The 55,561-nt window shown below is 58.5% G+C and carries 55 protein-coding genes and 1 pseudogene (1 of these 56 cut by a window edge); 36 read left to right on the top strand and 20 right to left on the bottom strand.

What is annotated here, in order from left to right; genetic code table 11:
• Positions 1-180 carry the final stretch of a 5-formyltetrahydrofolate cyclo-ligase gene (locus B9P63_RS14780; protein WP_085310178.1) on the top strand. The gene continues 381 nt to the left of window position 1, outside the view, so the window shows 180 of its 561 coding nt (coding positions 382-561); the start codon falls outside the window, past its left edge; its stop codon occupies positions 178-180.
• A gap of 43 nt (positions 181-223) precedes the next feature.
• Here the strand turns inward: B9P63_RS14780 and B9P63_RS14775 are convergent, their stop codons facing one another.
• Genes B9P63_RS14775 through B9P63_RS14765 form a run of 3 tightly spaced genes read right to left on the bottom strand, consistent with a single transcriptional unit; the run spans position 224 to position 3,713 of the window.
• A complete protein-coding gene (locus tag B9P63_RS14775; RefSeq protein WP_085310176.1) occupies positions 224-2,002 on the bottom strand; it encodes an SLC13 family permease in 1,779 nt (592 codons plus the stop codon).
• Positions 1,999-2,904, bottom strand: a complete 906-nt coding sequence (locus B9P63_RS14770; RefSeq protein ID WP_085310174.1) for a DMT family transporter — start codon at positions 2,902-2,904, stop codon at positions 1,999-2,001. Before B9P63_RS14770 ends, B9P63_RS14775 begins: the two co-directional genes overlap by 4 nt.
• Positions 2,901-3,713, bottom strand: coding sequence for a TIGR00282 family metallophosphoesterase (locus tag B9P63_RS14765; protein WP_085310172.1), 813 nt, complete (start codon positions 3,711-3,713; stop codon positions 2,901-2,903). The genes B9P63_RS14770 and B9P63_RS14765 overlap by 4 nt, the downstream gene beginning before the upstream one ends.
• A gap of 205 nt (positions 3,714-3,918) precedes the next feature.
• On the opposite strand from B9P63_RS14765, the gene B9P63_RS14760 reads away from it, so the two are divergent.
• A complete protein-coding gene (locus B9P63_RS14760) occupies positions 3,919-5,577 on the top strand; it encodes a Hint domain-containing protein (protein WP_085310170.1) in 1,659 nt (552 codons plus the stop codon).
• Between the two features lie 5 nt (positions 5,578-5,582).
• Here the strand turns inward: B9P63_RS14760 and B9P63_RS14755 are convergent, their stop codons facing one another.
• Positions 5,583-7,355, bottom strand: coding sequence for an SLC13 family permease (locus B9P63_RS14755; protein WP_085310168.1), 1,773 nt, complete (start codon positions 7,353-7,355; stop codon positions 5,583-5,585).
• A 54-nt stretch (positions 7,356-7,409) separates the two neighbouring features.
• Between B9P63_RS14755 and B9P63_RS14750 the strand changes: the two genes are divergently transcribed.
• The 4 genes from B9P63_RS14750 to B9P63_RS14735 all read left to right on the top strand — a co-directional run bounded on the left by B9P63_RS14750 (position 7,410) and on the right by B9P63_RS14735 (position 9,648).
• Complete coding sequence (locus B9P63_RS14750; protein ID WP_085310166.1) at positions 7,410-7,904, top strand: hypothetical protein; 495 nt, start codon at positions 7,410-7,412, stop codon at positions 7,902-7,904.
• A gap of 94 nt (positions 7,905-7,998) precedes the next feature.
• Positions 7,999-8,454: a helix-turn-helix domain-containing protein gene (locus B9P63_RS14745; RefSeq protein WP_139816270.1), complete on the top strand. Its 456-nt coding sequence runs from the start codon at positions 7,999-8,001 to the stop codon at positions 8,452-8,454.
• A gap of 39 nt (positions 8,455-8,493) precedes the next feature.
• Entirely contained in the window at positions 8,494-8,823 is a 330-nt protein-coding gene (locus B9P63_RS14740; RefSeq protein ID WP_085310162.1) for a hypothetical protein, read from the top strand.
• Between the two features lie 84 nt (positions 8,824-8,907).
• Entirely contained in the window at positions 8,908-9,648 is a 741-nt protein-coding gene (locus tag B9P63_RS14735; RefSeq protein ID WP_085310160.1) for a YebC/PmpR family DNA-binding transcriptional regulator, read from the top strand.
• A gap of 63 nt (positions 9,649-9,711) precedes the next feature.
• Here B9P63_RS14735 and B9P63_RS14730 read toward each other — a convergent pair whose 3' ends face one another.
• Both B9P63_RS14730 and B9P63_RS14725 read right to left on the bottom strand, forming a co-directional pair.
• Positions 9,712-10,788 (bottom strand): hypothetical protein, encoded by a 1,077-nt coding sequence (locus tag B9P63_RS14730; RefSeq protein WP_139816269.1) that lies wholly within the window; start codon positions 10,786-10,788, stop codon positions 9,712-9,714.
• A gap of 21 nt (positions 10,789-10,809) precedes the next feature.
• Positions 10,810-11,694 (bottom strand): LysR family transcriptional regulator ArgP, encoded by an 885-nt coding sequence (locus tag B9P63_RS14725; protein ID WP_085310157.1) that lies wholly within the window; start codon positions 11,692-11,694, stop codon positions 10,810-10,812.
• Positions 11,695-11,786: 92 nt separating this feature from the next.
• On the opposite strand from B9P63_RS14725, the gene B9P63_RS14720 reads away from it, so the two are divergent.
• Positions 11,787-12,392 (top strand): LysE/ArgO family amino acid transporter, encoded by a 606-nt coding sequence (locus B9P63_RS14720; RefSeq protein WP_085310155.1) that lies wholly within the window; start codon positions 11,787-11,789, stop codon positions 12,390-12,392.
• A gap of 38 nt (positions 12,393-12,430) precedes the next feature.
• Positions 12,431-13,333, top strand: a complete 903-nt coding sequence (locus B9P63_RS14715) for a DMT family transporter (protein WP_085310153.1) — start codon at positions 12,431-12,433, stop codon at positions 13,331-13,333.
• Positions 13,334-13,382: 49 nt separating this feature from the next.
• On the opposite strand, the gene choV is transcribed toward B9P63_RS14715, so the two are convergent.
• The 3 genes from choV to choX are packed head-to-tail and all read right to left on the bottom strand — an operon-like array spanning position 13,383 to position 16,231.
• On the bottom strand, positions 13,383-14,411 hold the full coding sequence (gene choV / locus B9P63_RS14710; RefSeq protein WP_085310151.1) for a choline ABC transporter ATP-binding protein: 1,029 nt from the start codon (positions 14,409-14,411) through the stop codon (positions 13,383-13,385).
• On the bottom strand, positions 14,411-15,247 hold the full coding sequence (gene choW, locus B9P63_RS14705) for a choline ABC transporter permease subunit (protein ID WP_085310149.1): 837 nt from the start codon (positions 15,245-15,247) through the stop codon (positions 14,411-14,413). Before choW ends, choV begins: the two co-directional genes overlap by 1 nt.
• Positions 15,248-15,307: 60 nt before the next feature.
• Positions 15,308-16,231, bottom strand: a complete 924-nt coding sequence (choX, locus tag B9P63_RS14700) for a choline ABC transporter substrate-binding protein (protein ID WP_085310146.1) — start codon at positions 16,229-16,231, stop codon at positions 15,308-15,310.
• Between the two features lie 94 nt (positions 16,232-16,325).
• Here choX and betI point away from each other — a divergent pair, with 94 nt between their 5' ends.
• The 6 genes from betI (at position 16,326) to B9P63_RS14670 (ending at position 22,750) form a co-directional block, all read left to right on the top strand.
• Positions 16,326-16,913, top strand: a complete 588-nt coding sequence (gene betI, locus B9P63_RS14695) for a choline-binding transcriptional repressor BetI (protein WP_095533053.1) — start codon at positions 16,326-16,328, stop codon at positions 16,911-16,913.
• Positions 16,906-18,414 carry a choline-sulfatase gene (gene betC / locus B9P63_RS14690; protein WP_085310144.1) on the top strand — a complete coding sequence of 503 codons (1,509 nt, stop codon included), beginning with the start codon at positions 16,906-16,908 and terminating at the stop codon, positions 18,412-18,414. Before betI ends, betC begins: the two co-directional genes overlap by 8 nt.
• Positions 18,415-18,456: 42 nt before the next feature.
• Positions 18,457-19,914: a betaine-aldehyde dehydrogenase gene (gene betB / locus B9P63_RS14685; protein ID WP_085310142.1), complete on the top strand. Its 1,458-nt coding sequence runs from the start codon at positions 18,457-18,459 to the stop codon at positions 19,912-19,914.
• A 63-nt stretch (positions 19,915-19,977) separates the two neighbouring features.
• Positions 19,978-21,627 carry a choline dehydrogenase gene (betA, locus tag B9P63_RS14680; protein WP_085310140.1) on the top strand — a complete coding sequence of 550 codons (1,650 nt, stop codon included), beginning with the start codon at positions 19,978-19,980 and terminating at the stop codon, positions 21,625-21,627.
• 179 nt (positions 21,628-21,806) lie between these two features.
• Entirely contained in the window at positions 21,807-22,430 is a 624-nt protein-coding gene (locus B9P63_RS14675; RefSeq protein WP_245830705.1) for a thermonuclease family protein, read from the top strand.
• An 83-nt stretch (positions 22,431-22,513) separates the two neighbouring features.
• Positions 22,514-22,750 (top strand): HP1242/YdcH family protein, encoded by a 237-nt coding sequence (locus B9P63_RS14670; protein ID WP_085310136.1) that lies wholly within the window; start codon positions 22,514-22,516, stop codon positions 22,748-22,750.
• Between the two features lie 89 nt (positions 22,751-22,839).
• Here B9P63_RS14670 and B9P63_RS14665 read toward each other — a convergent pair whose 3' ends face one another.
• Positions 22,840-24,240, bottom strand: a complete 1,401-nt coding sequence (locus B9P63_RS14665) for a helix-turn-helix domain-containing protein (RefSeq protein WP_085310134.1) — start codon at positions 24,238-24,240, stop codon at positions 22,840-22,842.
• Between the two features lie 73 nt (positions 24,241-24,313).
• Positions 24,314-25,528, bottom strand: a complete 1,215-nt coding sequence (locus B9P63_RS14660) for a multidrug effflux MFS transporter (RefSeq protein ID WP_085310132.1) — start codon at positions 25,526-25,528, stop codon at positions 24,314-24,316.
• Between the two features lie 241 nt (positions 25,529-25,769).
• Here B9P63_RS14660 and B9P63_RS14655 point away from each other — a divergent pair, with 241 nt between their 5' ends.
• From B9P63_RS14655 to B9P63_RS14630, 7 genes are all read left to right on the top strand, one after another.
• Positions 25,770-27,302: an acyl-CoA carboxylase subunit beta gene (locus tag B9P63_RS14655; protein ID WP_085310313.1), complete on the top strand. Its 1,533-nt coding sequence runs from the start codon at positions 25,770-25,772 to the stop codon at positions 27,300-27,302.
• Positions 27,303-27,320: 18 nt separating this feature from the next.
• Positions 27,321-27,665, top strand: a complete 345-nt coding sequence (locus tag B9P63_RS14650) for a hypothetical protein (RefSeq protein WP_085310130.1) — start codon at positions 27,321-27,323, stop codon at positions 27,663-27,665.
• Positions 27,662-28,057: a DUF6497 family protein gene (locus B9P63_RS14645; protein ID WP_085310128.1), complete on the top strand. Its 396-nt coding sequence runs from the start codon at positions 27,662-27,664 to the stop codon at positions 28,055-28,057. The genes B9P63_RS14650 and B9P63_RS14645 overlap by 4 nt, the downstream gene beginning before the upstream one ends.
• 214 nt (positions 28,058-28,271) lie before the next feature.
• Positions 28,272-28,418, top strand: a complete 147-nt coding sequence (locus tag B9P63_RS19270) for a hypothetical protein (RefSeq protein ID WP_176219175.1) — start codon at positions 28,272-28,274, stop codon at positions 28,416-28,418.
• Positions 28,419-28,499: 81 nt separating this feature from the next.
• Positions 28,500-28,859, top strand: a complete 360-nt coding sequence (locus tag B9P63_RS14640; protein WP_176219177.1) for a hypothetical protein — start codon at positions 28,500-28,502, stop codon at positions 28,857-28,859.
• Positions 28,860-29,106: 247 nt separating this feature from the next.
• A complete protein-coding gene (locus B9P63_RS19265) occupies positions 29,107-29,316 on the top strand; it encodes a YMGG-like glycine zipper-containing protein (protein ID WP_085310124.1) in 210 nt (69 codons plus the stop codon).
• 114 nt (positions 29,317-29,430) lie between these two features.
• A complete protein-coding gene (locus B9P63_RS14630; RefSeq protein WP_085310122.1) occupies positions 29,431-31,476 on the top strand; it encodes an acetyl-CoA carboxylase biotin carboxylase subunit in 2,046 nt (681 codons plus the stop codon).
• 93 nt (positions 31,477-31,569) lie between these two features.
• Here the strand turns inward: B9P63_RS14630 and B9P63_RS14625 are convergent, their stop codons facing one another.
• Complete coding sequence (locus B9P63_RS14625; protein ID WP_085310120.1) at positions 31,570-32,043, bottom strand: DUF4174 domain-containing protein; 474 nt, start codon at positions 32,041-32,043, stop codon at positions 31,570-31,572.
• Between the two features lie 176 nt (positions 32,044-32,219).
• On the opposite strand from B9P63_RS14625, the gene B9P63_RS14620 reads away from it, so the two are divergent.
• The 7 genes from B9P63_RS14620 to B9P63_RS14590 all read left to right on the top strand — a co-directional run bounded on the left by B9P63_RS14620 (position 32,220) and on the right by B9P63_RS14590 (position 38,673).
• On the top strand, positions 32,220-33,161 hold the full coding sequence (locus B9P63_RS14620; protein ID WP_085310118.1) for a hypothetical protein: 942 nt from the start codon (positions 32,220-32,222) through the stop codon (positions 33,159-33,161).
• Positions 33,127-35,253, top strand: a complete 2,127-nt coding sequence (scpA, locus tag B9P63_RS14615) for a methylmalonyl-CoA mutase (protein WP_085310115.1) — start codon at positions 33,127-33,129, stop codon at positions 35,251-35,253. Before B9P63_RS14620 ends, scpA begins: the two co-directional genes overlap by 35 nt.
• A 179-nt stretch (positions 35,254-35,432) precedes the next feature.
• Positions 35,433-36,050, top strand: a complete 618-nt coding sequence (locus tag B9P63_RS14610) for a VOC family protein (RefSeq protein WP_085310114.1) — start codon at positions 35,433-35,435, stop codon at positions 36,048-36,050.
• Complete coding sequence (locus B9P63_RS14605; RefSeq protein ID WP_085310112.1) at positions 36,047-36,529, top strand: GNAT family N-acetyltransferase; 483 nt, start codon at positions 36,047-36,049, stop codon at positions 36,527-36,529. The genes B9P63_RS14610 and B9P63_RS14605 overlap by 4 nt, the downstream gene beginning before the upstream one ends.
• 50 nt (positions 36,530-36,579) lie before the next feature.
• Positions 36,580-37,263, top strand: coding sequence for a molecular chaperone DjiA (locus B9P63_RS14600; RefSeq protein WP_085310110.1), 684 nt, complete (start codon positions 36,580-36,582; stop codon positions 37,261-37,263).
• Positions 37,263-38,276 (top strand): endonuclease/exonuclease/phosphatase family protein, encoded by a 1,014-nt coding sequence (locus B9P63_RS14595; RefSeq protein ID WP_085310108.1) that lies wholly within the window; start codon positions 37,263-37,265, stop codon positions 38,274-38,276. Before B9P63_RS14600 ends, B9P63_RS14595 begins: the two co-directional genes overlap by 1 nt.
• Before the next feature lie 16 nt (positions 38,277-38,292).
• Positions 38,293-38,673, top strand: a complete 381-nt coding sequence (locus B9P63_RS14590; protein ID WP_245830703.1) for a hypothetical protein — start codon at positions 38,293-38,295, stop codon at positions 38,671-38,673.
• Positions 38,674-38,715: 42 nt separating this feature from the next.
• Here the strand turns inward: B9P63_RS14590 and B9P63_RS14585 are convergent, their stop codons facing one another.
• The 4 genes from B9P63_RS14585 to B9P63_RS14570 all read right to left on the bottom strand — a co-directional run bounded on the left by B9P63_RS14585 (position 38,716) and on the right by B9P63_RS14570 (position 44,344).
• Positions 38,716-40,290, bottom strand: coding sequence for a Ppx/GppA family phosphatase (locus B9P63_RS14585; RefSeq protein ID WP_085310106.1), 1,575 nt, complete (start codon positions 40,288-40,290; stop codon positions 38,716-38,718).
• A 75-nt stretch (positions 40,291-40,365) separates the two neighbouring features.
• The gene (locus B9P63_RS14580) at positions 40,366-42,549 is read right to left on the bottom strand and encodes an RNA degradosome polyphosphate kinase (protein WP_085310309.1); all 2,184 of its coding nucleotides are present in this window, start codon (positions 42,547-42,549) and stop codon (positions 40,366-40,368) included.
• Positions 42,536-43,264, bottom strand: coding sequence for an HdaA/DnaA family protein (locus B9P63_RS14575; protein ID WP_085310308.1), 729 nt, complete (start codon positions 43,262-43,264; stop codon positions 42,536-42,538). The genes B9P63_RS14580 and B9P63_RS14575 overlap by 14 nt, the downstream gene beginning before the upstream one ends.
• A gap of 3 nt (positions 43,265-43,267) precedes the next feature.
• Positions 43,268-44,344, bottom strand: a complete 1,077-nt coding sequence (locus tag B9P63_RS14570) for an AI-2E family transporter (protein ID WP_085310104.1) — start codon at positions 44,342-44,344, stop codon at positions 43,268-43,270.
• Positions 44,345-44,554: 210 nt separating this feature from the next.
• Between B9P63_RS14570 and proS the strand changes: the two genes are divergently transcribed.
• From proS to B9P63_RS14540, 6 genes are all read left to right on the top strand, one after another.
• Entirely contained in the window at positions 44,555-45,892 is a 1,338-nt protein-coding gene (gene proS, locus B9P63_RS14565) for a proline--tRNA ligase (protein ID WP_085310102.1), read from the top strand.
• 3 nt (positions 45,893-45,895) lie between these two features.
• Positions 45,896-46,426, top strand: coding sequence for a DUF2937 family protein (locus B9P63_RS14560; RefSeq protein ID WP_085310100.1), 531 nt, complete (start codon positions 45,896-45,898; stop codon positions 46,424-46,426).
• Positions 46,427-46,429: 3 nt separating this feature from the next.
• On the top strand, positions 46,430-47,716 hold the full coding sequence (locus tag B9P63_RS14555; RefSeq protein ID WP_085310098.1) for a lipoprotein-releasing ABC transporter permease subunit: 1,287 nt from the start codon (positions 46,430-46,432) through the stop codon (positions 47,714-47,716).
• The gene (locus B9P63_RS14550; RefSeq protein WP_085310096.1) at positions 47,709-48,392 is read left to right on the top strand and encodes an ABC transporter ATP-binding protein; all 684 of its coding nucleotides are present in this window, start codon (positions 47,709-47,711) and stop codon (positions 48,390-48,392) included. Before B9P63_RS14555 ends, B9P63_RS14550 begins: the two co-directional genes overlap by 8 nt.
• A gap of 450 nt (positions 48,393-48,842) precedes the next feature.
• A complete protein-coding gene (locus tag B9P63_RS14545; RefSeq protein ID WP_085310094.1) occupies positions 48,843-49,853 on the top strand; it encodes an Ldh family oxidoreductase in 1,011 nt (336 codons plus the stop codon).
• A gap of 34 nt (positions 49,854-49,887) precedes the next feature.
• Positions 49,888-50,535 (top strand): DUF3047 domain-containing protein, encoded by a 648-nt coding sequence (locus tag B9P63_RS14540; protein WP_085310092.1) that lies wholly within the window; start codon positions 49,888-49,890, stop codon positions 50,533-50,535.
• Here the strand turns inward: B9P63_RS14540 and B9P63_RS14535 are convergent.
• On the bottom strand, positions 50,532-50,972 hold the full coding sequence (locus tag B9P63_RS14535) for a DMT family transporter (RefSeq protein WP_085310090.1): 441 nt from the start codon (positions 50,970-50,972) through the stop codon (positions 50,532-50,534). The two genes, B9P63_RS14540 and B9P63_RS14535, sit on opposite strands and share 4 nt — an antisense overlap.
• A 92-nt stretch (positions 50,973-51,064) precedes the next feature.
• Between B9P63_RS14535 and B9P63_RS14530 the strand changes: the two genes are divergently transcribed.
• The gene (locus B9P63_RS14530) at positions 51,065-51,484 is read left to right on the top strand and encodes a c-type cytochrome (protein WP_085310088.1); all 420 of its coding nucleotides are present in this window, start codon (positions 51,065-51,067) and stop codon (positions 51,482-51,484) included.
• Between the two features lies 1 nt (position 51,485).
• Here the strand turns inward: B9P63_RS14530 and B9P63_RS14525 are convergent, their stop codons facing one another.
• The 3 genes from B9P63_RS14525 to parE all read right to left on the bottom strand — a co-directional run bounded on the left by B9P63_RS14525 (position 51,486) and on the right by parE (position 54,807).
• Complete coding sequence (locus B9P63_RS14525; RefSeq protein ID WP_085310086.1) at positions 51,486-51,890, bottom strand: PaaI family thioesterase; 405 nt, start codon at positions 51,888-51,890, stop codon at positions 51,486-51,488.
• A 254-nt stretch (positions 51,891-52,144) separates the two neighbouring features.
• The gene (locus tag B9P63_RS14520) at positions 52,145-52,855 is read right to left on the bottom strand and encodes a hypothetical protein (protein WP_139816268.1); all 711 of its coding nucleotides are present in this window, start codon (positions 52,853-52,855) and stop codon (positions 52,145-52,147) included.
• The gene (parE, locus tag B9P63_RS14515; RefSeq protein WP_085310082.1) at positions 52,852-54,807 is read right to left on the bottom strand and encodes a DNA topoisomerase IV subunit B; all 1,956 of its coding nucleotides are present in this window, start codon (positions 54,805-54,807) and stop codon (positions 52,852-52,854) included. Before parE ends, B9P63_RS14520 begins: the two co-directional genes overlap by 4 nt.
• Before the next feature lie 612 nt (positions 54,808-55,419).
• Here parE and B9P63_RS19460 point away from each other — a divergent pair.
• Positions 55,420-55,561: pseudogene (locus B9P63_RS19460) on the top strand (IS256 family transposase); the annotation flags it as partial.

Raw genomic sequence — 55,561 nt, 5'->3', positions numbered from 1 at the left:
CGGCTTGGCTATGGTGGCGGCTTTTACGACCGCACGCTAGAGCGTCTGCGCGCGCGCCGCGCCACGCTCGCCATCGGCTTCGCATTCGCCGCGCAAGAGGCGCAGGGCCTACCGCTGGAACCTACAGATCAACCCCTCGATCTCATCATAACCGAAGCAGGCATCATAACGCCGCCCTAAGCGTCTTCATCTTGCCAATAAACTCATCCGCACTCTCGTGCCTCTAAAGCGGCCAAAGCAGTGGAATGAGCGCGGAAGCGAGAATGCCGATAGTTAGATTAAGCGGTATCCCCACCTTCAGGAAATCAGTGAATTTATAACCGCCGGGGCCATAGACCAGCATGTTGGTCTGATAGCCGATGGGCGTGGCAAAACTGGCCGAGGCGGCGACCATCACTGCGACCACCAAGGGGCGGGCGTCGATGCCCATGGCGTCTGCAAGACCGATGGCGATCGGGGTGACGACCACTGCGACCGCGTTGTTGGAAACCAGCTCTGTCAGAACCGAGGTCAGCAGATAAATCGCCCAGATGATCAGGAAAGGCGGCAGCGCGCTTATGTAGGGCGCGAGCGCGGTGACGATCAACGTGACCGCGCCGGAGCTTTCCAGTGCCGCGCCAATGGCGAGCATCGCGAAGATGAGGGTAAGCAAGCGCCCGTCCACAAAGGAAAACGCTTCGTCCGCGTCAATGCAGCGCGCGATCAGCACAATGGCGACAGCGATGATCGAGAGATAGAAAATCGGCGCCAGTCCAAAGCCCGCAAGCGCCACGATCCCGAAGAGCGCGATCAAGGCGATGGGCGCATGGCCGCGCCGATACGCGCGGTCCGAGGGCTGCGAGACGTCAACGAGGTCCATTTCGCTGGCAAGGCGTTGGATGTCCTCGGGCGAGCCTTCGAGCAAAAGCGTATCACCTATGCGCACGTTCACCGCGTCAAGCTGACCGCTGATATTCTGGTTTCTGCGATGCACCGCAAGCGGATAGACCCCGAAACGGCGGCGCAGACGCAGCGCGCCAAGGGTGCGCCCGACCATCTTGCAGCCCGGCGTGATAAGCACTTCGACTGTGTGGGTTTCAACCGCAGAAACCTGATCGATGCGTTTGAGTTCCTTGTTGCTTTGCAGGCTGAGCAGCTCGGAAATCCGGCTGCGCAGCACCACGCGGTCGCCCACTTGCAACGTCACCTCCTTAAGGTTGCGGCGCAGCGAAGTGTCACCGCGCACCACGTCGATCAATCGCACGCCCTCGCGTTTGAACAGTTGTACGCCCATCACGTCGCGCCCGATCATATTGCTCTCGGGCGGGATCACGGCTTCGGTGAAGAATTTCATCTGGCTCTTGTCGCTCAAAAGACTAGCCATGCTGTCACGCTCTGGCAGCAAATAAGGTCCGACAAAGCGCAGATAGAGCATGCCCCAGATCACCAGAACGATGCCTAGTGGCGTGACCTCGAAAATGGTGAACGGCTCCATCCCCTTGGAGCGCGCGACGCCATCGACAAGCAGGTTTGTTGAGGTGCCGATCAAGGTAAGCGTGCCGCCGAGAATGGCGGCGTAGCTTAGGGGAATGAGCAGCTTGGAGGCCTTGGTGCCAAGGGTGCGGCTAAGCTGAACGAAAACGGGGATCATCACAACGACCACAGGCGTGTTGGACACCACGGCGGAAGCGACGATCACGAAGGCCAGCAGCATGGCGATCGCCACTGCGGGGCGCGTCTTTGCCTGTTTGTCAGCCAGTTTGGTAAAGGCCTCCAGCGCGCCTGTGCGCACCAAAGCACCCATCACGATGAACATGGCCGCGATGGTCCAGGGGGCAGGGTTGGACAGCACGGTCAGCGCGTTTTCATAGGGTAGCACGCCAAGGATCAGCAAAAACGCGACGCCGGCGATTGCGACCACTTCGGTGGGATAGCTTTCGCGTACGAACAGTACGAACATGCCAAGGACAGTGAGCATCGCCGCCACTGCGCTTTGGGTTTGTGTTAATTCAAACAACATCATGGCATCACCTCGACAGAGGGCTGCTTGCCCCTTGGTTGCACCAGAAACATTCCGCACAGCATCAATCCGAGTGCGGCCCAAATGCCGCTGGCATATAGCTCGCCCAGCAGCATCACGGCCCAGAATACGCCAAAAATCGTCACCAGATAGCTGACCTGCGCCGTGAACACTGCGCCCGCGCGCCCCACCAGCCAGACATAGCCCGCATAAACCAGCGCATGTGCGATCGAAGCCAGCAAGAACGCATATTCCGGTGTGCCCCAAACGCGCGGCACTGCGATGAACTGGCCCGAACCCAGTGCGAGGAGGAGGGCTGGCAAAAGCCCAATAACGCTTGCCCAGAACAAGGTTTGCATCGCATCAAACCCATAGGTGCCCCATTTGGCAACCACATTGCCCTCCAGCGCGTAAAAGCTGGGCGCAATCAAGGCCACGGCAACCCACCAAAGCGATACAGTCCCGCCGAAACTGCCGCTGTTGAGTGCGATCAACACGACAGCGGCAAAACCAAGGGTTAACCCAATCAGCTTACGGTTGGAAAAGCGGTCATTGCCAAGCGCAAGGGCGATGGGAAAGGCGATCATCGGAATGAGTGACAAGAGGATCGAGATCACGCCGCTCGGTAAATAGACAGCGGCCTGATAGCTGGCCGAATTGGGTAAAAGCGTGCCGATTAGCGCGATCATCGCGGCAAAGCGCCATTGCGACAGTGTCGGCAGGCTAAGCTTGCGCCGCGCGAGCAGCGCGCTTCCCATCAAGGCGGCCCCGATCGCGAATTGCCAGAAGATTAAACCGAAGTGCTGATATCCCGCCCCGACCGTGACCTTGGTGAGAGGCATGGTGATGCCCCAGCCCGCGCCCAGCAATAAAAGGACACCGAAAAGGGGCAGGGTCTCTTTCATGGCCCGCTTTGCTCGAGCCGCCCGCCGCGGCGGATCATTTGCACCGACGTCGCTTTGCCCGTGCGATCATCCGTGACCACGAACAGCCCCGAAAGCGTCGCCTCGCCCGCCGCAGGGGTAAAACGCGCCTTGCTCATGCCGGTGACGAAGCGGCGCATGGGTTCTTCTTTTTCCATGCCGATGACCGAATTGTAATCGCCGCACATGCCCGCATCGCTTTGAAACGCAGTGCCGCCCGGCAGGATTTGCGCATCGGCGGTGGGGACATGGGTATGCGTGCCCACGACGATCGAGGCGCGCCCGTCGCAATAATGCCCCATGCCCATTTTCTCGGACGTTGCTTCGCAGTGCACATCCACCAAAATCATCTGCGCAAGGCCCCCGAGGGGATGCGCACGCAGCACTGCGTCCACGGCGGAAAACGGATCATCAAAAGCGCGCTTCATGAACACTTGCCCGAGCACTTGCAGCACCAGCACCTTTTGTCCGCCCGCCGCTTTGAATAGCTTGTGGCCACGCCCCGGCGCGGTCTTGGCAAAATTCAAAGGACGCAGGATGCGGTTGTCCTTTTCGATATGTTGCAGCATGTCACGCTGATCAAAGGCGTGATCGCCAAGGGTGACGCAGTCCGCGCCCGCTGCGAAAATCGCGCTTGCGTGCTCTGCATTGAGCCCCATGCCGTTAGAGGCGTTTTCGCCGTTCACCACCACGAAATCCGCGCGCAATTCTTCGCGCAGTTTGGGAAGCTGTGTGGTAATGGCACTGCGCCCCGCGCGGCCCATCACATCGCCTAGAAAAAGTGTTCTCATATCTCCCGATTAGCATGCGTAGCGGGCGGCGCAAGCGCGGCATTTCGAAACGCGCGAGGAAAGCGCGCTTTGGCCTGCGCGGAATGCAATTGGGCAAAACCCGTAAAATCCAACGCAATTCCAATTATTGTCGCCGTTTGCGCGACAAATTTTAATCACATTTAAAGGGTAGGAGAGGCGCAGGTTTTAAAAGGTTTGCTTTGGTATGGCGACGAACACAAACACGAATCCCGGCACTGAGGGGGATCAAACGATTTCCGGCACGAGCTCGCAGGATACCCTGACGGGCGCGTTCGGCGATGATACGATCACCGGCGGTGGCAGCGCGGACGTTCTGGCAGGCGATGGCCCCGTTGACGGCGCGTGGCATTTCGAGACCTTTGATTACAATTTCTCCAGCGCCGCAGGACAAGCCTTCGATATCGAGAACGGCACGCGCACAGGCTCGGGCTATGTCACCGATTTCAACGAGGGCGGGCTGACCAACACGGTGCGCGGCAACGCCGCAAGCGCCAACCCCGAAGATTTCGGCGTCATCTATACCAGCACGATCAACGTGGTCGCGGGTGGCTCTTACCGATTTACCACGGCGTCCGACGATGGCTCGACGCTGCAATTGTTCGACAGCTCTGGCAATCCTGTCTCGTTCAGCAACCAGACAGGTGGCACGCTTGACTATCTGAACAACGATTTCCATCAAAGTACCACGTCGCGCTTTGGTGATGCGATCCTCGATCCGGGTGAAACCTACACGATCCAGATCCGTTATTGGGAAAATCGCGGAGGCGACACTCTGTCGGCCATGGTGCGCGGCCCTGACACGGGGGGCGCGACGCAAAACCTGCTGACATCGCCGATGATCGGCATGCCGCCCGGACCGGAGTATTCGGTCACGGGCGTGCCTGCGGGCATTGAGGGCGACGACAGCATTGATGGTGGCGGCGGCAACGACACCATCGAAGGCAATGGCGGTAACGACACGCTTATCGGCGGCACTGGCGCGGACAGCCTCACGGGCGGCGCGGGGAACGATACCTATGTGTTCAACGCAGGCGACGGCAATGACACGATCACCGACTTCAACGCAGGTAACTCCGGCTCGGTCACGGATGGCGATCAAAGCAACAATGATTTCGTCGATCTGAGCGCGTTCTATTCGGGTCTCACCGAACTGCGGACGGATTTTCTTGACGACGGTGTGCTGAATCAATCGGTTGGTGATTTTTCCGACAACACCGCTATTGGCGGCGGTATCGAGATGACGGGCATCGCCGCCGCGGATCTCACGTTCGACAATACCAATGTGGTATGTTTCGCGGCGCAGACACGGATTTCCACCACCAAGGGCGAGATCGCGATTGGCCAGATCGAAGTCGGCGACGCGGTCATGACGCGCGACAACGGCTCTCAGATCGTGCGCTGGGTCGGCGCGCGCACAGTTGCGGGGCAAGGGCATCTCGCGCCGATTTTGATTCGTAAGGGCACGCTCGGCAATACTGCCGATCTCAGGGTGTCACCGCAGCACCGCATGTTGTTGCAAGGCTGGCAGGCGGAATTGATGTTCGGCGAACCTGAAGTGCTGGCTGCGGCAAAAATGCTGATCAACGATCACAGCATCCGCGCCGCGCCCTGCGAAGAGGTGAGCTATGTGCATATTCTGTTCGATAACCACGAAATCGTCCGCTCCGAAGGGTGCTGGTCCGAAAGCTATCACCCTACGGCGAAAAATGTCGCCGGACTTGAAGGCGGGGCGCGTAGCGAGTTGCTCGAATTGTTCCCCGAACTGGCCATGTCCGCCCCCTACGGTAGCGCGCGCCTAAGCCTGAAGGCCCATGAGGCCGCGGTGCTTGCCCGGCTTTATTGATCGGCTCAAAGCGGCCAGAACACCAGAATGGCAGGGATCGATACAGCCACGATGATGATTTCCAGTGGCAGGCCGATTTTCCAGTAGTCACCGAATTGATAGCCGCCGGGTCCTAGGATCAGGGTGTTGTTTTTATGGCCAATCGGCGTGAGGAAAGCGGAAGAGGCCGCAATCGCCACCGCCATCAGAAACGGGTCGGGCGAGACGTTGAGCGAATGCGCCATCTGGATGCCCACGGGCGCGGCTACGATCGTCGTCGCGGTGTTGTTCAAAACATCCGAAAGCGTCATGGTCACGACCATCAAAACCGTCAGGATCGCCCAAGCCGGCATGCCCTCGGTCGCGCCGACAAGTGCGCCTGCAATCAATTCCGTGCCGCCCGCCTTTTCCAGCGCTGCGCCCAGCGGGATCATCGAGCCGAGCAGCACCACTACTGGCCATTCGATATGGGTGTAGAGTTCGCTCAGGGGCACGATCTTGGCCAGCACATAGGCCACGACAACAAGGCCAAGTGCGACAGGCAGGTAGACCAGACCAAGGCTCGCGGCGGCAACAGCTGCGCCAAAGAGGCCAATCGCAAGCCAGACCTTGTTGTCTTGCGTAACGGCCAATCCACGCCCGGCTAGGGGCAGGCAGCCGAGCCACTCGGTCACATCCGGGCCGCGATCCTTGGGGACCAGCAGTAGCAAAATGTCGCCCGCGCGTACTTCGGTGCGGCGCACGTGATCGCGGATCGCTTTGCCTTGGCGTGAAATGCCCATCAAGACGGTGCGCTGGCGCCATGACAGGCCAAGCGCCTGCGCGGTCTTGCCCGCGATGCGCGCATTTTCCGACACGACCACTTCGATCACGTCAAGCCCGTCGCCTGCGGCTTTCAGATGTTCCTCGCGTTTGGCATCCGCAAAGGCCAGCGAGAGCGCCGCGCGGAATTCATCCAGCGCATCGGGGGAGGCCTCGAGCACCAGCGTATCGCCACCTTTGAGTTCGGAGTTGTTCGCGCGCCCGTAGCGGCGTTTGCCATCGCGGATCAGACCAAGGATGGCCACATCCGCCTTTTCCGCGTCCTCTTCGATTTCCGACAGGCGCTTGCCGATCAGCTTGCTGCCTTCGGGCACGGTCAATTCGGCCACATAATCCGACATATCGCCGCCTGCACCCGTGCTATCGCCGCGCGAGGGGATGAAGCGCCAGCCGACCAGCGCCACGAACGTCAGGCCCGCAATCGCCGCGATGCCGCCCACAGGGGCAAAGTCGAACATCTTGAACGGCTCGCCAAGGCTTTCCTCGCGGATGGCCGCGATGATGATATTCGGGGGTGTGCCGATCAGTGTGACCATGCCGCCAAGGATGGTCGCAAAGCTGAGTGGCATCAGTGATAGCCTCGGTGCGCGCCCCGCTTTGCGCGCGGTCTGTATATCGACCGGCATCAACAGTGCCAGCGCCGCGACGTTGTTCATGAATGCCGACAGGACCCCGCCGATCCCGCCCATGAGTGCGATATGCCCGCCAAGCGAGCGCGAGCTATCCACCAAAGTGCGCGTGATCAGGAACACCGCGCCCGAGCGCACGAGACCTGCCGAGACGACCAGCACTAAAGCGACAATCAGGGTCGCGGGATGGCCAAAGCCGGAAAACGTGTCCTTGGTGTCCACCACGCCCAGTAAGACCCCCGCCATAAGCGCGGAAAAGGCAACGATATCATAGCGAAACCGCCCCCAGAGCAAGAGAGCGAAGACCGCTCCGAAGAGCGCGAAGATAATGATTTGTTCTTGTGTCATGGGCGATGTCTTTTATGGTTGGGGTGTAATGTTTGGTGTGTTTAGAGGGTGACAATGGACCAGATCGAAATTGTCTGCACTCAGGAATTTGATGACGGTCCTAAAAGTCTTGCGCTTCAGGCGGGATATAGCCGCGAGGTAGCCTTGCGTGATGCAATTTCATTTCGCAGTTATATCCATGGCATGCGCACGCAGGTGTTGCCCGCAGCCAATTTTTACGCAGACTTTCTCTACGAGAAGGTCTTTGTTGACGCGTATTATCCACCGCCAGTAGGGGCAGGTTTTTTGTCGAAGCTGAGCGATCTACACATGATCAAGGATTTGCCTCATGCGGCTTTTGGCGATGATGAGGCCTATTTTGCGATTTTCGCACGCGAAAAGCCCGATACTGCAGCCTGCGTGTTCTTTTCCGCTACGCCGAGCTGCAAGTTGACGTTCTGGGACATCGGCTCTTTCAGTGAGATGCAGGAAAAACTGGATCGGGTTTGCGCGGCCTCCAATATCAAGCAATTTGTCGCGACTTTACATGCGATGCAGCGCAGAGGCTAAGCGGTGAAAACTTGACAAGCGTAAAGTTTTGACCTAAATGTTGCTCTGTGAGGCAACAAAGAATCCATGATTTTGCCCCTTCAAGGAGGATAATATGTCTGATGCAGGTGTTTTCCCTAGTAACGGAACGCCCACTCAATTTCATGTGGCTGGAGCAGATGCGCAAACGGCGCGGCCTATGCTGGGCGATATCGCGCCCCGCTCTGGGGTAGCGCCTGAAGCGCAAACAACGCTTGAGCTTCCAACGCCCAGTTCCGGATCGCGCCTTGATGACGCCTATGAGGCCATGCCCGCCTCCGAGAAAAAGGATATTCTGGAGCAGGTCGGCAAGGATTTGGCAAAAACTGTTGGTGCCAGTGTCATTGCCCAGATGCTGCATGGCTCTGGTCTGAGCGGGCGGGAAATCCAGAAGCAATATGGCTTTGATCACACCGCCCTGTCGCGCATTGCGCGCGGGGAATCGGTGTCGGGGCCTACTTTGTGGAAGATATTCGCCCTTGCCGCGGCCCTTGGCTTCACGATCAATCTGAGCGCTGAACGGAGTGAGTAGATGCCTGTGGCCTTTCGCGATGAATGAAGGTGCGTAGGCATGTGTAGTCTCGGGGCTTACATCGCCGCGCTGATGCCGGGGTTTTGGATTTTTGCAATTGCTTATGGCAAAACGATTCCGCCGTTGGTGCTGGGCGCAAGCGCGCTTTATGCGTTCTCTTTTGTGCTGCGCTCTCGCTTGGCAGAGCGCAAGTTGAACAAGATGCGGAGCGACGATCCTGAGCGCTCCAATCAGGTAAAGCACGTTCAAAATCTATTGGCGTTCTCTGCGTTGTTTCCCAACTGGATACTTGCGCTGATCCTGATATCGCTCACCTGGAGCTTTTTTGTTCTGCTGCGTGATCTGTTGGCGCAGGTCTGCGCACAGTAAGCGGCGTGGCAAACCGACTTGCGGGAATGCCCTGCGCTCCCTTATACGGAGCCCAATTGTACACATTCTCATCTGGAGAGACACATGGCCGGCCACTCAAAATGGGCAAATATTCAGCACCGTAAAGGGCGTCAGGACAAGCTGCGCTCGAAATTGTTCTCCAAGTTCTCGAAGGAGATCACGGTCGCCGCCAAGATGGGCGATCCCGATCCCGAAAAGAACCCCCGCCTACGCCTTGCGGTGAAAGAGGCCAAATCCCAATCCATGCCGAAAGACAATATCGACCGCGCGATCAAGAAGGCGATCGGCGGCGAGGGCGATGATTACGAGGAAATCCGCTACGAGGGTTATGGCCCGAACGGCGTGGCGATCATCGTCGAGACGATGACGGACAATCGCAATCGCACCGCCTCGACCGTGCGCTCGACATTCTCCAAGAATGGCGGCAATCTGGGTGAAACAGGCTCGGTCGGTTTCATGTTCGATCGCAAGGGCCAGATCACCTATCCCGCCTCTGCTGGGGACGCGGATACTGTGATGGAAGCGGCAATCGAGGCGGGCGCAGAGGACTGCGAAAGCTCTGAAGAGGGCCACATCATCATTTGTGAAGACAGTGACCTGAACGATGTTTCCAACGCGCTGGAAGCCGCGCTGGGCGAGAGCGACAGCGCCAAACTGATCTGGCAACCCAACATTTCCACGGAGATGGATCTGGAGGGCATGACCAAGCTGATGAAGCTGATCGACGCGCTTGAGGATGACGATGATATCCAGCGTGTAACGGCAAATTTTGAAGCATCTGATGAGGTTATGGAGCAGCTTTAATGTAATGCTTTAAGTTTTTTGGCGGCTCTTGTGCGGTGAATGCTGTGCAAGGGCCGTTTGCATTTAAAGCAGCCCGCCAAGCGCAGCTTCGCTTTGCGCATCTCGCATCAGCAGCGCGCCGGCCGCTGCGTCGCGCTTGCGTTTCCACCCGTTCGAAATATGTTCGCAGTGTAGGAAACGCACATCATCGCGCAGCACCATCCTGTTGAAGGCATAGCGCCGCAACCCGTGAATATCCCAGACCGTATCTGTGAACCATCTGCCGGGAATGACGCAGTATTTTTCCTTGCAGGCGGCATCAGGATCACGCCGCCAGACGTGATCTGCGTGAAGCGGGGTTTGATCGTCAGTCAGCTTCGAATAGCGCCAGACCCCGGGGATAGTGACATAGCCCAGACGCGAGCGAAGGGCGGCGTCAAAGACATTCGCCCCCGTCACCATTTCGTCCACGTCGATCGGCAGAACGGCGCGCGCGGCGTGCAAAAAGCGGTGCCGCGCAATGGCGAGCATACCGGCCTGATAGAACATGGAGCGGTGCATCAATTTGCTGGCTTTCCAGCTTCCAAACGGAAAATCCGAGGCGATGGCATGGGCGGCTTCAAGGCCCGGCACGTTTTCCATAGCTTGTTGTAAATGTGATAGGGGGTATTGCGTCGATCCATTGTCGAAGATCAGCGCTGCGTTTGCCCCTTGGGCGCTCACGTGATGGCGAAGCCAGTCTTGGATCCAGACAAGCGTATTGTCTTTCGACTTGGTCATCATCACGTTTTTACCATCAAATTCATGGCTCTGCCGGCTTATTTTCACCCTCAGCGTGAGGCCTTCTGCTTCAAAGCCGATCTCGCTTGGGCGCTCTGCAAGCGGTATCCAGACTTCGTCATGACGCCTGTATCGCTTGATGCGAGGGCGTGGCAAGACGTGGCCGCAAGCCGTTATTCTTGCGGCTTTTACCAGCCCTTCAAGATTGAGAAGTTTAGGGCAGATCAAAAGCAACGCTTTTTGTCGCTCTATCCAGATCACATCATATGCAATTGTACGAAAATCATAAGTCTCGTCATAGCCTTCAAGGCGATATTGCGCAGGGACGATATGTCTGCGGCGCAGCGCACTCCCCTGTGGCAGGACAATCGGATTGAGCATGAAATTCACCATGCGTCGGGCTTAGCTGTTTTGGCTTCGCGGCGCAACGAGCGCGACTTTCGCGGCGTTGTTCAGAGCGCGCGTGAGCCCGGCCAGTTGCGGCGCGAGGCGGCGGGACACCTGCCAGTAAAGTGGTGTGTGAAAATGAGGCGTGCCTCCAAGCGCCACCAGCGCTCCTTGCTCAAGCGCGGTTTTTACCAGTGCGGCGGGGTTCATGCCCCAGCCCATCCCGGCCAAGGCTGCGGCGACGAAGGCTTGGGTCGAGGGCATGATATGTCCGCTTAATGCAATGCTGGCGCCTGTTTCCTGCAAGGCCCAAGCACGCTGCAGATCGTCCTTGCGATCGAAAATCAACGCGGGGGCCTGCGCAAGTGCGGCGGCGTTAACGCCGTCGGCAAACCAGCGCTGCACGAATACGGGGCTGGCGGTGGCGACATAATCCAGCGCCCCCAAAGCGAAACTGTCGCAGCCTTGAACGGGCTGCGCGCGGGTGGTGATCGCCGCTGCGACGCGGCCTTCCTTCAGCAGGCGCAAGCTATGATCCTGATCCTCGATCGTTAGATCAAAGCGCAGATCGGGCTGGCTGGCGAGCGCGGGAACGAGCCATGTGGCAAGGCTGTCGGCGTTCACCGCCACGCTGATGCGCGCGGGGCCGCTGCGTTGGGGCAGCAATTGCGCTTCCATCAAGGCAACGTCTTCAGCGTGGCGCGCAAGGCGCTGGCCAAGCGGTGTGCCGCTGCACGGATTGGCCCGCAAAACCAGCCGTGCGCCGACTTGCTCCTCCAGCGCCTTGAGCCTTTGCGAGATTGCCGAGGGGGTCACGCCAAGCGCAGCGGCCGCGTTGTCAAAGCTGCCGCTTCGTAAAATTGCGGTTAACGCGCGCAGCTGATCATAGTCGAAGTGCATTAGTAAAACTTATCTCAAGTGAATTTCTTTCACTAGGCTTCATTTGGCCCGCGCCGTAAAGCAATGGCAACTTCACCCGAGGACACGCCCCTATGCCCACGTTTCTGTCGTCTTTCTTGCCCGGCTTCGCGCTTAGCTTTTCGCTCATCCTTGCCATTGGCGCGCAGAATGCTTTCGTGCTGAAACATGGTCTTCGCCGCGAACATGTGCTTGCGATCGTGTTGACCTGCGCGATTTCCGACGCGATCCTGATCCTTGCAGGGGTCGCGGGATTTGGCGCATTGGCAAAGGCGCTGCCATGGTTCGAAAGTGCGATGCGCTACGGCGGAGCGGCGTTTTTGTTCTGGTACGGTTTGCAGAATGCGCGCTCTGCGTGGCGCGGCGGTGCGGTTTTGGACGCGAGCGCGAGCGCCCGAAGTTCGCTCAGATCCACATTGGCGAGCTTGCTTGCGATCACTTGGCTGAACCCGCATGTTTACCTTGATACGGTGGTTCTGATCGGCTCGATCTCGGCGCAATATGAGGACAGGGTCGCCTTTGGCGCGGGCGCTGCGCTGGCCAGTTTTACGTTTTTCACAGCGTTGGGCTTTGGTGCGCGTCTGCTTGGGCCCATTTTTGCAACCCCCGCCGCTTGGCGTATTCTGGACGCGATCATCGCCGCGACCATGTGGGGAATCGCACTTTCGCTTTTGATCTGAGGCTTGCAACTCTGCCAAGTGTTTGATCTGACGTCGGTATGGAAAAACACGCGCAGCGCCCTGTGGTCGGGGTCTTTTGGATGGTGGTGACCGGGCTTTGCTTTGTCGCGGTTACGGCGCTGGTCAAGCTGAACGGGCCGCGCATTCCCGCCGCCGAGGCCGCGTTTTTGCGCTATGCCATGGGATTGGTGTTCCTGATCCCGATTTTAGGGGCGCTTAGGCGGGTTGAATTGACCCCGCGGCTCTGGCGTCTGTTTGCGGTGCGCGGGCTGTTTCACACGTTTGGCGTGACGCTTTGGTTCTTTTCCATGACGCAGATTTCCATCGCTGAAGTGACGGCGATGAATTATCTCACCCCGGTTTATGTCACCATCGCGGCGGCGCTTTTCCTTGGTGAAACGCTCGCGCTGCGCCGTTTGTTGGCAGTATTGATGGCACTGGTCGGTGCGATGATCATCCTGCGGCCCGGCTTTCGCGAGCTCGGAATTGGCCATTTTGCGATGCTGGCGGCTGCGATGGTGTTCTGTATTTCCTACCTGACGGCCAAGATGTTGGCGGATGCGGTGCCCGCTTCCGTGGTGGTTGCGATGCTGTCGATCACGGTGACGATCGGGCTGGCACCCTTGGCCTATGCGGTCTGGATTCCGCCGACTTGGGGCGAGTTGGCGATGCTGTTCGCGGTCGCCTGTTTTGCCACGGCAGGGCATTACACCATGACGCTTGCCTTTGCCTCGGCGCCCTTGACAGTGACGCAGCCAGTGACGTTTTTACAATTGATCTGGGCGGTTGCGCTTGGATATTTCGCCTTTGGCGAGGGCGTTGATATCTGGGTGGTGATCGGCGGTTTCGTGATCCTGGGCTCTGTCACGTTCATTACATGGCGCGAGGCGGTTTTGAAACGCGGCGCGATCACGCCTGTGAGCCATGAGACCAAGGTCTGAGCCTCTTGCCGCTGTTGAATGAGTTTAAAGGCAAGATGAAGATGGTGGGCTAAGCCCTTGGATCAAGAAGTTTTTTCATCACCGAAGCAGAGGTGATCTGACCAATTATGGCGCCATTGTCGGTGACGTTAAGGCTTTGTTCACCGATCTCGAAGTGTTGCATGACCTCTTGGATCGAAGTGTTTGAGTCCACGGATTTATTTGAGTTGTCCACAGGATCACCCGACATCACGTCGCGCGCGCACAGTACGCCAAGCGGGTTCATGTGGGCGACGAACTCTGCCACATAATCTGTTGAGGGATGGGTGAAAATCTGCTGCGGCGTGCCGCATTGCACGATGCGCCCGCCCTCCATGATTGCGATGCGGCCGCCGATTTTGAACGCTTCATCAAGGTCATGTGAGACGAAAATGATGGTGCGTCCGAGCTTGGCCTGAAGATCGAGGAGTTCGTCCTGCAAGTGGGTGCGGATCAGCGGATCGAGGGCGGAAAACGGCTCGTCCATCAACAGGATCGGCGCTTCGGTGGCGAAGGCTCGGGCAAGGCCGACGCGCTGCTGCATGCCACCCGACAGATCACCGACTTTGCGCTCGGCCCAGTCACTTAGGCCGACAAGCTCAAGTTGTTTGTCGACTTGCGCATTGCGGTCTGCTTTTGCCATGCCAGAGAGCTCCAGACCCAGCCCGACATTTTCGCGCACCGAGCGCCAAGGCAGCAGACCGAATTGCTGGAACACCATCGCCACGCTTTCCTGCCGGATGCGGCGCAGATCGGCGGGGCTGGCGTTGGTGACATCCACCATTCCGCTTTTGCCGCGCACATTGACGGTGCCGCGCACCACCGGATTAAGCCCGTTCACTGCGCGCAATAGCGTGGATTTACCAGAACCCGACAGCCCCATGAGCACGAGAATTTCGCCTTCTTCAACCTCAAGCGAGCAGTCATGTACACCAAGGACTTGGCCTGTGCTTTGCTGTATGTCGGGGCGTTCCTGACCTGCATCCATGAGGGGAAGCGCGGTTTCAGGTTTGTCGCCGAACACGATGTTGACGGCGTCGAATGTGACGGCTGCGGACATTATTTGCGCTCCACACGTAGCATGCGGTCGAGCATGATGGCGACCACGACGATGACAAATCCGCTCTCGAAGCCGAGGGCGGTGTTCACTTGGTTAAGCGCGCGCACAACTGGCACGCCAAGGCCGTCCGCACCCACCAGCGCCGCGATTACGACCATTGAAAGCGAGAGCATGATGGTCTGGTTCAGACCCGCCATGATCTGCGGCAGTGCGTAGGGGAGTTCCACCTTGAGCAGGGTCTGGCGCGGGGTCGCGCCGAAGGCCTGAGCCGCTTCGAGCAGCGGCGTTGGCGTGGACGACACGCCCAAATGCGTCAGGCGGATCGGGGCGGGCAGCACAAAGATGACTGTGGCGATGAGGCCCGGAACCATGCCGATTCCGAAGAAGACGATTGCGGGGATGAGGTAGACGAAGGTTGGCAGCGTTTGCATCAGGTCCAGCACGGGGCGCATCGCCTTGAACAGGCGTGGACGGTGCGCGGCGGCGATGCCGATGGGCACGCCAATGGCCATGCACACGACACAGGCAGATAGCACTAGCGTGAGGCTTTCGGTGGTTTCTTCCCAGTAGTCCTGATTGAGAATGAACAGGAAGCCGAGCGCGATGAACAGGGCGGTTTTCCAAGAACGTTGTAGCGCATAGGTGAGGCCCGCGAAGGCAGCGATCACAAATAGCGGGTGGGGCGTTTGCAGCACCCAGAGGATCGCGTCGATCAAGCCCTCTAAAACAACGGAGAGCCAGTCAAAGAATGGCTCGCCCACCTCTTGCAGCCAGTCGAAAGCCGTCTTGGCCGTTTTGCCGATAGGGATTTTGTGTTCTGTGAGCCAATCGAGCATATGCGCCTCTCAACATAAAAAGCGCCCCGCGAGGTGTTCGCGGGGCGCGGTATTTCCAGCTTACATGTCCAGCTTGGCTTTGACCGCAGCGACAGCATCGCCGCCGTCCATGGTCGTCACGCCGTTCAGCCAGCCCGTATAGGCGTCCGGATTGGCCTTCAGCCATGCAGCGGCGGCATCATCTGCGTCCATTCCGTCATCGAGGATTGCGCCCATGATCTCGTTTTCCATGGCGAGCGTGAATTCAAGGTTGCCCAGAAGCGTGCCGACATTGCCGCATTCGGCCACATAGCCTGCACGCGTGTTGGTGTAGATCGTCGCGCCGCCAAGGTCGGGACCGAAGAAATCATCGCCGCCCGTGAGGTAGCCCATGTCGATGTTGGCATTCATCGGATGTGGCTCCCAACCGAGGAAGATGATCGGTTCGTCCTTTTTGGACAGGCGCGTGACCTGCGCCAGCATGCCTTGCTCGGAACTTTCAGCGACCTCAAAACCTTCCAGGCCGAAGGAATTACCATCGATCATGGATTGGATCAGGCGGTTGCCATCATTGCCCGGCTCGATGCCGTAGATCTTGCCATCAAGCGCGTCTTTGTGCGTCGCGATATCAGCAAAGCTCGCAATGCCAAGGTCCATCGCAGCGCGGTTAACGGCCAAAGTGTATTTTGCGCCCGTCAGGTTCGCGCGCACGGTATCGACCGTGCCAGCCTCGCGGTAGGGGGCAATATCCGCCTCCATCGTGGGCATCCAGTTGCCAAGGAACACATCAACGTCGCCCTGCGCCATAGAGGTGTAGGTCACGGGAACGGACAGGAGTTTGATGTCCGTCTCATAGCCGAGCGCTTGCAAGACTGTGGTCGTCGCGGCGGTCGTCGCGGTGATGTCGGTCCAGCCTACGTCAGAGAATGTGACGGTGCCGCAATCGGCAAAGACGGGGCTGGCAGCCATGAGGGCCAGCGCGGAAAGGGTGGATTTGAGTTTCATTCAAGAAGTCTCCCTAATTGGTGGAATTTTTATTGATTGACGGGTCAATAAAAAACAAATTATCGTCGCAAAAGCAAGTTTTTTAGGAGTCGCCATGCCCAAGCTTGGAATGGAGCCTATACGCCGCGCCGCCTTGGTGGAAGCGACTATTCACGAGATTGGCGCGCAAGGCTCGCTGGATGTGACCGTAGGTGCGATCGCCAAGCGCGCGGGCATGTCGAGCGCTTTGGCGCATCACTATTTTGGTGGCAAAGAGCAGATATTCCTGGCCGCTATGCGTCATACGTTGACGGTTTACGGCGCAGAAGTGCGCGGCGCTTTGGCGATGGCGAAGACGCCGCAGGAACGGGTGGAAGCGATTGTGCGCGCGTCGTTTTCCAACTCGAACTTTCGCCCGGACGTGATTGCGGCTTGGCTGAATTTCTATGTTTTGGCACAGACCGTGCCAGATGCGACGCGACTCTTGAAGATCTATCAAGCGCGTTTGCGCTCGAACCTGGTGTTCGCGTTGCGGCCTTTGATTGGTGAGCGGGCGGGCGAGCTCGCCTCAAATATCGCAGCGCTCATCGACGGCGTTTATCTGCGCCAGAGTCTCGTGAAAGCCGTGCCGGATCAAAGCGGCGCGGCGCGGCAGGTGCTGGATTATCTTGATTTAGAGTTGGAAAGGGCGTGCGATGAGTAAGCCTAACATATTGATTTTTATGGTTGATCAGCTGAACGGCACGTTTTTCCCGGACGGCCCCGCCGATTGGCTGCACGCGCCCAACATCAAGAAACTTGCGGCGCGCTCGACCCGCTTCAAGAACGCATATACCGCCAGCCCGCTCTGCGCGCCGGGGCGGGCGGCTTATATGTCTGGCCAGTTGCCAAGCAGCACAGGTGTTTATGACAATGCCGCCGAATTCCCGTCCTCTATCCCGACCTATGCACATCACTTGCGCCGCGCGGGCTATCAAACCTGCCTGAGCGGCAAGATGCACTTCGTCGGTCCCGACCAGCTTCACGGGTTCGAGGAACGCATGACCACCGACATTTATCCACCTGATTTCGGATGGACGCCGGACTACCGCAAGCCGGGCGAGCGGATCGAGTGGTGGTATCACAATATGGGAAGTGTTACCGGTTCCGGCATCGCGGAAATCACCAACCAGATGGAGTACGACGACGAGGTCGCCTATCATGCAACCCGCAAGGTTTATGACTATGCGCGTGGCAAGGACGATCGCCCGTGGTGCATGACCGTCAGTTTTACACATCCGCACGATCCCTACGTGGCGCGGCGCAAGTACTGGGACCTTTACGAGGATTGCGAACATCTCATGCCCGAGGTCGGCCCGATTCCCTACGCCGATCAGGATGCCCATTCCAAACGTATCCTCGATGCAAATGATCGTGATAACTTCAACATCTCGGACGAGGATATCCGCCGCTCGCGCCGCGCCTATTTCGCCAATATCTCCTATCTTGACGATAAAGTCGGCGAGGTGATGGAAGCGCTGGAAGCGACGCGCCAGGAGGCGATCATCATGTTCGTCGCCGATCATGGGGATATGCTGGGCGAGCGTGGATTGTGGTTCAAGATGTCCTTCTTTGAAGGCTCTGCGCGTGTGCCGCTGATGATTTGCGCGCCTGAAATGGCACCGGGCCTCATCGAGACCCCCGTCAGCAACATCGACGTGTGTCCGACGCTTTGCGATCTGGCGGGGGTGGATATGGAAGAAATCATGCCGTGGACTGAGGGAATGAGCCTCAAACCCATGGGCCAAGGCGTGCCGCGCACCGCGCCTGTTGCCATCGAATACGCAGCCGAGGCCAGTTATTCCCCGCTCGTCTGCCTGCGCTACGGCAAGTGGAAACACACCCGCTGCTTGCTAGATCCCGATCAGCTTTTCGATCTGGATGCGGACCCCCATGAACTGAACGACCTTGCAGATTCGCCCGAACACCAAGGCACACTGCAAACCCTGCGTGCCAAGTCTGAACAACGCTGGGACCTCGCGCGTTTCGACGAAGAGGTGCGCCGCTCGCAAGCCCGCCGCTGGGTTGTCTACGAGGCGCTGCGCAACGGTGATTATTTCCCATGGGACTACCAGCCTCTGCAAAAAGCATCCGAACGCTACATGCGAAATCACATGGACCTCAATATCGTCGAGGAAAGCCAACGCTTCCCAAGAGGGGAATAGGCCAGCTTCATCTTCCCAAATAAACTTCCGCCGGAGGCAAACATGCCCTATCCCACACAGCCCACCGCCAGCCATTTCATCAACGGCAAATACGTCGAGGACACCGCAGGCGCTGAGATCCCAGTGATCTACCCCGCCACAGGCGAGCAGATCGCAGTGGTCCATGAAGCGACCCCTGCAATCATCGAGCTAGCCATTACCAGCGCCAGAGCCGCTCAAAAAGCATGGGCTGCAATGAGCGGAACCGAACGTGGCCGCATTCTGCGCCGGGCTGCGGATATGATCCGCGAGCGCAACCATGATCTCTCGGTTCTGGAAACCTATGACACCGGCAAACCCATGTCCGAAACGCTCTACGTCGATGCGACGTCCGGCGCGGATGCGCTTGAATACTTCGGCGGTCTCGCAGGGTCACTCACGGGCGAGCATATCCAGCTTGGCGAGGACTGGGTCTATACCCGCCGCGAACCGCTTGGTCTGTGCGTAGGCATTGGCGCTTGGAACTACCCCACGCAAATCGCTTGCTGGAAAGCCGCGCCCGCGCTGGCCTGCGGCAATGCGATGGTCTTTAAACCCTCTGAAACAACGCCGCTTTGCGCGCTCAAAGTCGCGGAAATTTTGCACGAGGCGGGCCTGCCTGCAGGGCTTTACAATGTGATCCAAGGCACAGGCGCAGTCGGCGCACCGCTGGTGACAGACCCGCGCGTGGATAAGGTTTCTCTTACAGGCTCCGTTCCAACAGGGCGCAAAGTCTACGCGGCAGCGGCGGCAAGCATCAAACACGTCACGATGGAGCTTGGTGGCAAATCCCCGCTGATCATCTTCGATGACGCGAGCCTCGAGGATGCGGTTGGCGGCGCGATCTTGGCGAACTTTTATAGCTCCGGTCAAGTCTGCTCCAACGGCACGCGTGTGTTCGTGCAAAAGGGTATCAAAGAGGCGTTTCTCAAGCGTCTTCATGAACGCCTGCAAACCGTGGTCATGGGCGATCCGCTGGATGAAGCCACGAATTTTGGCCCCATGGTGTCCGAGCGCCAGATGAACATTGTGCAAGGATATATCGAAAAAGGCCAAGCTGAGGGCGCGCGCCTTGTCTGCGGTGGCAAACGTGTCGGAACCGAGGGCTTTTACCTTGAACCAACAGTCTTCGCCGAGGTCACCGACACCATGACAATCGCACGCGAAGAAATTTTTGGCCCGGTCATGTCCGTCTTCGATTTCGACACCGAAGAGGAAGTGATCACGCGTGCCAATGACACCGAATTCGGTCTTTCGGCTGGCGTGTTCACTGCCGATCTTACGCGGGGCCACCGCGTTATTGCGCAGATGGAGGCGGGGTCTTGCTTTATAAATTCGTACAATGATGCCCCTGTCGAAGCGCCTTTTGGCGGCTCGAAGCAATCTGGCGTCGGGCGTGAGAATTCCAAGGCAGCGATCAATCACTATAGCCAGTTGAAGTCTGTCTATGTTCGAATGGGAGCGGTCGATGCACCCTTCTAGGCTTCATCTTGCCAATAAACTCCCGCTGGAGGCTCCCGCATGCCCACCCTTTGAGGCGTTGCAATGAAAGCTGAGTATGTGATCATCGGCGCTGGCTCTGCCGGCTGCGCTATGGCGTATCGTCTCAGCGAAGCGGGCCACTCGGTCATCGTCATCGAATACGGCGGCACAGACGCGGGGCCGTTCATTCAGATGCCAGCTGCGCTCAGCTATCCGATGAACATGTCACGCTATGATTGGGGTTATCACTCCGAACCGGAGCCGCATCTCGACAACCGCCGCCTTGCCTGTCCGCGCGGCAAGGTAATCGGCGGATCATCGTCCATCAACGGCATGGTTTACGTGCGTGGCCATGCCAAGGATTTCGATCATTGGGCCGAAAGCGGTGCGAACGGCTGGTCCTATGCGGATGTGCTACCCTATTACAAACGCATGGAAAATTGGGATAGCGGCGGTCACGGGGGCGATCCCGATTGGCGCGGCAAGGACGGGCCGATGCACGTCACGCGCGGACCCCGGGACAATCCCTTGTTTCAAGCCTTCGTCGATGCGGGGGCGCAGGCGGGCTATCAGACCACAGACGACTATAACGGCGAGCAGCAAGAGGGCTTTGGCCCGTTCGAGCAGACTGTTCATAAGGGGCGGCGCTGGTCTGCGGCCAATGCCTATTTGCGCCCTGCGCAGAAGACTGGAAAATGCACGGTCGTGAGTGGATTGGCTGCGAAAGTTGTTATTGAAGACGGGCGTGCGACAGGCGTTGAGTTGGTGGGTGGCAAAGTGATTTCTGCGAGCCGTGAAGTGATCATTGCAGCAAGCGCGATCAATTCGCCGAAACTGTTGATGCTCTCCGGCATTGGCCCCGCTGCGCATCTCGCGGAGCATGGGATCGAGGTGATCGCGGATCGCGCGGGCGTGGGGCAGAACCTGCAAGATCATCTGGAGCTCTACCTTCAAATGGCCGCATCGCAGCCCATCACACTTTATAAGCATTGGAACATCTTCTCCAAAGCGGTGATCGGCGCGCAGTGGCTGTTTACCAAGACTGGCCTTGGCGCGTCGAACCAGTTCGAAAGCTGCGGCTTTATCCGCTCGCAAAAAGGTGTTGAATATCCCGATATCCAGTTCCATTTTCTGCCCATTGCAGTGCGCTATGACGGTCAGGCTTCCGCCGAAGGCCACGGTTTTCAAGCGCACGTCGGCCCCATGCGCAGTCCTTCGCGCGGGGAGGTGACCTTGCGCAGCGCAGATCCGAAAGAGGCCCCGAAAATCGTGTTCAACTACATGAGCACGAAGCAGGATTGGGAAGATTTTCGCCGCTGTATCCGACTCACGCGCGAGATATTTGCGCAGGACGCGTTCAAGCCGTTCGTGAAGCACGAAATCCAACCGGGCAGCGCCGTGCAAAGCGACGCGGAGCTGGACGCGTTCATCAAGGAGCATGCGGAAAGCGCTTATCATCCGTGCGGAACCTGCAAGATGGGCCGCGCTAGCGATCCGATGGCGGTGGTTGACCCAGAGTGCCGCGTGATTGGCATCGAGGGCTTGCGCGTTGCAGATAGCTCTATCTTTCCACGTATAACCAACGGCAATCTGAATGGGCCTTCGATTCTGGTCGGGGAAAAAGCGGCGGATCACATTCTGGGGCGCGATATGCTGCCAGCGAGCAATGATCGACCTTGGATTCATCCAGATTGGGAGAATTCCCAGCGTTAATCCGTTCACTTCACGGGCGAGTGGCCAGCCCCTCGCAATCCCCGGGGTGTTTCTGGACCAAATAGGAGGGGCGTTAGCAATCGGTTAACCTTTGTTAACTTTCGTTAACGAAATGGATTGAACCGAGGTGAGGCACCGCGCATATCTGGACTATGTTCAGATTTTGTTTAGCTTTGTTAATGATCACTTGCGGAGCGCCGATAAGCGCGGATGTGATCGGACGCGTGCGTGTTGTCGACGGGGATACTTTTGATATCGCGGGTATTCGTGTGCGTTTGCACGGCATTGACGCGCCCGAACACAAGCAGGTTTGCGAGACCGAGCAGGGCGCGAATTGGGCCTGCGGTGCTTGGGTCAGTGCGCGCGTCGCCGAAATGTACGGCGGCAAGCGAGCGCGCTGCAAAGAGGTGGATCGCGACCGCTACGGGCGCGTCGTGGCGCGCTGCGAAATCGGCGGGCGCGACGTTGGGCAAAGGCTGGTCTCTGAGGGTTTGGCCTTTGCCTATCGCAAATATTCCATGGCTTATGATCTGGATGAGAAAGGCGCAGCGGTGAATGATCGCGGCCTGCACGCAAGCCGCGTGCAAAATCCTGCGCAATATCGCGCCACGCGGGCCCAAGGGCGTATTCCACCTGACAGAACCTGTGCGATCAAGGGCAATATTTCAAAGAGTGGCAAGATTTTCCATATGCCCGGTCAGCGCGATTATGAGCGCACCGGCATCAACCTGTCCAAGGGCGAGCAGTGGTTTTGCACAGCGGCGCAGGCGCGCGCGGCGGGCTGGCGAAAAGCACGCAGATAGGCGTGCTATTTGATGCGTGTCAAAGTACGCTTCTGTGAAGCAGTGCAGAGTGGCGTGGAGATATTCAAACAGGAGGAAATCCAATGTCCCACACGCCGCATGAATTGGCCGAAGAGTTCCCGCAACATATTGAAAAGATGAGCGCTTTGAAAGTGTCCGATGCGCATTTCGCTAAAATGTTCGAGGCGTATCACGAAGTGAACCGCGCGGTGCACCGCGCTGAAACCAATGTGGAGCCGATCGCGCAAATGGCCGAGGTGGATTTGCGCAAGAAACGTTCTGCGCTCAAGGATGAAATTGCGGCTTATCTGAGCACATGAGCTAGTTGAAAGGCGTTGAAAGCAAAACTGAGATCAATGGGCTGCACCGGGAACGGAGCGGCCCATTTGCATGTCGGGCTGCGCGCGCATCATCCGACCTCGTAGGGCAGTACGCCGCGTCTGTTGCTATCCACGCGCAAGCGCCTTTCCAACGGTGGAACGGAGCGTTGATGACAATTCGTGCGCTCGCAAATGCGGCATGAAATGCCGATGGGTTCATAGGCGGAGGCGTTGGAAATATCGAGACTGTCGGCATAGACCAACTGGCTGGCGTGGGTGACTTCGCAGCCAAGCGCGATGGCAAAGCGGCGCACGGGCGCGCCGAACGAGCCGCCCGGTTTCAGCACGTCGCGCGCAAGAGAAATGTAGCGCACGCCATCGGGGGTTTCGGCCAACTGGCGCACAAAACGCCCCGGAGTTTCGAACGCGCGGTGCACGTTCCACAGCGGGCAGGCCCCGCCGAAGCGCGCAAATTGCAGGCGCGTCGCGCTGTGGCGTTTGGTGATGGAGCCGGCCTGATCCACGCGAACAAAAAAGAATGGCACGCCCTTGGCACCAGAGCGTTGCAGAGTAGAGAGGCGATGCGCGACCTGCTCGATCGAGGCCCGGAACAGGATAGAGAGGCGTTCAAGATCATGGCGCGTTTCGCGTGCAGCAGCGAGGAAGGGACCATAGGGCATCAAGGCCGCGCCGGCATAGTAATTGGCAAGGCCGATCTTGGCGATGGCGCGTGCCTCAACGGTTTGAAAGCGCGCAAGGTCGAGCGTCGCCTCCAGCAGTTTTTCCTGTGTGATCAGGGCGATCTGCATGAGGATTTGAAAGCTCTGCGTTGCGGGGGCGGCGTTGCTCGAGATGGTTAGCTTGCGGGTCTCGGGATCGAAATGGCGCAGGGCTTCGACGGCTTGGAAACGTAGCTCGATCCCGTGCTGGCGAAAGGCTGCGACGGCGCGCTCGCGGATCGTGGCTTCGCTTGGCCCGCTCGTGGCGAAATGCTCGGCGGCGCGGTCCACCGCATCGATGTAATTGTCGCAGTAATGAAAGAAATCGCGCACATCCTCCCAAGGGCTGGGCTGAAGTTGCCCGTCCTCGCGCCCCAGCGCTTCATCTAGCGAGGCGAGGCGTTCGTGGGTTTGCCGGTAGGCACGGTGCAATTCCAGAAAGGCACGCGCAAGGGCCGGAGCGTTGGAAGCGGTGAGGCGCAGATCGGCCAGCGGTGGTTCGACCGCGTCGAGCACCGGATCAGCCAGCGCCTCGCGCATATCAGTAACAAGGCGCTCTGCATCGCCAGAGCTAAGCTCGGTGACGTCAAAGCCGAATTCCTGCGCCAGTGCCAGAACAACAGTGGTCGAAAGCGGGCGTTTGTTGTTCTCCATCTGGTTCAGGTAGGGCAGGGAAACGCCCAACTTGGCAGAAAAGTCCTTTTGCGTCAGGGCGACTTGCCCGCGCAGCTCGCGCAGCTTTGAACCCGCGTAAATCTTTTGTAGGGCCATGGTCGGTCTCGCTTGGTGCTTAGCAGATTTGCATAGCGCTATGCTACGCTTTGCAAAGCCATCGGGGCAAGCCCTATGCGCCGATCGCCTGCGTGCGCCTGATCACGAGGATCGCTGCGCCAAGGCCGCCCACCGTGCTCGCTGCCATGAGCCAGAGCACTGGCATCGCGCTGGAACCATCGCCAAGAATGATGCCCGCAAGCGCCGACAGGACTGCGCCAAAGCCGATCATAATCGCGCCGCCAAGGCCCGAGGCCGTGCCTGCCAGATGCGGGCGCACCGAGAGCATGCCGGACGTCGCGTTGGGGATGGTCATGCCATTACCGATACCGACAAAGGTCATAAAGCCGAAAAAGCTAAGCGCGGTGCCAAAGCCAAGGCCGAACACGACAAGCGAGGCGACGGTTGCAGTGGTGGAAATGCACGCGCCATAAAGCACCATACGGTTGATCCCGACCCGCGTCGAATAGCGGCCCGAAATGAAATTGCCGAAGAAGTAGCCAAGCGCGGGGGTGCCGAACAGAAAGCCAAGCTCGGACGGGGAGAGTTTGAATATCTCCGTTCCCACAAAAGGCGCGCCGCCAAGGTAGGCAAAGAACGCGCCCGACGACAGACCCGAGGCGAGTGAGTAACCCCAAAACCGCGGCGAGGAGAGCAATTCGGGGTAGTGGCCGAACTGTTCGCGCAGGGTTTCGCCGGTTTTGCTCTTGGTTTCGCCCTGATCGGCAAAGCACAGCCAAAATAGCGCAGCGCCGCATATCGCCATGAGCCAGAAGCTCGCTTGCCAGCCGAAGACTTCATCTAGAACGCCGCCGATCATCGGGCTGACCATTGGCACGACGGCCATGCCCATGGTGACATAGGCCAGCATCGAGGCGGCTTGATCGGCCTCGACCACATCGCGGACAATCGCGCGGCTGAGCACCATGGCGGTGACGATCACGGCCTGGCACATGCGGAACAACAAAAATGTGGCGGCATCGGGCGCGTAGATACAGCCGATGGACGCGAGCGTAAAAAGCGCAAGGCCCCAAAGGATTACCGGACGGCGGCCAAGATTGTCGGAGATCGGCCCGATGATGATCTGGAGCACGGCCGTCACCGCGAAATACATCGCTACGGACATTTGCAGGACCCAGTATTCGGTCTGAAAATGGATCGCCATGTTAGGGAGGGAGGGCAGGAATACATTCATCGACAAGGCCGACAGACCCGCCAGTAAAATAAGGGTCACGATGTGGGGCGGTGTGCTGCGATCGAGGAAACGCGCGATGTATTTGATGCTCATTGCATTCCTCTAGCGCGGGAAACCGCGCAGGAACAGAGCGCGATTTTACGACGTCGCGGCGTTGCAGGGTTTGCAGTTTTGCTATTAGCAAATGATCGCCTTGGCGGACTTTGCAAATTTGCGACAAAACGCTTTGTTTCTGCACTTGCACGGTATATCGCAAGATCAAAGACGACAGCACGTAAAGCGCGCCTCGGGGGCGCTTCATAAGCGCCAAAAACGCGCAAAGAAGGGACATGCGATGAAAGACATCCTGCACGAACTCTCGGACCGGCGCGCCGCCGCACAGCTTGGCGGCGGGCAAAAGCGGATCGATTCCCAGCACGCCAAGGGCAAACTAAGCGCGCGCGAGCGGATCGAGTTGCTGCTCGATGAGGGGAGCTTTGAAGAATACGATATGTTCGTAACGCATCGCTGCACCGATTTCGGCATGCAAGAGCAGCGCCCCGCAGGCGATGGTGTCGTCACGGGCTGGGGTACGATCAACGGACGTATGGTCTATGTCTATTCGCAGGATTTCACGGTTCTGGGCGGCTCGGTGTCAGCCACGCACGCGCAGAAGATTTGCAAGATCATGGATATGGCGATGCAAAACGGCGCGCCTATCATCGGCATGAACGATTCCGGCGGCGCGCGCATTCAGGAAGGTGTTGACAGTCTTGGCGGCTATGGCGACATTTTCCAGCGTAACATCATGGCCTCGGGCGTGGTGCCGCAGATTTCGATGATCATGGGGCCTTGCGCTGGCGGCGCGGTCTACTCGCCTGCGATGACCGATTTCATCTTTATGGTCAAAGACACGTCCTACATGTTCGTCACCGGCCCCGACGTCGTGAAAACCGTGACCAACGAGCAGGTGACGGCGGAAGAGCTCGGGGGTGCCAGCACGCATACCAAGAAATCCTCAGTCGCGGACGGTGCTTTCGAGAACGACGTGGAGGCGCTGGCTGAAGTGCGCCGCCTGGTTGATTTCCTGCCGCTCTCCAATCGCGAAAAGCCGCCGGTGCGTCCATTCTTTGATGATGTGGCGCGGGTCGAGACTTCGCTCGATACGCTGGTGCCGGACAATCCGAACCAGCCCTACAATATGAAAGAGTTGATCACGAAAATCGCTGACGAGGGTGATTTTTATGAAATTCAGGAAGATTTTGCAGGCAACATTCTGACCGGCTTTATCCGCCTTGAAGGGCAGACCGTCGGTGTCGTGGCCAATCAGCCGATGGTTCTGGCTGGTGTTCTGGACATCGACAGTTCGCGCAAGGCGGCGCGTTTTGTGCGTTTTTGTGATGCGTTCGAAATTCCGATCCTGACGCTGGTGGACGTTCCCGGCTTCCTGCCCGGAACGACGCAGGAATATCGCGGTGTGATCAAACATGGCGCAAAGCTGCTCTTTGCTTACGGCGAAGCAACGGTTCCAAAGGTAACGCTGATCACGCGCAAAGCCTATGGCGGTGCCTACGTTGTCATGGCGTCCAAGCATTTGCAGGCAGATGTGAACTACGCATGGCCCACCGCGGAAATCGCGGTGATGGGCGCGAAGGGCGCGACGGAGATCATTCACCGCGCTGACGCCAGCGACGCGGTGAAAATCGCGCAGCATGAGGCGGATTACAACATGCGCTTCGCCAATCCATTCGTCGCCGCCGAGCGCGGGTTCGTCGATGAGGTGATCCAGCCGCGCAGCACGCGCAAACGGATCAGCCGAGCCTTTGCGGCACTGCGTTCCAAGAAGCAAAGCATGCCGTGGAAAAAGCACGATAACATTCCGCTGTAAGCGAAAGGGCATCTCAGGATGACGCAGAAAAACTGGCATATTCAGCGCAGCGGCGCTTGCGTGACGCTCGCGCGGCATCTGCCTGCGCGCTTTGATGTCAGTGCCACTGCGCGGTTCCCCTTGGTCGCGCGCACGCGGCTTGCGCATCAAATCCGCCAAGATATGTGGCGGGCTTTACAGAACCTGCGGGGTTTTTCGCCTGTCGTTCAGATTGAACAGATCGAAGACGGATTGTCCGTGACGGCGGGCGGGCGGCTTGGCCCTCCTATTTCGGGGCAGGTGTCGCAAAAGATCGACGCATTGCTGCACGATGGCGCGCTGCGGGCACGCTGGATCAAATGCGCCGGGGGTGTTCGGACATGACGTTCACCGCGCGCAGTTTGCTTGTGCTGAGCGTTGTCGCAGGCACGGCGGCGAGCGGGCAAATGCCGATCACCTTGCCCTCGGGGCAATCGGTGAGCTTTGTCGAAAAGCGCGTTGATCTAGAGGCGGATATCGTGCGACTGCGTTTTGTTGCGCCAGATTTGGCGAGCCCGCTGACACGCCCGAGCTTTGAAGACCTGAGTGCAGATCTGCAAATGCTCTGCGATGATTTCGGGCTGAACGTGGTGCTAAAGGATGCGCCGGTTCCAGCGCAAATCGTGGTGTCGCTATCGTCCGAACCGGTCGAGTTCGGCGTCGCAAATACTGATGTAGAGCAGGTTTTTGAGGCCTTTAGCGTCCAAAACGGTACCTGCATGTTGGAGATGTTTTGATGAAACCACAATATGTTGCGCAGCGAAGCTCATCCGAGCGGGGAGTTGAGGCTTTAGCGTCACAACGCGCGGGCTTGGACGCCTGTGGATATCTTTTTGCTACGCGCTCGCGTATCTTTGGCGGCAGGTACACCCAAGTGACCTACACCTCGAGAGGGACAGGGTTGCGGGATTGTCTCGCAAAACTGAGTAGCAATTGTGACAGGAGATTAATATGTCCAAGAGCATCAAATTGTTGGCAGTGTTCGGCGTTGTATTCGCAGCGTCCGCATGTGCGCGCAAAGCACCGGTTGAAGAGTTCGTTGTGGTTGACCCCGCGCCGATCTCGATGGAGCCAGTTTACACAGGTAAGTACAAGTAACTTATCTGCGGGGCAGGCGTTCGCGCCTGCCCCGACCCTGCCGACCACCTGCTCCGGGGGTGCGTCATGGCACTAGATTATATGCACAAGCACCGCGGCTTTCCCGGCCGCCTTCCCGGTACAGATTTCCAATTTACCCTGCGCCGCGCCAATCCCAAGGGCGCAACGCCGCTGGAGCGCCGTGAGCGGCGCTCAGATCGCAGACCTGCGGATCGGCGCGCGGATGCCGCCTTCGTTACAGCCCTTTGGGAGCAATTTGGCGATCAGCCGTTCGAGCGCGGCAATCTGGACGCCGGGCGTCTCAGCTGGCTCTTCGGGCGCGAAGTGCTGCCCTATGACGATCCGTTCGATCCCGCGGATTACGAAGCCAAGTTGATCCTTGATCCACGCGCCGCCGCTATGTCCTTTCCAGACGTTACCGATTGGGGAAAATCGGCATGAATTCGCTTGTGCCTTTGGATTTCCGGCAAGATCGGGCCGCTTTGCAAGCAAAGCGCGCCAAAGGCTATGCACGCGGTTCTCTGGACTGCACAGTGAATCCTGTCAGCCCGAGCAGATGCAACAATGCGTTTCGCGCCAAAGGCTTTCGTAACCCTTCCCCTTGGCGGCGGTCTGGTGCTACGCTGCATCTGCTGCCGCCTTTTTTCATTTCTGCGGTAGATATACATAGCATTGAAAGAGAAATAAAATGTCGAACTTCGCAAAAATCACAACCGCACTCGTATTGTCCGTCGGCCTTGCAGGTTGCGTCTCGCAACCGGATCGCCAGGTTCAGGGCGCAGCAGCAGGCGCAGCCGTTGGCGCGCTCGCAGGGGCGGCCATTGGTGGCAGCAACTCCAATATCGCCGCAGGCGCGCTTCTGGGTGGTATTACCGGCGCGGCCATCACGGCCAACTAAAAACCGTTTCGCGCAGCGCCCCGCGCCGCGTCTTCATATCCACGTAAACGCCGCTTTGTCCATTTCGGGCAGGGCGGCGTTTTGCGTTTTTCAAGTCACGAAAAGGACCTCCACATGTTCAAAAAGCTCCTGATTGCCAACCGCGGCGAGATCGCGTGCCGCGTTATCAAGACGGCCAAGAAGATGGGCATCACCACTGTCGCCATCTACTCGGACGCGGATAAAAACGCATTGCATGTGGAAATGGCCGACGAGGCGATTCATATCGGCCCGCCCCCGGCGAACCAGTCCTACATCGTGATCGATAAGGTGATGGAGGCTGTCAAAGCCAGCGGCGCAGAGGCGGTGCATCCGGGCTACGGCTTCCTGTCCGAGAATTCGAAATTCGCCACCGCATTGCAAGAGGCTGGCGTCGCGTTTGTCGGGCCGCCCGTCGGCGCGATTGAAAGCATGGGGGACAAGATCACCTCCAAGAAGATTGCCCAAGAGGCCAATGTATCCACGGTTCCCGGCTATATGGGGTTGATCGAGGACGCTGATGATGCGGTTAAGATTTCCAATCAGGTCGGCTATCCCGTGATGATCAAAGCCTCTGCAGGGGGCGGCGGGAAAGGCATGCGCATCGCATGGAACGACGCCGAGGCGCGCGAGGGGTTTCAATCCTCCAAGAACGAGGCGGCTAACAGTTTTGGCGATGATCGTATTTTCATTGAGAAATTCATCACCCAGCCGCGCCACATCGAAATTCAGGTGCTTTGCGACACACATGGCAACGGCATTTATCTGGGCGAGCGCGAGTGTTCGATCCAGCGCCGCCAGCAAAAGGTTGTCGAAGAGGCGCCAAGCCCCTTCCTTGACGAAGCCACGCGCAAAGCGATGGGCGAGCAGGCCGTCGCATTGGCACAGGCGGTTGGCTATGCCTCTGCGGGCACGGTGGAATTCATCGTGGATGGTGCCAAGAATTTCTACTTCCTCGAGATGAACACACGCCTTCAGGTGGAGCACCCTGTCACGGAGTTGATCACAGGTGTCGACCTCGTCGAGCAGATGATCCGCGTCGCCAATGGTGAGCCGCTGAGCATCACGCAAGACGATGTCACGCTCACGGGTTGGGCGATCGAAAACCGTCTATATGCCGAAGACCCTTATCGTGGTTTCCTACCCTCGATTGGCCGCCTCACGCGCTATCGCCCGCCCGTAGAGCAGGCCGCAGGTCCGATGCTGGAGAACGACAAATGGATGGGCGATGCCAAGCCCGCAGAGGTTGCCGTGCGCAATGACACGGGCGTCTATGAGGGCGGCGAAATCTCCATGTATTACGACCCGATGATCGCCAAGCTATGTACATGGGCCACGACGCGCGAAGCTGCGATCGAAGCGATGCGCGTCGCGCTGGATACCTTCGAGGTCGAGGGCATAGGTCACAACTTGCCGTTCCTTAGTGCGGTCATGGATCACCCGATCTTTATTGCGGGCGAAATGACGACGGCCTTTATCGAAGAGCAATATCCTGACGGTTTTAACGGGGTCGATCTGCCCGAGGGTGATCTGCGCCGTATCGCGGCGGCCAGCGCTGCGATGAACCGCGTTGCCGAAATCCGCCGTGCGCGTATTTCCGGCACGCTTGATAACCATGAACGCCACGTGGGCGAGGCATGGAACGTCGCGCTGCAAGGTCTTAGCTTTGATGTGGTGATCGCTGCCGATCAAGGCGGCTCCACGGTCACTTTCGAGGATGGAACGGCACTGCGCGTTAGCGGCAAATGGACGCCGGGCGATCCGCTTGCGAACATGTCTGTGGATGGCGCACCGCTGGTGATGAAAGTTGGCAAAGTGTCGGGTGGTTTCCGCATTCGCGCGCGCGGCGCGGACATCAAAGTGCATGTGCGCACGCCGCGACAGGCCGAACTTGCGCGCAAGATGCCCGAGAAGATCGCGCCGGACACATCCAAGTTGCTGCTTTGCCCGATGCCGGGATTGATCGTGAAGATCGATGTTGAGGAGGGCGACGAAGTGCAGGAAGGTCAGGCGCTTTGCACGGTCGAGGCGATGAAGATGGAAAATATCCTGCGCGCCGAAAAGAAGGGCACAGTGTCCAAGATCAACGCCGCTGCAGGCGACAGCCTTGCGGTTGATGATGTGATCATGGAGTTCGAATAGAGCGATGTCTACTCTCGCTGATCCCCTAGCCGTTCCTCTCACGTGGCTCGCCCGCGTGCGTGTGCGGACGGCCGGGTTCAGCGGGAAAGTGGTCTATTCAGATGCGGACAGCGGGATGACGCGCCGCTCGCGGACTTCGCGTTGCCGCGACGGGGTCTTGTCGATGACGCGGGTCAATTCTCGCACGTCCCACGGCGAGGCTTTTCGTAGCTTTATGCCACCGTCTTTGCCGATCAGCACAAGCATAAACCCACGGGGCCGCAAGGCCTTGCGCAGCGCGCCACTCATGCTTGGGTCTGTGTCGGTCAAAATGACCACATCGCGCTCGCGCAGTTCTTTCGCCGCGCCTTCAAACAAGAGCATTTGCTGCGCGAACCTTGGATCTTCAGCGCTGTCTGCGAAGACCACGACAGGGCGCGCAGTCCACAGAAAGTCGTTCAAATTGTCGCTATCGGAGGCGGTGATCTCCTCCCAGGCGGATGTTTCCCCGGTGACGGGGTCGTCTTGCGCGAAAGCGGGTGAAGCCGCAAAAAGCGCTGCAAAAACAAATGACAAGAACGATTTCATGGGGTCTCCTCTTGAACCCAATATAGGGGGCAGGGCGGTGATTGCGATGGCTGATATGTCATTGATCGCGCAAAATTGCGCCTTTAAGGGAAAAAACATCACTTTGAGCCAGACCTTGCAAGCACGCGCTTGGCCCGATTGGGGGCAAAGCGCGCTATATCGCAAGGGAAACAGGCGTGGACGTTATTTTGCAACTGGGTGCGCATCGCACGGCAAGCACGAGTTTCCAACTCTATCTGCGCCAGAGCAGCGCGGCCTTGGGCGAGCAGGGCGTCGGTTTTTGGGGGCCTGTGCGGCTGCGCGGAGGAATGATGCACGGTGTCATGCCCGATGCGCTGCACGGGCGCGGCCCCATGGCTTTCACGCGCGCTCAGGGGCGCATCGCGCTCAATTTGCAGCGCTCGCAGCAGATGGGCCTCGGGCAAATTATTGTGTCGGACGAAAACCTTCTGGGCAAGATGCGCCACAATATTTCGTCCCACAGCCTCTACCCTTCGGCAGGCGAGCGGATCGCGCGCACGATCGCGGCTTTTCGTGGCAGCGTCCGCGTTATTCATCTCTCGACGCGGTGCCTGAGCAGTTACTGGCCTTCGGCGCTCAGCTTTTGCATTCCACGCGGTTTGCAAGTGCCCAAGCCCGAGCGCTTGAGCGCCCTTGCGCAGCAACCGCGCAACTGGCGCGACGTGATCACCGATATCTCCGCCGCTGCGCCGCAGGCCGCGATTTTCGTCAGCAGTTACGAGCGTTTCGCATCTCGCCCGCAGGCTTTGCTCTCGGGTCTACTGGGCATGCCCGCGCCGCCGCTGGGCAAGCAAATCTGGCGCAATGCACGCCCCGGTGCACAGGATCTGGCGCGCTTGCCGCTCAGCGAGAACGAGCTTGCGCGCCTTACGGCGCAAACCGAGGGCACTACATGGCAACCGTTCTCTCGGACGCAGCGCGCGATGCTGCAAGAACGCTACGCCGACGACCTTTTCTGGCTGCGCGCAGGCGCGGACGGATTGGCACATTTTTTGGAAGACGCGGCGCCTGCACAGATGGGATATCCCGCATCGCAGCGCGCTTTGAGCAAAGGACAGAGATATGACACAAGACAAAACATGGCGCGCCCTGGCTGAAAAAGAGCTGCGCGGACGCCCGCTTGACGATCTGACATGGAAAACGCTCGAAGGCATCGACGTCAAGCCGCTCTACACGGCGGCGGACACCGATGGCCTGCCCCACATGGGGGGCATCCCGGGCGAGGCACCGTTTACGCGCGGTGTGAAAGCGACAATGTACGCGGGGCGCCCTTGGACGATCCGTCAATACGCAGGCTTTTCCACCGCCGAGGCCAGCAATGCCTTTTATCGCAAAGCCCTCGCGGCAGGCCAGCAAGGGGTTTCCGTGGCCTTTGATCTGGCCACACACCGCGGTTATGACAGCGACCACCCCCGCGTGGAGGGCGATGTTGGCAAGGCAGGCGTTGCGATTGACAGTGTCGAGGATATGAAAATCCTCTTCGATCAAATCCCGCTCGATAAGGTATCTGTCTCCATGACGATGAACGGTGCGGTCATCCCGATCCTTGCCAATTTCATTGTCACCGGCGAAGAACAGGGCCATGATCGCGCGCTGCTTTCGGGCACGATCCAGAACGACATCCTCAAGGAATTCATGGTGCGTAACACCTATGTTTATCCGCCTGAACCCTCCATGCGGATCATCGCGGATATCATCGAATATACCTCTGCGGAAATGCCAAAATTTAACTCGATTTCCATTTCTGGTTATCACATGCAGGAGGCCGGTGCGACCTTGGTGCAGGAGCTTGCCTATACGCTCGCAGATGGTCGGGAGTACGTGAAAACCGCCATGGCGCGTGGCATGGATGTGGATAAATTTGCGCCGCGTCTGTCGTTCTTCTTTGCGATCGGTATGAATTTCTTCATGGAAGCGGCAAAACTGCGCGCTGCGCGCTTGCTCTGGCACCGCATAATGACCGACCTTGGTGCGCAGACCGAAAAGTCTAAAATGCTGCGCACCCATTGCCAGACTTCGGGTGTGTCCTTGCAGGAGCAAGATCCCTATAACAACGTCATTCGTACCGCTTACGAGGCGATGGCGGCGGTTCTTGGCGGCACGCAAAGTCTGCATACCAACGCTCTTGACGAAGCGATTGCGTTGCCCACGGACTTCAGCTCGCGCATCGCACGCAATACCCAGTTGATCCTTCAAGAGGAAACCGGCGTGAGCAACGTGGTCGATCCGCTGGCAGGGTCGTACTACGTGGAAAGCCTGACGAACCAGCTTGCTGAGGAAGCCTGGAAGCTGATCGATGAAGTCGAGGAAATGGGCGGAATGACCAAAGCGGTCGCCACCGGCATGCCAAAATTGCGCATCGAAGAGGCGGCGGCAAAACGCCAGGCCAACATCGACAAGGGCGTTGAGGTGATCGTCGGCGTCAACAAGTATCGCCTTGAAAAGGAGGATGCGATCGACATCCTTGACATCGACAACGACGCGGTGCGCAAATCTCAAATCGCGCGGCTCGAGAGCATTCGCGCTAGCCGCGACAACGCGGCCGTGCAAGCGACGCTCGATGAAATTACCCGCCGCGCCAGCGAGGGTGGCAACCTCCTGGAAGCGGCCGTGGCGGCGTCGCGCGCGCGCGCCAGCGTAGGAGAAATCAGCATGGCTATGGAAAAAGTGTTCGGGCGTCACCGCGCCGAGGTCAAAACGCTGGCAGGGGTCTACGGTGCAGCCTATGAGGGCGATGAAGGTTTTGCTGCGATCCAGAAATCGGTCGAAGATTTTGCGACCGAAGAAGGGCGCCGCCCGCGCATGCTCGTTGTGAAAATGGGCCAGGACGGCCATGATCGCGGGGCCAAGGTCATCGCGACCGCTTTCGCGGATATCGGCTTTGATGTCGATGTCGGCCCGCTGTTTCAAACCCCCGATGAAGCGGCGCAGGACGCTGTGGACAACGACGTTCATGTGATTGGTATTTCCAGCCAGGCCGCGGGGCACAAGACCCTCGCGCCCAAATTGGTGCAAGCGTTGAAGGACAAGGATGCGGGCGATATCATTGTCATCTGTGGCGGCGTGATTCCACAGCAGGACTATGATTTTCTCTACAAGGCAGGCGTCAAAGCCATCTTCGGCCCGGGCACGAACATTCCCAAAGCCGCTCAGGACATCTTGCAAATCATCCGCGAGACGCGCACATAATTCGAGCGAGGGTGCCGCGCGCGAAAAGTCCGTGCGCGGACGCTTCTCTGGTCCCTAAATACCTCGGGGGAGCTTGATCTTCGATCAAGCGGGGGCAGCGCCCCCAAACCGCTCGCGCTTATGCGCGAGTAACCCTGTGCACCGCGAATGCAGTGCTCGATTTGAGCGAGTAAAAACCGATGCGTGACTTAAAACTGGATCACCTTGCCGTCAGCGCCGCCAGCCGCGATGCTGCGCGTGCGCATGTCGAAGAGGCGCTGGGCGTTTCGATGCAGCCGGGGGGGGCTCACGAACGCTTTGCGACGCACAACCACTTGCTTGGCCTTGCGGATGGTCTCTATCTCGAAGCGATATCGATTGATCCGGATGCGCCCGTACCCGCGCACCCGCGCTGGTTCGATCTGGACAATTTCTCCGGCCCGCCTCGCCTGAGCAACTGGATATGCGCCGTTACCGATTTGACAAGCGCGCTCGCGGACTGGCCGGAAGCCGGCGATGCGGTCGCACTTGAACGCGGTGCTTTACAATGGCAAATGGCGGTGCCGCCAAGCGGTGCGTTGCCCTTTGACGGGCTGTTCCCGCCACTGATCCAATGGCAGGGCGATCTGCATCCGGCTGCGATGCTCGAGCCGAGCAACCTGCGCCTCAAGGCGCTGACGCTCAGACTGCCGCAGGCGCAGGCATTGAAAGCGCGGCTTGGCATCATCGAAGGTGCGGTCTTGCGTTTCGAGATGGCGCAAGCCCCCGAACTCATTGCTGAATTCGATACGCCCCACGGGCTGCGCGTTCTGACATGATCATTCGAGCCGCTTGTGCCGGTGACGCGGCAGGCATCTGCGCGCTGTGGAACCCTTTGATCAAAGACACCGCGACGACCTTCACGACGGCACCGAAGACCGAAGCCCAGATCACCGCCGATATTAGCGCTCGCGAAGGGGCGTTTTTTGTCGCGGCGCAGGGCGATACCGTTCTGGGGTTTGCCACCTATTTCGCGTTTCGCAGCGGCCCGGGATATGCGCGTACCAAAGAACATTCGATCAACCTTGCACCGCAAGCGCGCGGCAGCGGGGCAGGGCGCGCGTTGATGAGCGCGCTGGAGCTGCACGCAAAATGCGAGAATATTCACAGCCTTTGGGCAGGGATCAGTAGTGAGAACCCTGCTGGCGTGATTTTTCATGAGCGCATCGGCTTTAAACATATCGCGCGCTTGCCCGAAGTCGGTTTCAAGTTCGATCGCTGGATGAACCTTATCTTGATGCAGAAAATCCTGCGCTAGAGGTGACGCTACGCATGGGCATTTGCGGCGATGGCGCGTAAACTTGCGCCATGTCACTTTGGACTCGCATATCAGAAGCGCTTGCAGCGCTGACCAGCGGCGAAGGGCTGACGGCGATTTTTGATCGCTTGCGCAGTCCTCCCGAACGCTCGGTCGCCTTTACCATCGCCGTGATCGCGCTTGGCGCGAAAATGGCCAAAGCGGACGGGCAGGTCACGCGCGACGAGGTGACGGCCTTTCGGGAAGTCTTCCAGATCGGCGCCGCCGATGAAGGCGATGCCGCGCGCGTGTTTAACATGGCGCGCCTCGATGTGGCGGGCTTTGAGGAGTATGCCGCGCGCATTGCGGATATGTTCGGCGACCAGCCCTCGACCCTGTGCGATTTGATGGAGGGGCTATTCCATATCGCCATGGCAGATGGTTTTTATCACCCCGGGGAAAACCGTTTTCTCGAACAGGTGGCGGAAATTTTCGGGTTGCCCGACACGGAATTTCGTGCGCTGCGGGCGCGGTTCGTACCCGACGCGATCCCTGACCCCTACACCGTTCTGGGCGTGACCCCCGAAATGAGCCTCGCGCAAATTCGCGGGGTTTGGCGAAAGATGGTGCGCGAAACCCATCCCGATAGCATGTTCGCGCGCGGCGTGCCGCAAGAGGCGATCCGCATGGCTGAAAAACGCATGGTTGATATCAATCGTGCATGGGAAGAAATTACCAAGGAGCGCGCGGCGTGATGCGCTTTGCCTGCTACAATGTGGAATGGTTCGATCGGCTGTTTGATGATGCAGGCAAGCTTCTTAATGATGGCGGCTGGTCGGGGCGGCGCGACGTAACGCGCGCGCAGCAGATCGCGGCGCTGGCACTGGTGTTTCGCAAGATCGACGCGGATGCGATCATGGTAATCGAAGCCCCCGATGATCACGCGGATCGCTCGGGCACGCGCGCGCTGGAGGGGTTTGCCGAAGCGTTCGGGCTGCGCACCTCGAAGGCGTTGATCGGGTTCGGCAACACCACGCAGCAAGAAATCGCGCTGCTCTACGATCCAAGTAAATTAAGCGCGGTGCATGATCCGATCGCGGCTCTGGACGACGCGGCTGCCCCGCGCTTCGACGGCGCGTTTCATATCGATCTGGACATCGACAACCGCGAGGATGAAGTCACGTTTTCCAAACCGCCTTTGGAATTGGCGCTGGAAACGGCGCGCGGCACTAAGCTTCGGATGATCGGCGCGCATCTCAAAAGCAAGGCACCTCACGGCGCGCGCGGGCGCGACGAAGTCATGCGCTTTTCGATCGCCAATCGACGTAAACAACTTGCCCAAGCCGTCTGGCTGCGTGCGCGCATTGACGGGCATCTTGGCGCGGACGAACATCTTATGTTGCTTGGCGATCTGAATGATGGTCCCGGCCTTGACGAGTACGAAAACCTGTTCGGGCGCTCGTCAGTAGAGATTATTCTGGGCGAGGCGGGCTGTCCGTGTTTGTTTGATCCGCACGCGGCGCGTGCGCTGGCGCGAAAAATCGGCGGCGCGCCTACGACGGCGCGATTTTTTCTGAAACAGGACAATCGCTTTTTGCAGGCGCTACTCGATTATATAATGGTGAGTGATAATTTGCGAGCGAAAGCAAAGTCCTGGCGCATCTGGCATCCGTTTGATGACCCTGAATGCTGGGAGAATGAGAGCCTGCGCAATGCGCTTTTGACTGCGTCCGATCACTTCCCTGTGACGCTTGATATCGACATTTGATCTAAAAACCGGAGCGATGCGCTACTATGTCGAGGCTATGAAACAGATTGCACTCACCGCTGCCTTGGCCCTCGCACTGGCATTGCCTGCGCAGGCCGAGGACACAGCGCCCAAGACGGGCCTTAATCTGATGGAGCAGGGCGCGCGCCTTTTGTTTGAAGGCTTGATGGAAGAAATGGAGCCCGCGCTGCGCGAGATGGAGGGGCTGTCCGAGCAGCTTGAACCGGCATTACGCGGTTTCGTGCAGAACATGGGACCTGCGCTGGGGGATTTGCTGGAGCAGGTCGAGGATTTCTCGAAATACCATGCACCGGAAATACTGCCGAATGGCGATATCATTATGCGGCGCAAGTCGGTTGAAGATCTGGAATTGCCTGAGGGCGAAGTTGAGCTTTAGTCGAGTTCCGGCTTGGCGTGGCTTATCGGATCGGGGCTAGGGTCAGGCTTCCGTTGAGGGTTTGGTGAATTTGACTTTTACCTCGGCGTCCAATGAGGAGGCAAGCGAGGCGAGGCGCGCTTCAGCAACTTCGGAGAACAGCGGTTTGGCCGAAGGGTGCAGGCGCAATTCAAGCAGTTTTTTCTTCGGGAACCAGCGCATTTCGCCAAGTTGCGTATCCTTCTCCATCCAGAGCATAGCGCCGAAGCGCATAGCCTTGCCTAAAATTTCCGCCTGTTTCTGCTTTTCGGGCGGCAGCAAATCGAACAGATCGTCAAAGCGTGTACCCTCGCGTTTGTTGCGATAGCGGTGCAGCAAGGCGAGGCCTAGAAAGACGCGCTCAGGATGGCTGAGACCGCCAAGATTGGCGCGGGTCGAGTTGTCGAAACACACTTCGGCGCGATAATCTGGATGGGCGCGCCAGCTGACGTCATGCAGGGAACTGGCCGCTTTTATCAACCGCTTCGTGGTGTAGGGTGCGGATTTGAACAGTGGAATGATGAAGTCGTAGAGCGTTTTGCCAAAGCCCGGCATGCGCGCATCCTTGGCTTCGGCAAAGCGAGCGGATTCGATTAACGGGTCGCGATCGCGCAATTTTTGCGGCATTTGCTCGTAGAGCATGCCCTCGCGGATGCCATAGCTGGATACGGCGATATCGGTGGGTTTGACGCGGGAAACCAAGATTTTCAGTACTTCGGAAGCGATCGGCACCAAGGCCATGCGCGCGCTGGAAATACCGCAGGCGCTGCGCAGGTCTTCGATATCGGATTTGGCGATATATTTAACCGTTTCGCGCACGGATTTCGGGGTCATACGGTATTCATGCAGCACATGCAAAGGATAGCCACGACGGTGCATGTCGATGCGGGCAATGGCGCGCCAAGAGCCGCCAACAAGGAACAAGCGGTCCTTTTGCTCGCCCATGCGCTCGCACAGATCATCAATTACTTCTTTGGCGTAGGTTTTGCGCGCCTTCGCGCCGCCTTTCATACTGAGAAGTTTCAGCGGGCCGAGTGAAGAGCTTACGCATTTCCCCACGTGGCCATCACGAATTTCCGCAAGCTCCATGGATGCGCCGCCGATATCACAGACCAGCCCATAGGAGCCGGGCCAACCGAGCAGGACGCCCTGTGCCGAGAGGCGTGCCTCCTCAGGTCCATCAATGATGTGGACGTTCAAACCGGTCTCCCGCAGGATATCGGCGCAAAAATCCGGCCCATCGGTCGCATCGCGCACAGCGGCGGTGGCGACGGCCGTAAGGGGCGAGATACCGAGGCTTTGCGCGATGGCCTCGAACCGGGCAACGGCGGCAAGGGCGCGTACGCGCCCCTCGGGGTTGAGATGGCCGGTTTCCGCGATGCCCGCGCCGAGGGCACACATGACTTTTTCGTTGTAAAAATAGGCCGGACTGCGCGCTGCACCGTCAAAGATCACAAGGCGTACAGAGTTCGATCCGATATCGACCACGCCAACACGCGAGAGTTTGCGCACGGAAGGATCGTTGAACAATGGCCGCCCGAAGGGGCCGTAGTTTACGGCGCTAAGCTGAGGGGCGTCAGATCGGGGGCCAGCATTCATCAGATCATCCGCGCTATCATTTCTTGTGCCAAGGGTTTACCCGATCACGCCAGCAGGTCAATTGCGCAAACCGTTTTAGCCCGCCTCGTCGATGGTATGGGTCAACTTGGGCACATCCGCAGCCCCCGCAGAGCCGCGCCCCGATAGCGAGGGGTTTTCCATGAAGAACTTGTGACAATTAAAGGCGAACTGTCCCTCGGGCACGATTTCGCGTGTGAAGGAGCCATCCGGCGTCATCAGCCAGCTTTGCGCGACGTCAGCCAGATTGGCGGCCATGATCTGACTGACGATCTGCGCTTTGACGGTGGCGTTGTTGATCTCCACCAGCGTTTCGACGCGCCGGTTCAGGTTGCGGCCCATCCAATCGGCAGAGCTGATGAACACGCGCGCCTTCTTGTGGGGCAGGCCATGCCCGTTGCCGAAACACACGATGCGCGAATGCTCGAGGAAGCGGCCAACGATAGATTTGACGCGGATGGTCTCGCTGAGGCCCTTGATGCCGGGACGAAGGCCGCAGATGCCGCGAATGACCAGATCGATTTTCACCCCCGCTTGTGAGGCCGCATAAAGCGCATCAATGACTTCAGGATCAATCAGCGAATTCATCTTGGCCCAGATCACGGCAGGCTTGCCCGCGCGCGCGTAATCTGCTTCCTGCGCGATCAGCTCGAGCAGGCGGGGTTTTAGCGTCAGAGGTGAAATTGCAAGGTTTTCCAAGGCGTCGGGGGGGGCGTAGCCGGAGAGATAGTTGAACACTTTGGTGGCATCGCGGCCGAGCTTTGCGTCGCAGGTGAATAAGGAAAGATCAGTGTAGATGCGCGCTGTAATCGGGTGATAATTGCCGGTCCCGTAATGCGTGTAGGTGACCAGATTGTCGCCCTCGCGGCGCACCACTGTGGAAATCTTGGCGTGGGTTTTGAGATCGAGAAAGCCGTAGACCACATGGGCCCCCGCACGCTCGAGACGGCGGGATTGGCGGATGTTGGCAGCTTCGTCAAAACGCGCTTTCAGTTCGACCAGGGCAGTGACGGATTTGCCATCTTCTGCCGCTTCGCACAGGGCCGAAACGATGGGCGAGCGTTTGGAGGTGCGATAGAGCGTTTGTTTAATCGCCACCACATCAGGGTCGCGCGCGGCCTGCGTTAAAAAGCGCACGACCATATCGAAGGTCTCGTAGGGGTGATGCAGCAGCATGTCCTTTTGGCGAATGGCGGCGAACATATCGCCATCATGATCCTGAACGCGCTCGGGCACGCGGGGCATGAAGGGCGGCCAAAGCAGATCGGGGCGCGCGTCCGTCACCAGCTCCGAGAGGTCGGCCATGCCGATCATCCCGGGCAGTTCGACGGTTTCGGCTTCCGTGACGCCAAGTTCGCGCATCACCAGCGCCTTGAGCTTGGCCGGGGCGTCGCCCGTGTAGGTCAGGCGCACCACTTCGCCGCGTTTGCGCCGCTTCAGCGCGACCTCGAATTCGCGCACCAGATCTTCGGCTTCGTCCTCGACTTCCAGATCGCTGTCGCGCAGCACGCGAAAGCCGAAATGGCCTTTCATTTTGTAGCCGGGAAACAGGCGGCCAAGGTTTTCCACCAGCACATCTTCGAGCGGCAGATAGCGTAGCAGGCCATCGGGGGCGGGCAGGGTCACGAAGCGGTCGATCTGCGCGGGGATCGGCAAAAGCGCAAGCAATTCGCGCTTGTCCGCCTGGCGCTCCAGTTGCAGCGCAAGCGAATAGCCGGTGTTGGGGATAAAGGGAAAGGGATGCGCTGGATCAATCGCGAGCGGTGAGAGCACGGGAAAGACCTTGTGCAGGAAAACGTCAGCGACGTAATCCTTGTCGGATTTGCTTAGATCAGCCCGCTCGACAATGGCGATACCGGCATCTAGCATTTCGCTGCGAATACCCTCAAGCGCGCGCTGCTGGGTTTGCAGCAAATTGCGCGCGTCCTCATTGATCAGCACCAATTGCTCGGCGGGGGTCAGCCCGTCGGCGGCAGGTGTGGCATTGCCAGCCTGCGCGAGTTCACGCAGACCCGCGACGCGCACGGTGTAAAATTCATCAAGGTTCGTGGCAGAAATCGACAGGAACCGCAGGCGCTCCAGAAGTGGCACGCGGGGGTTCTCGGCCTCGTCCAGCACGCGCCAGTTGAAGTTGAGCCAGCTGAGCTCACGGTTTACGAACCGCGCAGGACCGGCAAAATCTACATCGTCCAGCGCGAGGGGCACAGGGGGAGGCGCTTTGAGAAAGTCAGCTTGCATCATCATCGCCCTTTCGTTTTTCGGCGTAGCTTAGCAATGTTTCCACTGGTGCGACCTTGTCCAGAACCGCAGAGGCAAAGGCGCGCGTTAACGGGCGCTTGGCATCCAGCGTCGCCTTGTCGAGGGTGGCGACGATCTGCTGCGCTGCCGCGAAAGAGCGATCGATGCGGCGCGCAAGAAAGGGGATGACATCGGGCGCAGGATTAAGCTGGCGATCCATGAACAACTTCATGAGCAGAGCCGTGAGCAGCGCATCATCAGGGGCCTCGAGTTGGGCGATCTGGATTGCGTGCAGCCGGCTTGCCAGATCTGGCAGGCCGAGCGGCCAACGCTGCGGCGTGTTTTGTGCGGTAATCAGCAGGGGCTGCCCTTCGGCCTGCGCGAGGTTGTGCAGGTGAAACAGCACTGTTTCCAGCGCTTTATTGCCTGCGATCAGGTCTGCGTCCTCGACCACCACAGGGCCTTGCGACAGGGCAGGCACGGCGGCTTCGTCCAGCATGCGGGCATCAATTATCCGCGCGCCGCTTTGCGCAGCCCAGACATGGGCGAGATGGGTCTTGCCCGCGCCTTTTGGGCCAATCAGGATCAGCTTGCCGTTGCTCCAGTTTTGCGGTGCATCGATTAGCGCAAGGGCAAGCGCATTTGAGGGCGAGACGAAGAAATCGTCGCGCTCCAGCGCGAGGCGCGCAGGTAGATCGAAGCTGAGTTGGTTTGGCATCACTTACTCGCCTGCGTTGTCTTTGGGGGCTTCGAGGCCAGAATAGAGCCGGCTGCCCATGTATTGCCCGACGAAAAACCGCATGACCACGCCAAGCGCCGCGGCGACAGGCACGGCGACAAGCATGCCCACAAAGCCAAAGACCGAACCGAAGACGGAAAGCGAAAGCAACAGCCAGACAGGGTGCAAACCAACCGAAGAGCCGACGAGTTTGGGCGTAAGCACGTTGCCCTCCATCACCTGCCCGATGATGAAGACCCCCGCGACGAGGCCAAGAGATACCCAATCGCCCCAGAATTGAAACAGGCCCAGTCCGATGGCAAGCGAGCCGCCGACCAACGCGCCGACGTAGGGAATGAAAGTGATTAGCCCTGCGATAAAGCCGACCACCAGCCCGAATTGCAGTCCCACCAGCATCAGAGCGATGGCATAATAGGTGCCGAGGATCAGACAAACGGTGCCCATGCCGCGGATGAATGCAGCCAGAGTTTCGTCGATCTGCTTGGCCAGCATGCGCACGGTGGGGGCGTGATCACGCGGCAAAAGCGTGTCGATCCGCGAGGTCATCTTGTCCCAGTCGAGCAACATGTAGAAGGCGACCACGGGGACGATCAGGAAGAGCACGAGAATATTGATGATCGAGGAGGCCGAGGACAGAACGGTGCTTAGTAATTCGCCGCCCTTGGACTGGATCGTTTCGCCGATGCTAAGCAAGGATTGATGCAGCGTAGAGCCTTCGTCGAGCGCTTGGGGGAAGCGTTCGGACAAGAAAGCGCGCAGATCGGAAAACAGCTGCGGTGCGATGTTGAACAGCGAAATCGACTGGTTGATCAGCGTCGGCACCACCAGCAGGACCATGACGATGAAAATGACCACGGCCATCAAAGTGATTATCGTCGTAGCAAGCGCGCGCGAGCAGCCCATCCGCTCGAGCCGGTCCGCGACGGGGTCAAGGAAATAGGCGATTGCGCCGCCAAGCACGAAAGGCAACATCACATCGCCGAGATACCACATGGCCAGCAGAAAAACCGCGGTGGCGATGCCCCAATATTTGAGCTGGTCTTTGACGGGATGTGCCATGCGCGCGCCTTTGATTACTTGATTGCGTTAGACATCGCCTATGCCGGGCTAGGTTTCAAGGGGCGCATGGGGGCCAGCCCCCGTCTCGGCAGGCCGAGACTCCCCCGGAGTTTATTTGGCAAGATGAAGGGGTCAAGTCTTGCTGGGCCTTGCTGGTTATAGCGTGAGCGCCTAAACGGGAAGAAACCAGAGTTTTATGAGGGACGTTCCATGCGCCTGAGCCGATATTTCCTGCCGATCTTGAAAGAAAACCCTGCGGATGCGCAGATTGTCAGCCACCGTCTGATGCTGCGCGCGGGGATGATCAAGCAGTCCTCGGCGGGGATTTATTCGTGGCTTCCACTTGGCTTCAAGGTGTTGCGCAAGATTGAGAATATTGTGCATGAGGAACAGCAGCGTGCGGGGCATATTCCGATGTTGATGCCGACACTGCAATCCGCCGATCTTTGGCGCAAGTCGGGGCGCTATGATGCCTATGGCCCTGAAATGCTGCGCATCAAAGATCGCCATGACCGCGAGATGCTTTATGGTCCCACGAATGAAGAACTGATCACTGACATGGTCGGCAATTTCGTGAACAGCTATAAATCGCTGCCTTTGACGCTTTATCATATCCAGTGGAAATTCCGCGACGAGGTGCGTCCACGTTTCGGCGTGATGCGGGGGCGCGAGTTCCTCATGAAGGACGGCTATAACTTTGATCTGACCAAGGAAGACGCGCTGCATGCCTACAACCGTCACTTGGTCAGCTACCTGCGCACATATGAGCGTATGGGCCTGCAAGCGATCCCGATGCGCGCGGATAGCGGCCCGATTGGCGGCGATTACACCCATGAATTCTTGGTGCTGGCCGAGACGGGCGAGAGCGAAGTGTTTTATGACAGCGAAATCACCGATCTGAAATTCGGTGAGCGCGCGATTGATTTTGATGACAAGGCAGCCTGCCAGTCGGTCATGGAAGAGTTCACATCGCGCTACGCGCGCACGGATGAAACCCACGACGAGGCCGCGTTTAACGCGTTGCCGACCGAGCGCCGCCGCACCGCGCGCGGCATCGAAGTGGGACAGATTTTCTACTTTGGCACAGAATATTCCGAAAAGATGGGCGCGAGCGTTCAGAATGAGGATGGCGAGCGTGTGCCGCTGCACATGGGCAGCCATGGCATCGGTGTTTCGCGTCTTTTGGGGGCGATCATTGAAGCGTCACATGACGACAACGGGATCATCTGGCCTGAGGGCGTCACACCATTCCATTGCGGGATTGTGAACCTCAAGCAAGGTGATGAGGACGCCGATGCCGCCTGCGAGGCGCTTTATGACAGCCTAACGGCGCTTGGCCTTGATCCGCTTTATGATGATCGTAAGGAACGCGCGGGTGGGAAGTTTGCGACAATGGATCTGATCGGTCTGCCATGGCGCATTACCGTCGGGCCGCGTGGTCTCAAGAATGGTGTCGTCGAGGTCACGTCGCGCCGCACGGGCGAGAGCGAAGAGATGCCACCAGAGCAGGCGATCGCCAAGATCGCGGCCATTTACGCGGGTCTCTAGGATATGTTTGCGCGCGCGCTTGCTGTTGTTGCCGGTCTGAGCGGTGCAGCGGGCGTGTCGCAGTTTCCTGAGTACTCTCAACAGTATATGCAGCGCCTAGGGGGCGCTGTTGATGAACTGTCGCGCTTCATGGATGATTTTGACGCGGACGCGGGACGCTTTGAGTTAAGCCGAGAGGCGGCGCTGGTGGATCTTGCGCAGGGCGGTCAAATGGGCGCGGCGCGTGCGGAGAGTATGGTGGAGACCATCGAGCGCCATGCGCGCCTGTCGAGCGATCTGGAGCAAATGCAGGGCCTTGGCCCGTTCAGCCGCGCGCGATATGCGGCGCGCTTTACCGATGGTGAACTGGCGGGGCGGGTTTGGGAAAATTACAAACCTGCGCTGCCTGTGACTTTTGAGGGGATCGTTTTTGCAGCGATTGGCTTCCTCGGCGGACTGGCGCTGCTCTCTGGGCTGATTTACCTGCTGCGCTTGCCTTTGATACTGTTTCGGCGCACCCCTAAACCGATTGATACACCCGAATTGGAAACCTGAGCCTTGGCCAAAACACCTATTCCTTTTGCCCGTTTCGAGTGGATGATCGCATGGCGATACTTGCGGGCCAAACGCGCCGAGGGCGGGGTGAGCGTCATGACGTGGATCAGCCTCATTGGCATCACCTTGGCCGTTTTCGCATTGATCGCGACGCTGTCGGTGCGCTCCGGATTTCGCACGGATTTTGTCGGGACCATTTTGGGCGCGAACGCGCATGTGACGGTCTATAAATCGGCGGAGCAAGATGAATTCGGCCGCCTAGATCGCAAGATTTACGACTATGACGAGATGGCCGCGCGCCTTGCGGCAGTGGAGGGCGTCACGCGTGCCGCGCCGCTGGTGCGCGGGCAGGTCATGGGCAATAAGGCGGGGCGCAATACCGGTATCGAAGTTTATGGTCTCACGGCAGAAAACCTGCTGACGGTTCCCAAAGTCGCTAATCCCGAGGAAAGTTTCGGCGATATCAATCGCTTCGGCGAGGGGATCGCCATCGGCTCTGGCGTGGCGCGCGAACTAGGGGTGTCGAGCGGGGACCGTATCAAGATTATTTCCCCCAATGGCGTCAAGACCGCGTTTGGCACGTCGCCGCGTGTGAAAGCCTATGAAGTCACCTATATTTTCACCGCAGGGCGCTATGATATCGACCGCACGCGGGTCTACATGCCGCTTGCTGAAGCACAGAGTTTCTTCAACCGCGAGGGGGCGGTGGACGAGATCGAGGTGATGGTCGAAGAACCTGAAGAGATTGACGCGATCCAGCTTGCGCTTTTGCGTGCGGGCGGGGATCGAGCGCAATTATGGGCCTGGACCGACGCCTCTGGCGGCTTTCTGCGCGCGCTTGAGGTGGAGGACAATGTGATGTTTGTGATCCTGTCGATCCTAGTGTTGATTGCGGCGATGAATATTGTGTCGGGCCTGATCATGCTGGTGAAAAACAAAGGCCGCGATATCGGGATTTTGCGCACCATGGGGCTGAGTGAAGGCTCCGTGCTGCGGATTTTTTTCATCTGCGGCGCGTTTACGGGCATCATCGGCACAGCGCTTGGCGTCATTCTGGGCTGTTTGTTTGCGATCTATATCGATCCGATTTTCTCTGCCGTTAACTACTTTGCAGGCGGCGGGGTCTGGGATCCGTCCGTGCGTGGACTCTACCAACTTCCCGCCGAATTGCGCTTTGAGGATGTAATGTCGGCGGTCAGCCTCTCGCTGGGACTATCTTTTGTGGTGACGATTTTTCCGGCACGGCGCGCCGCGCGAATGAACCCTGTGGAGGCGCTGCGCTATGAGTGATTTGATCCTTGAGCTGAGCGGCATTGCAAAGGCCTACAACAAGGGCAAGGCGAATGAAGTGACCGTGCTGCGCGACATCGACCTGAGCGTCGGCGCGGGTGAAGTCGTCGCGCTGGTTGCGCCATCTGGCGCGGGGAAATCGACGCTGCTGCACATTGCGGGTCTGCTCGATACGCCCGACGCGGGCTGCGTGAAGATCGCAGGGCAGGACATGACTGGGATGAGTGATCGAAAACGCACCGCGATCCGGCGGATCGACGTGGGATTTGTCTATCAATTCCATCACTTGCTGCCTGAATTTACCGCGCTCGAAAACATCGTTTTGCCGCAACTGGCCAATGGTGTGCCGAGCAAAGAGGCCGAGGCGCGCGCGCTTGATTTGCTCACCCGCGTTGGCGTTGCGCCGCGCGCGAGCCATCGCCCTGCGGCGCTTTCGGGGGGCGAGCAGCAGCGCGTCGCTTTTTGCCGAGCGCTTGCCAATGCGCCGCGCCTGATGCTTGCGGACGAGCCGACGGGCAACCTTGATCCGGGCACCTCCGATCAGGTGTTCGCAGCGCTGATGGAGCTGGTGCGCGGCACTGGCCTGTCAGCGGTGATCGCGACCCACAACCTCGATCTGGCCGCGCGTATGGACCGCCAGTTGCGCATGGAAGACGGGCGTCTGGTCGCGCTTTGATCCGTGTGGCTGAATCCATTTTTCGACAGATTAGCGGGATATCCGAAGCCAAATACTATTGGATCAAAGATATCGGCATGTCAGCCATCTAACTTGTTTTACTCAGTAGGTTTATCCTGGATTAGTCATGGATTAACCATATTCGGCGTCGCCGTGATTGTGCCTTTCGAAGGCTTGGCCGAGCAGGGCAAGGACATGATCGCCTCGCATCACGGTAGCAACACGCCCGCGCGCTGGCAGCGCACATCACCGCTACGATCGGGGTGACCCTCTGGTTTTCCGGCGACAGTCAGATTGAATTGAAAGGTTTGATGGAGGCGGTTTATGAAAGCCTGATCAGCTTCGTCGATATTCGCCAGACCTGAGACCAGACCTGAGTTCAGGCTTTGATGCCTTGACGCCAGCGGGCAGATTAAGCACCGTTCGCACAAATCAGCCGAAGGGGCCATCATGCCGGATATTTTCGTTAGTGAGATCGAAGCGATCACGCACAAAGCGCTGTGTGCCCATGGGGCTGAGGGCTGGATTGCCGCTGAAATGGCGCGCGCGGTTGCTTGGGCCGAAGCGCGCAGCAATCGCATTTGCGGGCTCTATTATGTTGAGAGTTACTGCCAGCAATTGCTAAGCGGGCGGGTCAGCGGTGTGGTCGATCCGGTGGTGACACGCCCCTTGCCCTCGCGCATCGAGGTGGATGCAGGGAACGGTTTTGCCCAGCCTGCTTTCGCGCGCGCGCTGGATGAAGCAGTGAGCGCCGCCAAGGAAACCGGCATGGCAAGCGTGGCGATTCACCGCGCGCATACCTGCACTGCCTTGGGCTATTTCACGGAAAAAGCAGCGAAAATGGGAATGATCGCGATCGGCATGACCAACGCCTCCCCTATCGTGGCGCCGCCCGGTGGCCGCACACGGGTGATCGGCACCAATCCCATGGCCTTCGCCGCGCCTGACGGTAAGGGTGGCATTGCGATGGCGTTCGATCAATCCACAACCACAGTCGCGCTTGGCCGGATCACCATGGCGCGCGCGGCTGGCGAAGCGATCCCCGAAGGCTGGGCCGTGGATGCGAATGGTGCGGCGACCACCGACCCTGATGCGGCTTTGAAAGGCTCGCTCACCTCGCTTGGCGGGATGGAGCAGGGCTATAAGGGCTGGGGCCTTGGCCTGATGGTCGAATTGCTCGCCGCTGGCATGACGGGTGGCGTGGCAAGCCGGGATGTGAAACCGCTCAAAGCTGCGACCGGCGCGCCGCATGGGCTTGGGCAGTTCTTCATGCTGATTGACCCTGCTGCCAGCCCTGCGTTCTTTGATCGCCTCGGTGCGCTTGGCGCGGCCGCCATTGAGGACGAGGGCGCGCGTATGCCGGGGCAGAACAAACGCTTGAGCGACCCTGTTGATGTGCCACAGGCGCTTTGGGATTTGATGGTAACGCTCTCCAACGGCCCCGCTCACGCAGACGTGTGATGCAGTTGAGGCGGGCTTGCGTCACATAAAGCAGATGAAACGTATTCTCTCTTTGGCGCTCGCCGCCTCGCTCCTCGCGACTCCAGCCATTCAGGCAGAGCAAATCCCGTTTGATGAATCGTGGAAAGAGCAGAAATTCTCGCTGTTTTCCAAGAACAGATACAGCTTTCAGGATGCCACCTTGGGCGTGCAATCGGACGGCTCGGTTTCCATGGCGTATCGCGCGGTGCCTGAGGGGCTTTGGGGCGCCATCGAAGCCTCATGGCGATGGAGCGTGGATCAATCGGTCCCCGCCACGGACCTTCGCAAAAAGGGCGGCGATGATCGCAACCTTGCTATCTATGTCGTGTTTCTGCCCGAAGCGGATGCGCAGCGCCTCAAAGGCGCGGGCATTCGCAAATTGCTTAGCGCGGACGCGGCGCGCGTGCTGGTCTATGTCTGGGGCGGCGATCACGGGCGCGGGCAGATGCTGAGCAGCCCTTACTTGGGCGCGCGCGGCAAGACGGTAATCTTGCGCGATTCTGGCACCGGCAGTCATTCGGAAAGCGTTGATCTTGCGGGGGATTACCGCCGTGCGTTCGGCGGCGTGCAGGGCGCTGTGGTCGGCCTCGCGATCTCTGCGGATAGCGATGATACGGACACTGCGGTGCGCGGCGCGATCAGCAATCTGAACCTGAATTAGGCCTGCTGGGTCAAGAAAACTCCGGCCGCCATAAGCGCAATCCCACCCGCGCGCGTCATCGAGAGCGGGTTGATTTGCGCGCCGAACAGCCCGAAGTGATCGATCATTGCTGCGCTGATCAACTGCCCCAAAAGCACGAAGAACACCGCATTGCCCACCCCGAATTTGGGTGCGATGAAGGTGATCGAGAGCACGTAGAACGCGATCAAAACCCCTGCGAGCAAGAGGTGTTTAGGCGCATCCAGCACGCTGGCTTGCGCCTTGAACCCGCCGATCAAATAGACCGCAAGCGCGCTGGTAAAGGCGATCGCGAAGAGCACGACAGAGGCCGCAACGGGTGATCCGATCCGCCCTCCGAGCGCGGCGTTCAAAGCAGCAAGAATCGGGATGCCGATCCCTGCGCAAAGCATCACGAAAGCATAGCTGGTTGTGGGCATCACCTGGCCTCATTCAAAGGTGTATTTGCGCTAGATCAACGCACGGTGCGCGCGATGGTGCAAGCTGATCCTGAGCAAAACGGGAGACAGACATGCGAAAGACATGGATTTTAGGACTGGCAGCATTGGCCGCATCAAGCGTCGCGGGCTGTGTGCCGCAGGAACGGGAGCATACCCAGCCAAGCGGTAAGCGGCTCTATGCAGAGAATTGCGCGGCCTGCCATGGACCAAGCGGGCAGGGCGATGGAACTTTGGCGAAAGATTTGTTCATGCCGCCGTCCGATCTGACCGCCTTGAGCGCCAATAACGATGGGATTTTCCCGCGCAACTATGTGGTCTCTACTATGGACGGCTATGCACGCGGCGAGCATTTCAGCGGCGCGATGCCTGAATTCGGCGTGAAGCTGGCGGGCAAGGATGTGATCATGGAAACAGGGGACGGCGTGGTGACGCCAACGCCTGCCGCGCTGGTGGCTTTGGCGGATTATATCGAGAGCCTTCAGGCAGATTGATCTAGGCCAAGTAGAAGGTCGCGGTGGCTGTGGCGACGGGCTTGCCCGATGGCTCTGCGAACATCGTGGCTTTGGTGAACAATAGCTGCTTGCCCGCTCTGACAACCTCCGCTTCGCAGCGGATATGTGTGCCAACGCCGGGGCGCAGGAAGACGGTGTCGAGGTTGGTCGTCGCCACTGGTTTGAGCGCGCCATAATGCGCGAAACAGGCGAAGGCCATGATCGTGTCCGCCATCGCGGCGAGCGCTTGACCCGAGAGGATATCGCCCACGCGGGTGAGGTCGGGGGTGATCGGCATGGTGGCGGTTGCGGTGCCTTGGCCGAGGTCGGTGAAGGTCAGATCGAGCGCCCGCACCCAAGGCGCAAAGTATTCATCTAAGTAGGTTTGCGCGTTTGCTGGGGTCATATCGGGAGTCCGTAGCGAGAGTGGTTCATGCACTCTACGTTCAGGATTGCACCCTTTGCAATGATGCGCCTTTTTGGCCGGAATAGCAGCTTGCTGCCCGGCCAGCGCCAGACCAGCCGCTAGGGCCGGCGCTTTGGCGACTTTGGTTATTCCCGTTGATGGGGTGTTCGGATTTTACTGGGATAAAGTGTGCTGTTCGAACTGTGGAGCGCCTGCCCACTGGTCTGGCGCTGGCCTTGTAGTTCAGCGAGAAGTCACGAGAACAATGTTCGTGAAACCGACAAAAAGACGTCGGCTGATGGAACTGAAATTAAAAAGTATGCAACTATTGTTGTCAAAAACAGTAATCGCCCTTCGGACTGTTTTTCATACTGACAATAATCGAATTCTGCATCTAGAAGAGTTGCCAAAAACTCCTTTGATTTCGATTTGGCTTCTTCCGCCGAGTTGACTTTTGTCATCAGAAACCAAAATTCTTCGAATTCCATGCCTTCGCAGCCGGAAACTTGGTTTCCTACCGCTTTTTCAACAAATTGGTTAAGGTCGTGTCGCGTGAACTGTACATCATCGAATTTGCCCCAATTGTATTTTGTTTCGAGCCGAAAAAACGTGTTAACGAAATCAGAAATTATCCAATTTCGGAACGCGTGTTCTCTAAACTCTAAATGGTTTCGAGCGACTAGTGTTGGTCTCGGTGCACGCCATTGAAACCAAGCGAAACAGGCAGCTAGTAGAACTAGTCCAAAGTAGATGAATTGCATTCGCAGCTCACCCGACAAAAACGTTCCGTTTTCTCCTGAAATTTCACTGAAAGAGATTTTTCCGACAACGTAATCGTTAGCAAGAAGCAAGTATCCGACCAATGGAAAGGCTATTATTGCTCGTTTGCCAAGAATCTGAACAAGTCGGCTTAAGTTTGACCAAGTTAAAATCCCTGCATTTGATCGGATTTCATCAATCCTCAAACATCCAACTCCTCAACAAACTGCGCGTTCTCCTGAATATACTCGAACCGCTTCTCGGGCTTCTTGCCCATCAAACGCTCGACCAGATCACTCGTCTCGCCCGGTTCGTCCTCGTCAATCGTCACGCGGATCAGCTTGCGGGTTAACGGGTTCATCGTGGTGTCTTTCAAATCCTTCGCGTCCATCTCGCCCAGACCCTTAAAGCGGGACACGTCGATGCGGCCCTTGCCGCCGATACCCTTTTCAAGATGTGCGTTCTTTTCGGCTTCATCGAGGCAATAGACCCGTTTTGGCCCCTGCGTTAACCTAAACAGCGGTGGGCAAGCGAGGTAGAGGTGACCCGTATCAATCATCGGGCGCATTTGCGTGAAGAAGAAGGTCATCAAAAGTGCTGCGATATGCGCGCCGTCCACGTCCGCGTCGGTCATGATGATGACCTTGTCATAGCGCAGATCATCGACGTTGAATTTGGTGCCCAGATTGACGCCAAGCGCTTGGGACAGATCGTTAATTTCCTGATTGGACCCGATCTTGCCCGAGGCCGCACCAAGCACGTTCAGGATCTTACCACGCAGCGGCAAAAGCGCCTGTGTCTTGCGATCGCGCGCCATTTTGGCGCTGCCGCCCGCGCTGTCGCCCTCCACGATGAACAACTCCGTGCCCTCGCGGGTTTTCGAAGTGCAATCAACCAGCTTGCCCGGCAGGCGCAGCTTCTTGGTGGCACTCTTGCGCTGGGTCTCTTTTTCTTCGCGGCGGCGCAGGCGTTCTTCGGCCCGTAGCACCAGAAAATCAAGGATCGCACCTGCGGATTTCGTGTCTGCCGCCAACCAGTTGTCGAAGTGATCGCGCACCGCGCCCTCGACCAGTTTCGCGGCCTCGACCGTGGCGAGGCGGTCCTTGGTTTGGCCCACGAATTCAGGTTCGCGGATGAAGCAAGACACCAGCGCGCAGCCGCCCGTCGTCAGATCGTCGCGCGTGATCAATGCGGCCTTTTTGTTGCTGGCGAGTTCGCCGTAGGCGCGGATGCCCTTGAGGATCGCCGCCCAGAAACCCGCCTCATGCGTGCCGCCCTCTGGCGTCGGGACGGTGTTACAATAGGACTGGATGAAACCATCGCGCGCAGGCGTCCAGTTGATCGCCCATTCGACCTTGCCTGCCGTGTTGAATTTCTCTTTGAAGTCCACAACGCCCGCAAAGGGTTTGTCGGCGTAAGTCGATGATTTCCCAAGGGTTTCAACAAGGTAGTCGGATAGACCGCCGGGGAAGTGGAAGGTGGCTGTGGTCGGCGTTTCGCCATCGTCAATCTCGGATTTCCAGCGGATCTCGACACCGGAAAACAGGTAGGCTTTTGAGCGGATCGACTTGAACAGACGCGCAGGTTTAAAACGGTGCGAGCCGAAAATCTGCTCGTCCGCATGGAATGTCACGGTCGTGCCGCGCCGATTGGGGGCTGCGCCGATCTTTTCCACTGGTCCGAGCGGGATGCCGCGCGAAAAGCGTTGCTCGAACAACTCCTTATTGCGCGCGACTTGCACGACCATGGAATCGCTGAGCGCGTTCACTACAGAGGCACCAACGCCGTGCAGGCCGCCGGATGTCTCATAGGCATCGCCCGAGAATTTACCGCCCGCGTGGAGCGTGCATAGAATGACTTCAAGCGCGGATTTGTCGGGGAACTTGGGGTGTGGATCAATCGGAATGCCGCGCCCGTTGTCGCGGATCACCATGGAATAATCGGCGAGCAACTCCACCTCGATACGGCTGGCATGGCCTGCCACCGCTTCGTCCATGGAGTTGTCGAGAACCTCGGCCACAAGGTGATGCAACGCGCGCTCGTCCGTGCCGCCGATATACATGCCGGGCCGTTTGCGCACGGGTTCCAGCCCCTCGAGCACCTCGATGGAGGACGCATCGTAATCGGACGGCTCTTGGCCGGACAGAAGGTCATTCATGTGTGCTGCTCTTGTTATGGGGCCTCGGGTTGGGTCGCATTATGACAGAGCGGGCAGGGCGGGGGAAGTGGTGATCCGTGCTGAGCCTGAAGGCGAGCGTCAGCCTCTAGGGTGGCGATCCTATCGGTCTTTCCGAGGTGTTTTATGTGTGCCGAAAATATCCACAGAAGGAGCGGTGCGCTTGCATTGGTCACATCGCCAGCCCGAGGGAGGGGCTGGAACTGGACGGGACGCTTGTGCACCTGTTAAGTGGTCCGGGTCTTTTCGAGCGTAGTTTCGTAGCTTACTTGTAGATTTGATCCGCAGAGTCTGGGATGAAAAAAAACATATCAGCGCTTATGCGTTTTTAGGGTCAGTTTTACCTTTCAAAATTTCTTTTTCGTTGGGATCGAAGAGAAGAGGCTCGAGAGCTTTTTGAGCAGCTTGAGCGGCGCGAACAACAGCTTTCCATGCTGGGTCTTTGAGGATTGCTATGTGATCGTAGTCATCATTGGCGGGGGCGTCATATCTATCGGCGATTTCGTGAAATTGATCGATTGCGTCAGAGAGTGTCCGATCTTCTGTGTATGAGTAATTTGGCCCATGCTTCCAAACCAAAGGAGCATGACAACAATGACGATTTCCAAAGAATTACTGGACGAGCTGCTGAGCGGCATTAAACGGCCCGAAGATCTGCTGGGTGACAAAGGCCTGATGAAGGAACTGAAGGTCCGCCTGATGGAGCGAATGCTGGGCGCAGAGTTGACGGAGCATT

This window comes from Planktotalea arctica, assembly GCF_002105285.1.
Classification (GTDB): Bacteria; Pseudomonadota; Alphaproteobacteria; order Rhodobacterales; family Rhodobacteraceae; genus Planktotalea; species Planktotalea arctica.
This window is presented reverse-complemented; position numbering and strand designations above follow the sequence as displayed.

Bases quoted from the DNA above. Each gene is read 5' to 3' on its own strand.
- B9P63_RS14775 (WP_085310176.1), bottom strand. From the start codon at position 2,002: ATGATGTTGTTTGAATTAACACAAACCCAAAGCGCAGTGGCGGCGATG.
- B9P63_RS14770 (WP_085310174.1), bottom strand. From the start codon at position 2,904: ATGAAAGAGACCCTGCCCCTTTTCGGTGTCCTTTTATTGCTGGGCGCG.
- B9P63_RS14765 (WP_085310172.1), bottom strand. From the start codon at position 3,713: ATGAGAACACTTTTTCTAGGCGATGTGATGGGCCGCGCGGGGCGCAGT.
- B9P63_RS14760 (WP_085310170.1), top strand. From the start codon at position 3,919: ATGGCGACGAACACAAACACGAATCCCGGCACTGAGGGGGATCAAACG.
- B9P63_RS14755 (WP_085310168.1), bottom strand. From the start codon at position 7,355: ATGACACAAGAACAAATCATTATCTTCGCGCTCTTCGGAGCGGTCTTC.
- B9P63_RS14750 (WP_085310166.1), top strand. From the start codon at position 7,410: ATGGACCAGATCGAAATTGTCTGCACTCAGGAATTTGATGACGGTCCT.
- B9P63_RS14745 (WP_139816270.1), top strand. From the start codon at position 7,999: ATGTCTGATGCAGGTGTTTTCCCTAGTAACGGAACGCCCACTCAATTT.
- B9P63_RS14740 (WP_085310162.1), top strand. From the start codon at position 8,494: ATGTGTAGTCTCGGGGCTTACATCGCCGCGCTGATGCCGGGGTTTTGG.
- B9P63_RS14735 (WP_085310160.1), top strand. From the start codon at position 8,908: ATGGCCGGCCACTCAAAATGGGCAAATATTCAGCACCGTAAAGGGCGT.
- B9P63_RS14730 (WP_139816269.1), bottom strand. From the start codon at position 10,788: ATGCTCAATCCGATTGTCCTGCCACAGGGGAGTGCGCTGCGCCGCAGA.
- B9P63_RS14725 (WP_085310157.1), bottom strand. From the start codon at position 11,694: ATGCACTTCGACTATGATCAGCTGCGCGCGTTAACCGCAATTTTACGA.
- B9P63_RS14720 (WP_085310155.1), top strand. From the start codon at position 11,787: ATGCCCACGTTTCTGTCGTCTTTCTTGCCCGGCTTCGCGCTTAGCTTT.
- B9P63_RS14715 (WP_085310153.1), top strand. From the start codon at position 12,431: ATGGAAAAACACGCGCAGCGCCCTGTGGTCGGGGTCTTTTGGATGGTG.
- choV (WP_085310151.1), bottom strand. From the start codon at position 14,411: ATGTCCGCAGCCGTCACATTCGACGCCGTCAACATCGTGTTCGGCGAC.
- choW (WP_085310149.1), bottom strand. From the start codon at position 15,247: ATGCTCGATTGGCTCACAGAACACAAAATCCCTATCGGCAAAACGGCC.
- choX (WP_085310146.1), bottom strand. From the start codon at position 16,231: ATGAAACTCAAATCCACCCTTTCCGCGCTGGCCCTCATGGCTGCCAGC.
- betI (WP_095533053.1), top strand. From the start codon at position 16,326: ATGCCCAAGCTTGGAATGGAGCCTATACGCCGCGCCGCCTTGGTGGAA.
- betC (WP_085310144.1), top strand. From the start codon at position 16,906: ATGAGTAAGCCTAACATATTGATTTTTATGGTTGATCAGCTGAACGGC.
- betB (WP_085310142.1), top strand. From the start codon at position 18,457: ATGCCCTATCCCACACAGCCCACCGCCAGCCATTTCATCAACGGCAAA.
- betA (WP_085310140.1), top strand. From the start codon at position 19,978: ATGAAAGCTGAGTATGTGATCATCGGCGCTGGCTCTGCCGGCTGCGCT.
- B9P63_RS14675 (WP_245830705.1), top strand. From the start codon at position 21,807: ATGATCACTTGCGGAGCGCCGATAAGCGCGGATGTGATCGGACGCGTG.
- B9P63_RS14670 (WP_085310136.1), top strand. From the start codon at position 22,514: ATGTCCCACACGCCGCATGAATTGGCCGAAGAGTTCCCGCAACATATT.
- B9P63_RS14665 (WP_085310134.1), bottom strand. From the start codon at position 24,240: ATGGCCCTACAAAAGATTTACGCGGGTTCAAAGCTGCGCGAGCTGCGC.
- B9P63_RS14660 (WP_085310132.1), bottom strand. From the start codon at position 25,528: ATGAGCATCAAATACATCGCGCGTTTCCTCGATCGCAGCACACCGCCC.
- B9P63_RS14655 (WP_085310313.1), top strand. From the start codon at position 25,770: ATGAAAGACATCCTGCACGAACTCTCGGACCGGCGCGCCGCCGCACAG.
- B9P63_RS14650 (WP_085310130.1), top strand. From the start codon at position 27,321: ATGACGCAGAAAAACTGGCATATTCAGCGCAGCGGCGCTTGCGTGACG.
- B9P63_RS14645 (WP_085310128.1), top strand. From the start codon at position 27,662: ATGACGTTCACCGCGCGCAGTTTGCTTGTGCTGAGCGTTGTCGCAGGC.
- B9P63_RS19270 (WP_176219175.1), top strand. From the start codon at position 28,272: ATGTCCAAGAGCATCAAATTGTTGGCAGTGTTCGGCGTTGTATTCGCA.
- B9P63_RS14640 (WP_176219177.1), top strand. From the start codon at position 28,500: ATGCACAAGCACCGCGGCTTTCCCGGCCGCCTTCCCGGTACAGATTTC.
- B9P63_RS19265 (WP_085310124.1), top strand. From the start codon at position 29,107: ATGTCGAACTTCGCAAAAATCACAACCGCACTCGTATTGTCCGTCGGC.
- B9P63_RS14630 (WP_085310122.1), top strand. From the start codon at position 29,431: ATGTTCAAAAAGCTCCTGATTGCCAACCGCGGCGAGATCGCGTGCCGC.
- B9P63_RS14625 (WP_085310120.1), bottom strand. From the start codon at position 32,043: ATGAAATCGTTCTTGTCATTTGTTTTTGCAGCGCTTTTTGCGGCTTCA.
- scpA (WP_085310115.1), top strand. From the start codon at position 33,127: ATGACACAAGACAAAACATGGCGCGCCCTGGCTGAAAAAGAGCTGCGC.
- B9P63_RS14610 (WP_085310114.1), top strand. From the start codon at position 35,433: ATGCGTGACTTAAAACTGGATCACCTTGCCGTCAGCGCCGCCAGCCGC.
- B9P63_RS14605 (WP_085310112.1), top strand. From the start codon at position 36,047: ATGATCATTCGAGCCGCTTGTGCCGGTGACGCGGCAGGCATCTGCGCG.
- B9P63_RS14600 (WP_085310110.1), top strand. From the start codon at position 36,580: ATGTCACTTTGGACTCGCATATCAGAAGCGCTTGCAGCGCTGACCAGC.
- B9P63_RS14595 (WP_085310108.1), top strand. From the start codon at position 37,263: ATGCGCTTTGCCTGCTACAATGTGGAATGGTTCGATCGGCTGTTTGAT.
- B9P63_RS14590 (WP_245830703.1), top strand. From the start codon at position 38,293: ATGCGCTACTATGTCGAGGCTATGAAACAGATTGCACTCACCGCTGCC.
- B9P63_RS14585 (WP_085310106.1), bottom strand. From the start codon at position 40,290: ATGAATGCTGGCCCCCGATCTGACGCCCCTCAGCTTAGCGCCGTAAAC.
- B9P63_RS14580 (WP_085310309.1), bottom strand. From the start codon at position 42,549: ATGATGCAAGCTGACTTTCTCAAAGCGCCTCCCCCTGTGCCCCTCGCG.
- B9P63_RS14575 (WP_085310308.1), bottom strand. From the start codon at position 43,264: ATGCCAAACCAACTCAGCTTCGATCTACCTGCGCGCCTCGCGCTGGAG.
- B9P63_RS14570 (WP_085310104.1), bottom strand. From the start codon at position 44,344: ATGGCACATCCCGTCAAAGACCAGCTCAAATATTGGGGCATCGCCACC.
- proS (WP_085310102.1), top strand. From the start codon at position 44,555: ATGCGCCTGAGCCGATATTTCCTGCCGATCTTGAAAGAAAACCCTGCG.
- B9P63_RS14560 (WP_085310100.1), top strand. From the start codon at position 45,896: ATGTTTGCGCGCGCGCTTGCTGTTGTTGCCGGTCTGAGCGGTGCAGCG.
- B9P63_RS14550 (WP_085310096.1), top strand. From the start codon at position 47,709: ATGAGTGATTTGATCCTTGAGCTGAGCGGCATTGCAAAGGCCTACAAC.
- B9P63_RS14545 (WP_085310094.1), top strand. From the start codon at position 48,843: ATGCCGGATATTTTCGTTAGTGAGATCGAAGCGATCACGCACAAAGCG.
- B9P63_RS14540 (WP_085310092.1), top strand. From the start codon at position 49,888: ATGAAACGTATTCTCTCTTTGGCGCTCGCCGCCTCGCTCCTCGCGACT.
- B9P63_RS14535 (WP_085310090.1), bottom strand. From the start codon at position 50,972: ATGCCCACAACCAGCTATGCTTTCGTGATGCTTTGCGCAGGGATCGGC.
- B9P63_RS14530 (WP_085310088.1), top strand. From the start codon at position 51,065: ATGCGAAAGACATGGATTTTAGGACTGGCAGCATTGGCCGCATCAAGC.
- B9P63_RS14525 (WP_085310086.1), bottom strand. From the start codon at position 51,890: ATGACCCCAGCAAACGCGCAAACCTACTTAGATGAATACTTTGCGCCT.
- parE (WP_085310082.1), bottom strand. From the start codon at position 54,807: ATGAATGACCTTCTGTCCGGCCAAGAGCCGTCCGATTACGATGCGTCC.